Source organism: Pontibacter ramchanderi (genome assembly GCF_002846395.1).
Taxonomy (GTDB): domain Bacteria; phylum Bacteroidota; class Bacteroidia; order Cytophagales; family Hymenobacteraceae; genus Pontibacter; species Pontibacter ramchanderi.
Window position 1 is genome coordinate 346,029 of the sequence record NZ_PJMU01000003.1, and the last position, 57,466, is coordinate 403,494.

54 protein-coding genes and 1 tRNA gene (2 of these 55 only partly in view) are annotated in these 57,466 nt (G+C 52.5%); 26 read left to right on the plus strand and 29 right to left on the minus strand.

From position 1 onward, the window contains the following. Window positions 1-611: the 3' portion of a thiamine-phosphate kinase gene (thiL, locus tag BD749_RS14100; protein WP_101445402.1), read on the plus strand. 415 nt of this gene lie to the left of the window's left edge; the window shows 611 of its 1,026 coding nt (coding positions 416-1,026); the start codon falls outside the window, past its left edge; it ends in the stop codon at window positions 609-611. A 164-nt stretch (window positions 612-775) separates the two neighbouring features. On the opposite strand, the gene BD749_RS14105 is transcribed toward thiL, so the two are convergent. The 3 genes from BD749_RS14105 to BD749_RS14115 form a co-directional block, all read right to left on the minus strand. Next, window positions 776-1,147 carry a hypothetical protein gene (locus BD749_RS14105; protein ID WP_101445404.1) on the minus strand — a complete coding sequence of 124 codons (372 nt, stop codon included), beginning with the start codon at window positions 1,145-1,147 and terminating at the stop codon, window positions 776-778. A gap of 6 nt (window positions 1,148-1,153) precedes the next feature. Next, window positions 1,154-2,566, minus strand: coding sequence for a 23S rRNA (uracil(1939)-C(5))-methyltransferase RlmD (rlmD, locus tag BD749_RS14110; RefSeq protein ID WP_101445406.1), 1,413 nt, complete (start codon window positions 2,564-2,566; stop codon window positions 1,154-1,156). Window positions 2,567-2,845: 279 nt separating this feature from the next. After that, a complete protein-coding gene (locus BD749_RS14115; RefSeq protein WP_101445407.1) occupies window positions 2,846-4,495 on the minus strand; it encodes a catalase in 1,650 nt (549 codons plus the stop codon). A gap of 438 nt (window positions 4,496-4,933) precedes the next feature. Between BD749_RS14115 and BD749_RS14120 the strand changes: the two genes are divergently transcribed. From BD749_RS14120 to BD749_RS14135, 4 genes are all read left to right on the plus strand, one after another. After that, window positions 4,934-5,782: a hypothetical protein gene (locus tag BD749_RS14120; protein WP_245869232.1), complete on the plus strand. Its 849-nt coding sequence runs from the start codon at window positions 4,934-4,936 to the stop codon at window positions 5,780-5,782. 127 nt (window positions 5,783-5,909) lie between these two features. Beyond that, window positions 5,910-6,374, plus strand: coding sequence for an META domain-containing protein (locus BD749_RS14125; RefSeq protein ID WP_101445408.1), 465 nt, complete (start codon window positions 5,910-5,912; stop codon window positions 6,372-6,374). A gap of 98 nt (window positions 6,375-6,472) precedes the next feature. Beyond that, window positions 6,473-7,006 carry a YceI family protein gene (locus BD749_RS14130; RefSeq protein ID WP_101445409.1) on the plus strand — a complete coding sequence of 178 codons (534 nt, stop codon included), beginning with the start codon at window positions 6,473-6,475 and terminating at the stop codon, window positions 7,004-7,006. Window positions 7,007-7,216: 210 nt separating this feature from the next. Further along, a complete protein-coding gene (locus tag BD749_RS14135) occupies window positions 7,217-7,498 on the plus strand; it encodes a hypothetical protein (protein ID WP_101445410.1) in 282 nt (93 codons plus the stop codon). A 68-nt stretch (window positions 7,499-7,566) separates the two neighbouring features. Here the strand turns inward: BD749_RS14135 and BD749_RS14140 are convergent, their stop codons facing one another. After that, window positions 7,567-7,848: a GNAT family N-acetyltransferase gene (locus BD749_RS14140; RefSeq protein ID WP_101445411.1), complete on the minus strand. Its 282-nt coding sequence runs from the start codon at window positions 7,846-7,848 to the stop codon at window positions 7,567-7,569. A gap of 21 nt (window positions 7,849-7,869) precedes the next feature. Further along, the gene (gene glgX, locus BD749_RS14145; RefSeq protein ID WP_101445412.1) at window positions 7,870-10,014 is read right to left on the minus strand and encodes a glycogen debranching protein GlgX; all 2,145 of its coding nucleotides are present in this window, start codon (window positions 10,012-10,014) and stop codon (window positions 7,870-7,872) included. 169 nt (window positions 10,015-10,183) lie between these two features. Here glgX and BD749_RS14150 point away from each other — a divergent pair, with 169 nt between their 5' ends. The 7 genes from BD749_RS14150 to BD749_RS14180 all read left to right on the plus strand — a co-directional run bounded on the left by BD749_RS14150 (window position 10,184) and on the right by BD749_RS14180 (window position 14,851). Next, window positions 10,184-11,140, plus strand: coding sequence for a CvpA family protein (locus tag BD749_RS14150; RefSeq protein WP_101445413.1), 957 nt, complete (start codon window positions 10,184-10,186; stop codon window positions 11,138-11,140). 30 nt (window positions 11,141-11,170) lie between these two features. Then, the gene (locus BD749_RS14155) at window positions 11,171-11,425 is read left to right on the plus strand and encodes a hypothetical protein (RefSeq protein ID WP_101445414.1); all 255 of its coding nucleotides are present in this window, start codon (window positions 11,171-11,173) and stop codon (window positions 11,423-11,425) included. A gap of 377 nt (window positions 11,426-11,802) precedes the next feature. Then, window positions 11,803-12,657, plus strand: a complete 855-nt coding sequence (locus BD749_RS14160) for an ABC transporter ATP-binding protein (protein WP_101445416.1) — start codon at window positions 11,803-11,805, stop codon at window positions 12,655-12,657. Continuing rightward, window positions 12,641-13,417 (plus strand): hypothetical protein, encoded by a 777-nt coding sequence (locus BD749_RS14165; RefSeq protein WP_101445419.1) that lies wholly within the window; start codon window positions 12,641-12,643, stop codon window positions 13,415-13,417. Before BD749_RS14160 ends, BD749_RS14165 begins: the two co-directional genes overlap by 17 nt. Before the next feature lie 15 nt (window positions 13,418-13,432). After that, a complete protein-coding gene (locus BD749_RS14170) occupies window positions 13,433-13,825 on the plus strand; it encodes a GntR family transcriptional regulator (RefSeq protein WP_101445421.1) in 393 nt (130 codons plus the stop codon). Next, window positions 13,822-14,565: a hypothetical protein gene (locus tag BD749_RS14175; protein ID WP_101445423.1), complete on the plus strand. Its 744-nt coding sequence runs from the start codon at window positions 13,822-13,824 to the stop codon at window positions 14,563-14,565. The genes BD749_RS14170 and BD749_RS14175 overlap by 4 nt, the downstream gene beginning before the upstream one ends. Before the next feature lie 37 nt (window positions 14,566-14,602). Beyond that, on the plus strand, window positions 14,603-14,851 hold the full coding sequence (locus BD749_RS14180; RefSeq protein WP_143741267.1) for a hypothetical protein: 249 nt from the start codon (window positions 14,603-14,605) through the stop codon (window positions 14,849-14,851). Window positions 14,852-14,918: 67 nt separating this feature from the next. On the opposite strand, the gene BD749_RS14185 is transcribed toward BD749_RS14180, so the two are convergent. The 3 genes from BD749_RS14185 to BD749_RS14195 are packed head-to-tail and all read right to left on the minus strand — an operon-like array spanning window position 14,919 to window position 16,577. Further along, window positions 14,919-15,587: a hypothetical protein gene (locus tag BD749_RS14185; protein WP_101445428.1), complete on the minus strand. Its 669-nt coding sequence runs from the start codon at window positions 15,585-15,587 to the stop codon at window positions 14,919-14,921. A 43-nt stretch (window positions 15,588-15,630) separates the two neighbouring features. Beyond that, the gene (locus tag BD749_RS14190; RefSeq protein WP_101445430.1) at window positions 15,631-16,062 is read right to left on the minus strand and encodes a carboxypeptidase-like regulatory domain-containing protein; all 432 of its coding nucleotides are present in this window, start codon (window positions 16,060-16,062) and stop codon (window positions 15,631-15,633) included. A 59-nt stretch (window positions 16,063-16,121) separates the two neighbouring features. Beyond that, window positions 16,122-16,577: a GNAT family N-acetyltransferase gene (locus BD749_RS14195; RefSeq protein ID WP_101445432.1), complete on the minus strand. Its 456-nt coding sequence runs from the start codon at window positions 16,575-16,577 to the stop codon at window positions 16,122-16,124. Window positions 16,578-16,675: 98 nt separating this feature from the next. On the opposite strand from BD749_RS14195, the gene BD749_RS14200 reads away from it, so the two are divergent. Beyond that, window positions 16,676-16,876: a hypothetical protein gene (locus tag BD749_RS14200; RefSeq protein ID WP_101445434.1), complete on the plus strand. Its 201-nt coding sequence runs from the start codon at window positions 16,676-16,678 to the stop codon at window positions 16,874-16,876. Between the two features lie 8 nt (window positions 16,877-16,884). Here the strand turns inward: BD749_RS14200 and BD749_RS14205 are convergent, their stop codons facing one another. The 5 genes from BD749_RS14205 to nuoL form a co-directional block, all read right to left on the minus strand. Next, window positions 16,885-17,799 carry a YihY/virulence factor BrkB family protein gene (locus BD749_RS14205; RefSeq protein WP_101445436.1) on the minus strand — a complete coding sequence of 305 codons (915 nt, stop codon included), beginning with the start codon at window positions 17,797-17,799 and terminating at the stop codon, window positions 16,885-16,887. A 183-nt stretch (window positions 17,800-17,982) separates the two neighbouring features. After that, complete coding sequence (locus BD749_RS14210; protein WP_101445439.1) at window positions 17,983-19,875, minus strand: amidophosphoribosyltransferase; 1,893 nt, start codon at window positions 19,873-19,875, stop codon at window positions 17,983-17,985. 15 nt (window positions 19,876-19,890) lie between these two features. Then, a complete protein-coding gene (locus tag BD749_RS14215) occupies window positions 19,891-21,399 on the minus strand; it encodes an NADH-quinone oxidoreductase subunit N (RefSeq protein WP_101445443.1) in 1,509 nt (502 codons plus the stop codon). A gap of 58 nt (window positions 21,400-21,457) precedes the next feature. Then, entirely contained in the window at window positions 21,458-23,203 is a 1,746-nt protein-coding gene (locus tag BD749_RS14220) for a complex I subunit 4 family protein (RefSeq protein WP_101445447.1), read from the minus strand. Between the two features lie 407 nt (window positions 23,204-23,610). Beyond that, window positions 23,611-25,794 carry an NADH-quinone oxidoreductase subunit L gene (nuoL, locus tag BD749_RS14225; protein ID WP_101445451.1) on the minus strand — a complete coding sequence of 728 codons (2,184 nt, stop codon included), beginning with the start codon at window positions 25,792-25,794 and terminating at the stop codon, window positions 23,611-23,613. 212 nt (window positions 25,795-26,006) lie between these two features. Between nuoL and BD749_RS14230 the strand changes: the two genes are divergently transcribed. Beyond that, window positions 26,007-26,300, plus strand: coding sequence for a hypothetical protein (locus tag BD749_RS14230; RefSeq protein WP_101445454.1), 294 nt, complete (start codon window positions 26,007-26,009; stop codon window positions 26,298-26,300). Window positions 26,301-26,671: 371 nt separating this feature from the next. On the opposite strand, the gene BD749_RS14235 is transcribed toward BD749_RS14230, so the two are convergent. Then, window positions 26,672-26,953 carry a hypothetical protein gene (locus tag BD749_RS14235; protein WP_101445458.1) on the minus strand — a complete coding sequence of 94 codons (282 nt, stop codon included), beginning with the start codon at window positions 26,951-26,953 and terminating at the stop codon, window positions 26,672-26,674. Between the two features lie 475 nt (window positions 26,954-27,428). Further along, window positions 27,429-29,627: a M3 family metallopeptidase gene (locus tag BD749_RS14240; RefSeq protein WP_101445462.1), complete on the minus strand. Its 2,199-nt coding sequence runs from the start codon at window positions 29,625-29,627 to the stop codon at window positions 27,429-27,431. Window positions 29,628-29,812: 185 nt separating this feature from the next. Here BD749_RS14240 and BD749_RS14245 point away from each other — a divergent pair, with 185 nt between their 5' ends. The 7 genes from BD749_RS14245 (at window position 29,813) to BD749_RS14275 (ending at window position 34,257) form a co-directional block, all read left to right on the plus strand. After that, window positions 29,813-30,271: a hypothetical protein gene (locus BD749_RS14245; RefSeq protein ID WP_101445466.1), complete on the plus strand. Its 459-nt coding sequence runs from the start codon at window positions 29,813-29,815 to the stop codon at window positions 30,269-30,271. Then, complete coding sequence (locus BD749_RS14250; protein ID WP_101445471.1) at window positions 30,268-31,020, plus strand: class I SAM-dependent methyltransferase; 753 nt, start codon at window positions 30,268-30,270, stop codon at window positions 31,018-31,020. Before BD749_RS14245 ends, BD749_RS14250 begins: the two co-directional genes overlap by 4 nt. A 148-nt stretch (window positions 31,021-31,168) precedes the next feature. After that, window positions 31,169-31,408 carry a hypothetical protein gene (locus BD749_RS14255; protein ID WP_101445474.1) on the plus strand — a complete coding sequence of 80 codons (240 nt, stop codon included), beginning with the start codon at window positions 31,169-31,171 and terminating at the stop codon, window positions 31,406-31,408. Window positions 31,409-31,442: 34 nt separating this feature from the next. Then, window positions 31,443-31,694 carry a hypothetical protein gene (locus BD749_RS14260; protein WP_101445478.1) on the plus strand — a complete coding sequence of 84 codons (252 nt, stop codon included), beginning with the start codon at window positions 31,443-31,445 and terminating at the stop codon, window positions 31,692-31,694. Between the two features lie 24 nt (window positions 31,695-31,718). Then, entirely contained in the window at window positions 31,719-32,021 is a 303-nt protein-coding gene (locus BD749_RS14265; RefSeq protein WP_101445481.1) for a hypothetical protein, read from the plus strand. Between the two features lie 187 nt (window positions 32,022-32,208). Next, window positions 32,209-32,985, plus strand: a complete 777-nt coding sequence (locus BD749_RS14270; RefSeq protein ID WP_449577708.1) for a metallophosphoesterase family protein — start codon at window positions 32,209-32,211, stop codon at window positions 32,983-32,985. A 255-nt stretch (window positions 32,986-33,240) separates the two neighbouring features. Beyond that, window positions 33,241-34,257 carry a fasciclin domain-containing protein gene (locus tag BD749_RS14275; RefSeq protein ID WP_101445485.1) on the plus strand — a complete coding sequence of 339 codons (1,017 nt, stop codon included), beginning with the start codon at window positions 33,241-33,243 and terminating at the stop codon, window positions 34,255-34,257. 99 nt (window positions 34,258-34,356) lie between these two features. On the opposite strand, the gene BD749_RS14280 is transcribed toward BD749_RS14275, so the two are convergent. The 5 genes from BD749_RS14280 to BD749_RS14300 form a co-directional block, all read right to left on the minus strand. After that, the gene (locus BD749_RS14280) at window positions 34,357-35,571 is read right to left on the minus strand and encodes a sensor histidine kinase (protein ID WP_101445489.1); all 1,215 of its coding nucleotides are present in this window, start codon (window positions 35,569-35,571) and stop codon (window positions 34,357-34,359) included. A 187-nt stretch (window positions 35,572-35,758) separates the two neighbouring features. Beyond that, window positions 35,759-36,256 (minus strand): CHRD domain-containing protein, encoded by a 498-nt coding sequence (locus BD749_RS14285; protein ID WP_180336412.1) that lies wholly within the window; start codon window positions 36,254-36,256, stop codon window positions 35,759-35,761. Window positions 36,257-36,371: 115 nt separating this feature from the next. Further along, the gene (locus BD749_RS14290; RefSeq protein ID WP_180336413.1) at window positions 36,372-37,622 is read right to left on the minus strand and encodes a hypothetical protein; all 1,251 of its coding nucleotides are present in this window, start codon (window positions 37,620-37,622) and stop codon (window positions 36,372-36,374) included. Continuing rightward, entirely contained in the window at window positions 37,600-38,166 is a 567-nt protein-coding gene (locus BD749_RS14295; protein WP_101445497.1) for an RNA polymerase sigma factor, read from the minus strand. The genes BD749_RS14290 and BD749_RS14295 overlap by 23 nt, the downstream gene beginning before the upstream one ends. A gap of 267 nt (window positions 38,167-38,433) precedes the next feature. After that, the gene (locus BD749_RS14300) at window positions 38,434-38,685 is read right to left on the minus strand and encodes a CBU_0592 family membrane protein (protein ID WP_101445500.1); all 252 of its coding nucleotides are present in this window, start codon (window positions 38,683-38,685) and stop codon (window positions 38,434-38,436) included. Window positions 38,686-38,785: 100 nt separating this feature from the next. Between BD749_RS14300 and BD749_RS14305 the strand changes: the two genes are divergently transcribed. Further along, a complete protein-coding gene (locus BD749_RS14305; RefSeq protein WP_101445503.1) occupies window positions 38,786-39,679 on the plus strand; it encodes a LysR family transcriptional regulator in 894 nt (297 codons plus the stop codon). 3 nt (window positions 39,680-39,682) lie between these two features. On the opposite strand, the gene BD749_RS14310 is transcribed toward BD749_RS14305, so the two are convergent. The 5 genes from BD749_RS14310 to BD749_RS14330 form a co-directional block, all read right to left on the minus strand. After that, window positions 39,683-40,624 carry a DUF808 domain-containing protein gene (locus BD749_RS14310; RefSeq protein ID WP_101445506.1) on the minus strand — a complete coding sequence of 314 codons (942 nt, stop codon included), beginning with the start codon at window positions 40,622-40,624 and terminating at the stop codon, window positions 39,683-39,685. 206 nt (window positions 40,625-40,830) lie between these two features. Further along, window positions 40,831-42,072, minus strand: coding sequence for an OmpA family protein (locus BD749_RS14315; RefSeq protein ID WP_101445509.1), 1,242 nt, complete (start codon window positions 42,070-42,072; stop codon window positions 40,831-40,833). Between the two features lie 12 nt (window positions 42,073-42,084). Continuing rightward, a complete protein-coding gene (locus tag BD749_RS14320) occupies window positions 42,085-43,080 on the minus strand; it encodes a PorP/SprF family type IX secretion system membrane protein (protein WP_101445512.1) in 996 nt (331 codons plus the stop codon). 4 nt (window positions 43,081-43,084) lie between these two features. Further along, window positions 43,085-50,263, minus strand: a complete 7,179-nt coding sequence (locus BD749_RS14325; RefSeq protein ID WP_180336414.1) for an Ig-like domain-containing protein — start codon at window positions 50,261-50,263, stop codon at window positions 43,085-43,087. A 723-nt stretch (window positions 50,264-50,986) separates the two neighbouring features. After that, window positions 50,987-51,178, minus strand: coding sequence for an ATP-binding protein (locus tag BD749_RS14330; protein WP_101445518.1), 192 nt, complete (start codon window positions 51,176-51,178; stop codon window positions 50,987-50,989). Window positions 51,179-51,290: 112 nt separating this feature from the next. Between BD749_RS14330 and BD749_RS14335 the strand changes: the two genes are divergently transcribed. Next, window positions 51,291-53,141, plus strand: a complete 1,851-nt coding sequence (locus BD749_RS14335; RefSeq protein WP_101445521.1) for a PLP-dependent aminotransferase family protein — start codon at window positions 51,291-51,293, stop codon at window positions 53,139-53,141. A gap of 61 nt (window positions 53,142-53,202) precedes the next feature. On the opposite strand, the gene BD749_RS14340 is transcribed toward BD749_RS14335, so the two are convergent. From BD749_RS14340 to BD749_RS14355, 4 genes are all read right to left on the minus strand, one after another. Next, a tRNA-Leu gene (locus tag BD749_RS14340) sits at window positions 53,203-53,286 on the minus strand. 19 nt (window positions 53,287-53,305) lie between these two features. Beyond that, complete coding sequence (gene hscB / locus BD749_RS14345) at window positions 53,306-53,839, minus strand: Fe-S protein assembly co-chaperone HscB (RefSeq protein ID WP_101445524.1); 534 nt, start codon at window positions 53,837-53,839, stop codon at window positions 53,306-53,308. A gap of 127 nt (window positions 53,840-53,966) precedes the next feature. After that, window positions 53,967-54,257, minus strand: coding sequence for a putative quinol monooxygenase (locus BD749_RS14350; protein ID WP_101445526.1), 291 nt, complete (start codon window positions 54,255-54,257; stop codon window positions 53,967-53,969). Window positions 54,258-54,535: 278 nt separating this feature from the next. After that, the gene (locus BD749_RS14355) at window positions 54,536-55,312 is read right to left on the minus strand and encodes an SAM hydrolase/SAM-dependent halogenase family protein (protein WP_101445528.1); all 777 of its coding nucleotides are present in this window, start codon (window positions 55,310-55,312) and stop codon (window positions 54,536-54,538) included. A gap of 97 nt (window positions 55,313-55,409) precedes the next feature. Here BD749_RS14355 and BD749_RS14360 point away from each other — a divergent pair, with 97 nt between their 5' ends. The 3 genes in view from BD749_RS14360 to BD749_RS14370 are tightly spaced (at most 21 nt apart) and all read left to right on the plus strand, a layout consistent with a single transcriptional unit that may run on beyond the window. Further along, on the plus strand, window positions 55,410-56,438 hold the full coding sequence (locus BD749_RS14360; protein ID WP_101445531.1) for a PhoH family protein: 1,029 nt from the start codon (window positions 55,410-55,412) through the stop codon (window positions 56,436-56,438). Window positions 56,439-56,459: 21 nt separating this feature from the next. Then, window positions 56,460-56,888 carry a GNAT family N-acetyltransferase gene (locus BD749_RS14365; protein ID WP_101445533.1) on the plus strand — a complete coding sequence of 143 codons (429 nt, stop codon included), beginning with the start codon at window positions 56,460-56,462 and terminating at the stop codon, window positions 56,886-56,888. Next, window positions 56,888-57,466 carry the beginning of a ComEC/Rec2 family competence protein gene (locus BD749_RS14370; protein ID WP_180336415.1) on the plus strand. It continues 1,527 nt past the right edge of the window, so 579 of the gene's 2,106 nt are visible here — the first part of the coding sequence; the start codon lies at window positions 56,888-56,890; its stop codon lies off the right edge, out of view. The genes BD749_RS14365 and BD749_RS14370 overlap by 1 nt, the downstream gene beginning before the upstream one ends.

A 57,466-nucleotide genomic window follows, 5' to 3' on the forward strand; every position in this document is an offset into this window, starting at 1 on the left:
TGATCAGTATCACGGCAATTGGTGAAGTGGCCAAAGGTGATGCCGTGTTGCGCAGTGGCGCCAAAGAAAACGATCTGATATGCGTGACCGGCGATTTGGGTGCTGCTTACCTCGGCCTACAGATTCTGGAGCGCGAGAAGCAGGCCTTTATGGCAGACCCCGAAATGCAACCGCAGCTTGAGGACAAGCAGTACATTGTGGGCCGTCAGTTGCGCCCGGAGGCGCGCATGGATGTGATTCATGACATGAAGGAGCGCGGCATCAAGCCTACCTCCATGATCGATGTGTCGGACGGACTGGCTTCGGAATTGTTCCATATCTGTGCGCAATCGGGTGTGGGCGCCACGATCTATAAAGACAACCTGCCCGTGGATGAGCAGACGCTGGAGGCGGCCATGGAGTTCAATCTCGATCCGATCACCTGCATTCTCAACGGTGGCGAAGACTACGAACTGCTGTTCACGGTACCGCTTTCTGACTACGACAAAGTAAAGAACCACCCCGACATCAGCATCATCGGCAAGATCACCGACAAGAGCGAAGGCATCAACCTGGCCAACAAGCACGGGCAATCCTTCCCGCTACAGGCACAGGGCTGGCAGCATTTCTAAGCGCTGCGCTTTTTTGACTCCTTGACAAAGGACTGTTTGACAAAAGACCAACATCTTTCCATTTGTAGGTATAAACAAAAAGAGAAGCGCTGCCGCTTCTCTTTTTGTTTGCAGGAATCCATGAAATTCCTTTGTCTTTTGTCAAGTAGTCCTCTGTCAAAAAACTAATCCTCCGGATAAGGTATAAACACGAAGTTGGTAAAGTTCTCACCGTCCACTACAAAGAGGCAGCAGAACTCGTCCGGGTCTTTGTAGGCAGCCTGAAAGTCCTCTATTTTCTCTGGATCTACCAGGCGGTGTTTAATGAAATCTTCCAGGTATGAGGCGTACACGTGCCACTCTAAGGCCAGTTCTTCTTTTGCCAGCAGCAAGCCACCAATAGGCACTTCTGCCCGGCTGAAAACGAAGATCGGGTATTTGGAAATATCGCGTTTGCGCACCTGATACGATGCCTCGCGCAGGGTCTCGGCCACCACCACAAAATCTTTGGAGATGGTACCAAGGTATTTGCCGTTCAATTCTGGATCGTTTTGCATACGCTTTTATTTAGCTGTTAACAGAACAATATTTTCTACGTGGTGCGTCTGCGGGAACATGTCTACCGGCTGCACGCGAGCTACGTCATATTTCTCAGATAGTAGCTCCAAATCGCGGGCCTGCGTGGCCGGGTTGCAGCTTACGTACACAATGCGGTCCGGGTGCACCTGCAGCAGTTTGGCCACCACCTTTTCGTCCATACCTGCACGAGGCGGGTCGGTGATCACCACATCTGGTCTGCCGTGGCGCTCGATCAGCTCATCCGACAGAATGTCTTTCATATCGCCGGCGTAGAACGTGGTGTTGCTGATGCCGTTGATCTGGGAGTTAATTTTCGCGTCTTCGATGGCGCTCGGTACATACTCTATACCTATCACCTCGCGACATTGACGGGCCACGAAGTTGGCAATCGTTCCGGCCCCGGTATAGAGGTCGTAAACCAGTTCATTTCCGGTCAGGCCAGCGAAATCGCGGGTCAGCCTGTAGAGTTCGTAGGCCTGATCGCCGTTGGTCTGGTAAAAAGACTTTGGACCTACTCTAAAGCGTATACCTTCCATCTCCTCGTGTATGTAAGGCAGCCCCTTGTAGCACACCACTGCCAGGTCGTGGAAAGTCTCGTTGCCTTTGCCATTTATAACATACTGCAGCGAAGTGATCTCGGGGAATGTTGCTGCCAAGTGATCCAATATACCGGTCAGGGCCTCCTGGTCGTCGTAGTATACCTGCAGGATCACCATCAGCTCGCCTGTGTTGGCTGTCCGGATGATGAGGTTGCGTAGATAACCGTTCAGGCGCAGCTTATCGAAAAAAGGCAGGTTATGGGCGCGGGCATAGTCGCGCACGGCCAACCGAATGCTGTTAGACGGCTCCGGCTGCAGGTAACAGTTCTGGAGGTCGAGTATCTTGTCGAAGCGGCCCGGCATGTGGAAGCCAAGCGCCCGGCGCTCGTGCTCCTCCCCCGACTGAATCTGTTCGTTTGTCAGCCAGCCGTAGTTCGAGAACGTAAACTCCAGTTTGTTACGGTAAAACTTGTCTTTGGCTGATCCCAGAATTGGGTCGAATGCCGGAAGCGCCACCTTGCCGATGCGCTCCAGGTTATCCTGCACCTGTTTTTGCTTGTAATACAGTTGCGTTTCGTAGCCTATGTGCTGCCACTTACAGCCACCGCAGGTACCGAAGTGCTCACAGAAAGGCTGTACGCGCACATCGGAGTAGGCGTGGAAGCGAATGGCCTCCGCCTCCATAAAGCTTTTCTTTTTGCGGGTCACACGCAGGTCCACAACGTCGCCAGGTGCCACGCCGCCCACAAATACCACCATGTTATCGTGGCGGGCCAGGCATTTCCCTTCGGCCACCATCTCCTCGATTCGAATATTCTCGAGTATCTCTAAGTTGATCTTCTTCTTTTGCTTTCTCACAGTGCTGCAAAATTAGCTAAAATTCGGGAGATGTGAGAAAAGGAACTTGCAGCCGCTGCTATCTCTAAAAGGACTTTCCACTCCCGCTCTTAGAATGTGGGGTAGATGCAGGTATAGCTATGGGTATACATCAAGTTGCTATACCTAACCAAGTAACCACTACACCAGCACAAACTTTAGTCATCGTCGCACGAACATGGGCCAGCTCCCTGCGCAGAAGACATAAGAAAGGCCGCTCCCATGCAGAAGCGGCCTTTCTATACCTAAACAAAGAGCAGTTTAATACGGCTTGGCTTTATGCGACTTTTGCATGGCATCCTCCACGCCTTCTTCTCCGGTTACATTACCCATAGGGCCGTCGGTTCCTTTGTCCATTTTCTGCAACTTCTGCGTGGCCTGCTGTATACGCTCTCGCACCAGGCGGCCATAGTCTTCATCAGCTTGGGTGAAGTACTCCAACATCTTCTCTTGGATGCGCGGGTCGCATTTGGCCAGGTCGTTGCCCAGGTTGTTGATCAACTCCTCGCGCTCCCACTCCTCGAAATTGCGGAACGTCTCCCCTGCCTGCTTAAACGGATTGGCCCGCTCAATTGGCTGGCGCACCAGGTTGGCTTCGTAGCGTGGGGTATATTCACTGGCCGGCTTAGGCGCTTCGCTGAGGCCGCCTAAGATAGAAGGCTCGTAATTCACGTGGATGTTCTGGCCTTCGGCAAAGTCCGTGTCATACGCCATCTGGCCGCCGCGCTGGTTGGTGGCCACATGCACCTTCGGCGCGTTGATTGGCAGTTGCAGGTAATTGGCCCCTACACGGTAGCGCTGCGTATCGGAGTAAGAGAAGGTGCGGCCCTGCAGCATCTTATCATCCGAAAAATCCAGACCGTCTACCAGCACACCGGTACCGAAAGCCGAAAGCTCCACTTCGTTAAAGTAATCTACCGGGTTGCGGTTCAGCGTCATCTTGCCTACCGGATGCCACGGAAACTGGTCCTGCGGCCATAATTTGGTATCATCCAGCGGATCAAAGTCCAGTTCCGGGTGGTCATCGTCGCTCATGATCTGTACATTCAGTTCCCATTCCGGATAGTCGCCGCGCTCGATAGCTTCATACAGGTCCTGCGTAGCGTGGTTGAAGTTCTTGCCCTGCACCTCCTGCGCCTCTTTCTGTGTCAGGTTGCGGATGCCCTGCAGTGGCTCCCAGTGGTATTTTACGAGCACGGCCTCTCCATCTTCGTTCACCCATTTGTAGGTGTTTACACCAGAGCCCTGCATCTGGCGGTAGTTGGCCGGTATACCCCAGGGCGAGTACAGGAAAGTAACCATGTGTGTTGCCTCCGGCGTGCCCGAGAAGAAGTCGAAAATACGCTCGGCACTTTGGATATTGGTCACCGGGTCGGGCTTTTGGGAGTGGATCAGGTCCGGAAACTTCATCGCATCGCGGATAAAGAAGATCTTCAGGTTGTTTCCCACCAAATCCCAGTTACCGTCCTCAGTGTAGAATTTCACGGCGAAGCCACGTGGGTCGCGCAGGGTTTCGGGGGAGTGGGTGCCGTGCCCCACCGTGGAGAAGCGCACAAAAGTTGGCGTTTCTTTTCCTTTCTTAAATACTTTGGCGCGGGTAAACTTCTCGATCGGGTCGTTGCCTACCTTGCCGTATGACACGAACACACCATGCGCGCCCGCACCTCGGGCATGCACCACACGCTCAGGCACACGCTCCCGGTCAAAATGCGATATTTTTTCAATGAAGTGGTAGTTCTCCATGGTGGCCGGACCACGGTTACCAATCGTTCTGATGTTCTGGTTATCGGTGACAGGGTGGCCCTGGCGGGTGGTGAGGGTGCTGCCTTTGCTGGCATTGCGGGATTTGTCGGCTTTGGTGTACTTTGACTTGTCCTGACCATTGCCTTTCATGCTCTCGTTTTTTTTCATGACCTGTTGATTATTGATGGATTTTCAGATAGTATTTAACGAAACCAATACCCAAGAGTTGATCGTTTTCTCTTAAATCCTTGATTAGTACCTCAATATCAACTACGTGCTCTCAATTTTGTTATAGTCCGATAGCTAGTCTACAATATATCGTTTAGCCATTAAAACAATATCCGATCATTGTTCTTCCCGGAAACATAATGCACACTGGCATTGCTGCTGCACAAGATTCTGGCTTCTCCCATCCGCAAGCGAACAGTGTCGCTATACCTGCCGGAACGCGAACACACCCTTTGTTGTGATTTTTCAGCTAGAAGGTAGAACGGGTTTATTTTACCAGATGGCCGGCAGAGCATGCCTGTTCGGGAGTGAGCTAAACACTGCGGCCCAAAGCCCGTTTATAAGGCATAAGGTTCATCAACCCAAAAACATAAAACTATGAGATACAGAGAAAGAAACTACGACAGCGACCATCGTAACCGGGGCAGCCGCTCCGGTGACAGTCATAACTTATCTAATTACCAGAGCCGCTACCAAAGCAGAGGCAATTACTACGGCATGCCGGACCAGGATTACGAGTACCGTGGCGTGAGCGCGCAAGGACGCAACTATGGTGGTTCTTCTTCCGGGCCGGGAGGCGGATACGGCGCCAGCAGTTGGCGCTCTGGCCAGGGTGATCGCCACACCCAAGGGCAGATGCACCAGAACGAGTGGGGCAGCGGTACCTCATACAGCAACCGCGACTACTATGGTACAGGACGCTCACAAAGCGACCATTACCGCTATGGCGACCCGAACCCTTACATGAATTACCAGCGCCAAAGCAGCTACGACCGCGACACCGACTGGCGCAGAGAAAGTGACGTGGACCATGCCAACCGCCGCTATGCCCGCCAGGAGAACAGCTACCGACACACCGGCCACGGGCGCCGCTTTGACCAGTACGGTCAGGACGAGCGCTACAACTATGCCCACGGGCAACAGGACGGCCGCCGTAGCATAGAAGACTCTGAAAACCTGGACGACCGCTACTACGACCGCGGCGAGCACAGCCGCAGTAGCAGCGACAACGATTATGGTCGCCAGTATGGCAGCAACTACGACCACCGCAACCAGGACCGCTGGGGCCGCGACGACAATTATGAGTCAAGACGCTACCGCGAGCGTGGCCACGATGACTCGCCAAGCCGCAGCCCGCGTGGCTATGGTTACCCTTCCGGCCCCGACTACTCGGCCAACTCCCCTATCACGAATTACGGCCCGGGAGTTCGCGGCTATCAGAAATAGAATTTGAAGGGAAGCCCGCCTGACTGGGTGGACTTCCCTATTTTCTAAAGACTTAATCACCTTATTAACCGGGCTATACCCTGCCTGTGCAAAACATAGGTATAGCCAAGCCCATTAAGCATCAACCATGAAGAACATTTTACACACCACTTTATTCCTGCTAGTGTTAATCTGCCTGGGCGCCTGCAACCTCAGCAAGAAAAACAGGCAATACGGCGTGGAGGGAGACACAGAGCTGCAAAGCTCCTACTGGGTTCTGCTTTCCCTGCAGGACCAGCAGTTCAAGGATAACCCCGAGACTCAAACAGCCTACATCCGCTTTGAGGTGGATGGCAATGAGCTGACAGGCTTTACAGGCTGCAACCGGCTCATGGGCAGGTATAGCTTGAACAATGGTTCGCTGCAGCTGACAAACCTGGCCACTACCCGCGCCATGTGCCCGATCATAGAGCAGGAAAACCTACTGATGGCCGTGCTCGAGAAAGCCGATTCCTATGAGATTGCAGGCGATGTGCTTACGCTCTTTCATCAGAAAACCGCGGTGGCCACCTTCAGAACAAGCTCGGAACCTAACCTGCCTACCATGCGGTGAGCAAATAACTCCCAGACTATAACCCTATTACCAGCAAAGCAGTATGCTAAAGGCACCAACAGTGATGTATAAATTGATAAGCTAAAACCCGTATCCCTATGGCAACAACTAAATGGATCGTAGATCCTGCGCACAGCGAAGTACAGTTTAAGGTAAAGCATCTCATGATCACCACGGTGACCGGCTATTTCAATAAATTCAATGTGGAAGTAGAGACCGAAGGCGAGGACTTTCATTCTACCAAAAACATCGTGTTCACGGCCGACGTCGACTCGATCAGCACCAACAACGAACAGCGTGACACACACCTGAAGTCCGCCGATTTTTTTGATGCCGACAATCACGGGCAGGTACGCTTCGAAGGAAAAAACTACGAGGAGCTAAAGCCGGGCTTCGAAAAGCTGCAAGGAGACCTCACTATTCGCGGTACCACGCGCCCTATTACGCTGGATGTGGAATACCACGGCACTGTGGTGGACCCGTATGGGCAGACCAAGGCAGGCTTTAGTGTGGACGGTAAGATCAAGAGGAAGGAATACGGCCTGACCTGGGATGCCGTAACCGAAGCGGGTAGCGTAGTGGTAAGCGACGAGATTCGCATTCACTGCGAGATACAGCTCATAAAACAATAGCCTATTAGCTGCGCTGGTACCTGGCGCCCCGGCTGGCGCAGCTAAACCAATACCTTGTCCCTTAGCAGCATACTCCCGTTCGCGTCGCCCTCCAACCTCTGGCGAGCGCCTCTACTGGCATCACTCACCGGTAAACCATGTCCGTGCTTCACCCGGCCGTTCAGCCGTACTATACCTCAGCATGTCCTCCTGCAGGAGCCTCCTACTATTATGCAAAAGAAAAGCGCCAGAAAAGCTATAAAAGACACGTTGAACATCGACCTCAACGATAAAGCAGCTCAGGAGCTATACCTGAACATCTGCAACTTTCTGCTTCATAATGATGACAAATGCTACATCAGTGTGATCAGGTATAAGTACCTGCTGCTCTGTGGCGAAATAAGCACGGCGGTGAGCGATTACCTGGTGATGGAGCAGCTCATCGAGAAAATGCAGGCCAAGCACCCGCTCGTGCTCTCGGCCATCGCCTACATAGCACGCTACAAATCCTGATTCACAAAAAAACAGGTATAGCTCACCCAATAGGCAAGGCTATACCTGTTTCTAATCTTTTGCACCTGCTATGCGTGCAGCAGCTTCTGATAGTTTTCGTTGCGGTCAATAAATTTCTTCACCACCGGGCAGGTAGCGATTACTTTTTTGCCGTTCTCCTCTGCATAGCACAGGCCCTCTTCAATCAGCTTGTTGGCCACGCCCTTGCCCCGCGCCGACTCCGGCACGAAGGTATGCGTAAAGTCCATTACCTCGTCTGAGGGAGTGGCATAGGCCAGCTCGGCCTCTTCGTCGCCAATGCTGGCGGTAAACTGCTGGTATTCTTTATCGTGTGTGATGTTCAGTTCCATGTTCTTTTTATGTAGTTAAAACTATGCGGTTACCAATTGCCCTGCCGGATGGTGCAGCAGTACAATGGAGCGGCTCCCGATCCGGATGTTGCCTCCAGCCGGGATGACAGGGCCGTCGTCTTTGATCTCGTGGTGGTGAGTGTCCAGTATTTTCGTCCACTGTGCGCCATACTTCGCCTCGGGCATGGTATAGTCCAGGTCTTCGTGGTGGGCGTTGAAGATCAGGTAAAAGCTGTCGTCGATGATCTGCTCCCCTTTGGGGCCAACAGAGTGCAGGCCACGGCCGTTCAGAAACACCCCCAGCGACTTTGCAAAGTCCTGGTTCCAGTTCTCCTCCGTCATCTCCGACCCATCGGGCTGAAACCACGCGATGTCCTCTACCCCAACGCCTTTGATGGGCTGCCCCTGAAACCAGCGGCGCCGGCAGAACACCGGGTGGTTGCGGCGAAGCTCAATAATCTTTTGCGTAAAGGCAAGCAATTCTTTATCGGCGGTGAGCCAGTTGATCCACGATATCTCGTTGTCCTGGCAGTAGGCGTTGTTGTTGCCTTGCTGTGTACGGCTTATCTCATCACCGGCCACCAGCATTGGCACGCCCTGCGACAAAAACAGCGTGGTCAGGAAATTGCGTTTCTGGCGCTGGCGCAGCTCAATGATCTTTTTGTCTTTGGTCGGGCCTTCGGCACCGCAGTTCCAGGAGCGGTTGTGGCTCTCGCCGTCGTTGTTGTTTTCGCCATTGGCCTCGTTGTGCTTTTCGTTGTACGACACCAGGTCGTTGAGCGTGAAACCGTCGTGGGCCGTGATAAAGTTGATGCTGGCCGTGGGGCGTCTGTAGTCGTCGCGGTAGAGGTCGGAGCTGCCCGTGAAGCGCTCGGCAAACTCGCCCAGCGTGCTTTCCTCGCCGCGCCAGTAGTCGCGGATGCAGTCGCGGTACTTGCCGTTCCACTCGGCCCAGCCCGGCGGGAACTTACCCACCAGGTAGCCGCCCTCCCCAATGTCCCAGGGCTCCGCGATCAGCTTCACCTGCGAAATAACCGGATCCTGGTGGATAATGTCGAAGAAAGAACCCAGGCGGTCCACTTCGTGCAGCTCGCGGGCCAAAGTGGCAGCCAGGTCGAAGCGGAATCCATCCACGTGCATCTCCAGAATCCAGTAGCGCAAGCTATCCATGATCAGGCGCAGCACGGGTGGCATCATGGCGTTGAGCGTGTTGCCCGTGCCGGTGTAGTCCATGTAAAAGCGCTTGTCTTCTTCTACCAGGCGGTAGTATGAGGAGTTGTCTACGCCCCGGAATGAGAGCGTTGGGCCCATGTGGTTGCCCTCGCCGGTATGGTTGTACACCACGTCCAGTATCACCTCTATACCTGCCTTGTGCAGCGCCTTCACCATGTTCTTGAACTCCACCACCTGCTCGCCCAGCGTGCCACTGCTCGAGTAGCGCACATCTGGCGCAAAAAAACCGATGGAGTTGTAGCCCCAGTAATTGGTAAGCCCGTTGTCAGCCAGGTGCCGGTCGGTGATAAAGTGGTGTACCGGCATCAGCTCAATGGCCGTAATGCCCAGTTCTTGTAGGTGCTTGATGGTAACCGGGTGCCCGATGGCTGCATAGCTCCCACGGATCTCCTCAGGTATATCGGGGTGCAGCTTGGTGAGTCCTTTGACATGCGCCTCATAAATGATGGATCTGTGGTATGGAATCTTAGGTGCTTTGTCGCCCTCCCAGTCATAGTTCGGGTCCACCACCACGCTGCAAGGTATAAAGGGAGCGCTGTCGAGCGTGCTCATTTTCAGGTCTTCTTCGTCGCTGCCAATTTCATAGCCAAAAAGCGAGTCGTGCCAGTTGATCGTGCCCGAAATAGCCTTGGCGTACGGGTCGATCAGGAGCTTGCTGGGGTTGAACCGATGCCCGTTGGCGGGTTCGTACGGTCCGTACACGCGGTAGCCATACAGCTGGCCAGGCCTGATCTCGGGCAGGTATGCGTGCCACACCTGGTGGGTACGCTCTGTCATTTTTATCTTCACCGATTCGCTTTCGTCTTCGGTCGTGTTGAAAAGGCATAGTTCTACGCCAGTCGCATTGTCGGCGTACAGGGCAAAGTTCACGCCTGCTCCATCCCAGGTGGCACCCAACGGGTATGGGCTGCCAGGGTATACAGTGATATTCATAAGGATTTTGTAACTTAGATAGTTGTTAATATCCTTTTCGGGACTTTCACGTCTACGCAGAAAGCCCTGAAAGAGTCGGGCTATACCTTTATTTATTGTCAGGTATGGGAGATGGCTGTATTGTAGCTTTCATGTGCTCACGACGCACACTAAATTTAAATGACCCGGAATGAACGCCCTTGATTTTCTGCTATTCGCGCTTGTGCTGCTCAGTGCCTACATGGGTTGGCGCCGTGGTTTTGCCTTCAGCCTGCTGGACCTAGTGCGCTGGGTGGGCTCTCTGGCACTCAGTTTCCGGCTATACCCCGCGCTCGCCGACTGGCTCAGCCGCGCCACCGACTGGAACGTGTACTGGATTCCGCCCATCTCCTTTTTCATCATCGCGGTACTTTCCAGCATGCTCATTCAGTTTATCGGATCGCTCATACTGGACCTGTTTTCAGATGAGATGCACGAACATCCTGTTAACAAAGTGCTGGGCACTATTCCGGGTCTGTTGAGCGGCGTTATCACCATTGCCATTATTACCATACTGCTGTTGCTGCTCCCCTTGCCGGAGCGCATTCAGCACTATGTACAGCAGAGCAGCATGGCAGGCAGGTTTGGCAACTATACCCATTTGGCGGAGAACGAGCTCAATTCGGTATTTGACCGCGTGACAGAACGCACCCTGAACGAACTCGCTGTTGCAACTGAAACCAACCAACTCGTTGAGCTGCCATTCACGACCGAAGACTACCAGCCAATGCCGGCACTGGAGGCCCGTATGCTGAAACTTTTGAACCAGGAGCGCATCGCCAGGGATTTGCCGCCGCTGCAAGCCGATCCGTCCCTCACCACGGTTGCCCGACGCCACGCCGCCGACATGTTTACCCGTGGCTATTTTTCGCATGTGAGCCCGGAGGGTGCCAGCGCTGCCGACCGTATACGGGAGGCCAATATTCCGTTTCGGGCGGTGGGCGAGAACCTGGCCTTCGCTCCCAGCCTCCGCATTGCCCACGAAGGGCTGATGGAGTCGCCGGGACACCGGGCGAACATCCTGCATGAGCGTTTCGGGCGGGTAGGTATAGGTGTGCTGCAAAGCAAAGCACATGGCCTGATGATCACCCAGAAGTTTCGGAATTGACGTATACCGGAGTAGTTTCCAGGTATAGCCATGCAGCCAGACAGCAGTCATTTTATCAGCATACAGCTCGGTCATGACGACCAAACCGCCATCTTTATCCTGGATGTCAGTAAACTGTGCTTTGCCTATTTTAAACCGGAAACCGAGCAGCAAACCGCTAAGTTGGTGCTCGATTTCGGAGCCTCCCAAAAGATATTCGAGAAGCAGGACGCAGAGCAGGTATACCTGGCACTTTCGCAGCATCACGCTTTTAAATTTGACCCAACCGGCAGGTATAGCACTTAAACCAACTCCTGCATTCCGCTCAGATAGCTACCTCTGACTGGACATTATACTTCTCTTTATCAAATCAGCCGAAACCCGAGGTCCGTTTCGTTCTCTTCTCTTGGTCATCCTGATAAAGAATCCTGGTCAAGGGAATTCTAACCTCCGCTTGTAGCATATACCCTCCATGAAGTAGAGGCTTTTACTTCAGACAAGTTTCTTAACAGACTGACAAGAGTTTTTGCTTAGAATGGAGCAGACCTGAATTGAGCCCTTTAATGTGTTGACTGATAGTGTATATAGCCTTTTTATATATTTTATAAAAATAATTTGGTATTGATAAAACAATATCTACATTTGTAGTGTACTATTTAACTAATACACTAAAACAAACAGATATGATACAGATTGAAAACCTCAGTTTTGGGTATAGCCGCAAGTCGCTGCTGTTCCGGAACCTGAACCTCAGGCTGCAGGAGGGCCATATTTATGGACTGCTGGGTAAGAACGGGGCAGGCAAGTCCACGCTGCTCAAAAACATGGTGGGGCTCGTCTCTCCGATGGAGGGCAGTTGCCGGGTAAACGGCCTTGAGGCTAGCAAGCGCTTCCCTGCCATGCTCGAGGATCTGTATTTTATTCCGGAAGAGATTTACACGCCCTCGCTTACGGCCCGCCAGTTTGTGGCAAACACCGCCCCGTTCTACCCGCTTTTCGACGAAGAGGCTTTTTACCGTTACCTTTCTGAGTTCGATGTGCCGCAACAGGAGGTGTTCAGCAAAATGTCGTTTGGGCAACAAAAGAAAGCCATTATCGCTTTCGGACTGGCCACCAACACCAGCGTGCTGATCATGGACGAGCCGACCAACGGCCTGGACATCCCTTCCAAAGTACAGTTTCGTCGCATCATTGCCTCTGCCCTCACCGAGCACCGCTGCATCATCATCTCCACTCACCAGGTGCGCGACCTCGACAGCCTGATCGACACGCTGGTGGTGGTGCATGACCGGGAGATCGTGCTGAACGAGTCGCTGGATACGATCAGCGAGCGGCTCTCGTTTACGACCATACCGGAAACCGAAGCCCAGAATGCGCTTTACACCGAGGATGCGCTACGTGGCAAAAATGCCATCCTACCCAACCTGATGGGCAACTACAGTAAGGTGGACATGGAGCTGCTCTTCAACGCCATTACCAGCGGCAACACTTCTGTAACCGAAATTCTAAAAAGACCTCATTATGAACAATCATTTTAACCTGAGCCGCTTTGCGTTGTTGTTTCGTAAGCACACTGCAGAGCAATACAAGACCTACCTGCTGTCGCTGGGCGTATTGCTGGGCGCCATGTTCCTGATCATGGGCATGGCCAGCTACCTGGCTTCCAGACCAATAGCTACTTCTGAGCAGTCCATCTTTTTCATGTTTTTTATGATGGGAGCTGGCATGGTGTTCTCAAGTACTGTGTTTGCGCAACTAGGTGATAAAAAGAAGGCCATCGCCTTTCTAACCCTGCCCGCTTCTCAACTGGAAAAATACCTGGTGGGCTGGCTCTATTCGTTCCCTATTTTTCTGCTGCTGTTTATACCTTCTTTTTACCTGGTACTCTCCATTCTGCTCAGCATCGACCCGCGGGTAAGCGATGATTCGGACATGATCAACATACTGACCTCGGAGCCGCACCTGCATGTGTTGCTGACTTTTTACGCGCTTTTCAATGCCCTGATGCTGGTAGGTTCGGCTTACTTCAACAAGCATCATTTTATCAAAACGGCGTTTGCTGGTTTCTTAGGCCTCCTCCTGTTCTACAACCTGAACAAGCTTTGGGTACAGGCCATGCTGGGACGTGACCTGGTTTCGGCGGGTCCTTTCTCGGCGGCCTATTTTATGGAAAATGAAAAGCGTTTCGAGGTAGGCGCTTACGAAGGAAATGAGTCGCTGATTCTGTTACTGTTGGTTGCGCTGGCCCTGATCAGCTGGGTGGTGGCTTATTTTAAAATAAAGGAGAAGCAGGTATAGCAGGGAGGAAACAAGATGGAATTTAAAGAGAACGAACCCATTTACCTGCAGATAGCGGCGCATGTGTGCGACCAGATCCTGTTGGGCAAATGGGCAGCAGAAGACAAGATCCCGTCGGTGCGCGACCTGGCGGTGAGTTTCCAGGTGAACCCTAATACGGTGATGCGTACCTACGAGCAGCTGCAAAACCAGGAGGTGATCTACAACAAGCGCGGCATCGGCTTTTTTGTGACGCCAGATGCCGTCCAGAAAGTAAAAGCGCAACGCAAAGAGCGCTTTCTGCAGCAGGACCTTCCGGCCTTTTTCCGCAACATCTTTTTGCTGGAAATTGACCTGGACGATATTCAGCAGCGCTACGAAGCTTTTAAAACACAAAATTACGAATCAGAAATTGAGCAGAAACCATGAAAACCAGCAATAAACTCTTACTCTTCGCCCTCGTTGTGCTGCTGAGCGCACTGGCTACCTACAACATTGCGCTAAAGGCCGAATACAACACCAAGTCTTACCGGGACCCTTACCGCAACTACATCGTCCTGGACTACAGCGGCTTCGAGGAGATTAACGTGAACGCAGGCGACATGCTCAATGTGCTGATCGAGCCAGGCGACGAGCATGCGGTATACCTGTATAAGGGCAACGAAGAGGTAGTGCAGATCAACCAGGAAGCCAATACACTGAAGGTTGATGTGGCCAATACTGACGAGCAAAAAGGCGTACGTGGCTGGGGCTCTCCACACCTGATCATCAAAACGCCAAGCCTGCACATCCTACGCGCCAACGCCACGCACACCCTAAACGGTGAACCCGTGACCCATGTGCAGCGCCTGAATACGGCCAGTTACCTGAACACCAAGTTGATCGGATTTAAACTGGACAGCCTCACACTGGAGCTTGACAATGGCGTGATGGTGCAATTGGATGGAAACGAGCTACAGCGCCTGCATGCCGTTACAGGCACCAGTCCGGAAAGTGAGCCTAAGCTACTCATTCATAACAGCAATAAAATACAGCAGGCCAACTTCGACATCCGCAACCGCAGCTACTTGTCGCTGCTCAACGTGGCTATACCTGCACTGCAGTATACCTTGTCAGAGCAGGCGCAGGTGGAACTTACCGGAGAAGCATTGGCCGTATTGAGAAAGTAATTCGGTGACAGCGATGAAAAAAGCGGGATTAATACTTTTGGCTGGACTCTTACTTTTCAGCCTGACACATAGCAGTAGACAGGTTTCGGGGCAAATCCTATGCCTTAAAGCGCACTCTGACCTGGAAGGGAAGTGCCATGTGGCCGGCTATACCTACGACACCAATCAGTCGGATGTGCCAGCAGAACTTGCCACACTTCAGGAACCCGCAACAGAACAAGTTACCTTAACTGGCAGGATGCTGCAATTGCTAGACACGTTTGCCAGGCTGGTGATGGTGATCTAAGCAGTAGACTTCACTTTAAATCAAAGGCCCGGGCATTAAGTCCGGGCTTTTGATTTTGGATGTTTTGTCACAAGGTATAGCCTATTCCCAGCATGGAGTTGACCGTATGCATCGGCTGTTTTAACGTGCTACGGTTACCCTTTGCATCCGTGATCTCGAAGCTTGGGCGGGTCCTGAGCACGCCTATTTCCACGGTGAGAAGGAAGCGGCCGTTCTGAATTGCAAACCCGCTCGACAAGCCGTAAGCCGGTACCAGTACCGGATCAGCGCTGTGTCGTATAGGGCCAAAGGTCGTTTCAACCCGTACTTCGGGCGATTTGTTTAGAGCCGCACCCAGAGAGCCCTTTACAAAGCCAAACACAGTGCCAGGCGGTGTTTGCAGGTATATATCGGCCAAGGCATAAGTCGTCTTCCACCCACTCGCCTTGCGGTGCTGTACTAATTCATCATCAGGTGCTGCAAACATATCTAAGTCGAAGCGATTGAAACGGAAGCCCGCCGTGGCACCCACCGCCAGGTAAGGTTTTATGTCCACACGGTAGTTCCCCTGCACATTCGCCCCTCTTCTGGCCAGCGGCGGGTAGTCGTCCTCAAAATGGTCTTTCTTGAAATCGCCGATCGGTGCCGCCATGCCCACCTGCAGGCCAAAACGCCGCGCGCGTTGTGCCTGTGCCGTTGCAGCCAGACAAGCCATCAGAACAAGGGAAATCAGAAGACGAGAGGTGAGGTAGCGCATAATACATCCGAGATTGGTCAGGTATAGCAAAAGCGGCAGGCCATCAGTTGATCACAAAATCATGCGTGAAAGTGGTGTCGCGTTTCAGTTCACTTGAGTACAAGGTATAACGCTGGCAATTCGTCTCGTTACAACCTCTGCCTTGCGGCACTATCTCTATTTCCCCTTCCATCATCTCTTCATCGCGCAGCAGGAAGCGCAAGGTATAGCTACCGTCATTGTCGGAATGGGCGACGGCTTTTTTCCGGACCGTGCCGCCGATGCCCTCTTTAAAACTCTTCCGGTTATCCCAAGTGGCCAATATCTGCATACCCGGAATGGGTTGTCCGCTGGCAGCCCGCAATACCCTACCTGTTACCTCGGTGCAGGATCCGGGACAGTATTTGCTGATGTAGTCGTCTTCTTTCTCAATGCAGCCGGTCAGCAGCAGCGACAGGATTCCGGATACCACCCAGGTCTTGAGATTTGTTTTCATCAGGAGCAGCGCTTATTCCTTAACAAGATAATAAAAAACGGCTATACTCCAATTCGAGGCTATACCTGCTTCACCATTTTGATATGGTCGATCCCGTCCTCGTCGTATACCTCGCTGGACTGCTCAAAGCCAAAGCGCTCATAAAATTTCTTCGCATACAGCTGCGCCCCGATCCGGATCGGCCCTTGTCCAAACAACCGATAGCACTCCTGAATAGAGTAATCGACCAGTTCCTGGCCTACCCCCGTGCCCCGCACCAACTGGCTTGTCACGATGCGACCGATCGACATCATGTCGGGGTACGATACCCCGACCGGCACCAGGCGCGATGTGGCGACCAAAACATTATCCTGGTTGTAAAAAAGTACATGATGGCACACCTGGTCCTTATCGTCCATGTCGAGGAACACACATTGCTGCTCTACCACAAACACCTCGCTCCGAAGCCGCAGCATATCGTAAAGTTCGTTGGGTGTCAGGTCGTGGAAGGCTTTGCAGATTTTAGTAAGGGCCATACGGGAAGCTAAGGTTATTTGTATTGTTCTTGCCAAAGATACGGCTCCCCGCCATTTATACCTATATTTGCGCTTTACCTCAAAACACAGCATCCCCCATGGCAAGCGATATGCTCGAAATCCTTTTCAATATCATCCCACTGGCGCTGTTCCTATATCTGTCCCTTACGCTGATGGGCGTTATCAAATACAACCAGCATACTGCCTTTCTTTCCAACGCCTCTCCCATCACCAAATTCGCCGTGTATGGCGGCACCGTTGCTTTTGCTATTATGGCTATTATAGACTTGACTAAATAAGGCTTTACTTAGCTTCTATCCCCATTCACCTTCTCATACTTCTCCGCAATTTCGGAGGGCTCTACTTTTCGACCGTGGTTGTCGGCGTAGGCCTTGGTGACTTCTGCACCCAGCATGAGGATAACCGAAGAGTAGAAAACCCACAGTAAAACGACGACAAAAGACCCCGCGGCCGCATAGAAACCGACCACTTTCACACTGCCCAGAATGTAGTCTATCACTTCTTTGCCGATCAGGAACAGAATGGAGGTGATGATACCTCCGGCTAAGGCATCCTGCCATTGTACCTTTGCGTCGGGTAGTATTTTGTGTATCGCTGTGAAAAACGCCAGCACCACCAGGATCGAAAAACCGGTTTTGATCAGTTTGATAGTGGAAGTCAGGTGCTCCTCCAGCAGCTCGTAAAGGGGATCGCTGAATACAATCAGGGCCGCATCAAAAACCAGGCTCAGCAGCAGCAGAAATCCCAGCCCGGCAACGATGCCAAGGGTCACAAGGCGGTAACGAAGCAGTTTCAGGTAGTTCACGTCGTGCTTCACCCTAATATGCCAAACCGAATTGAGGGCTTTTTGCATGATGAAGAAAATGATGGTGGCGCTTTTCACAACCACGGCTACCCCTATCAATATACTCCAAAAGCCAATGGGTATCTGCGTCACGTTGTCGAGCAAGTCATTTACCTGTTTGCCCACATCTTCACTCATCAAGTCCTCCATCTGTTTGACGATCTCTGCCTGCACTGTCTCTTTGGCAAAGAACACAGAACCTGCCAGGGTAAGCACGATCAGAATGGCGGGCAAAGAAAAAATAGTAAAAAAGGCGATGGCGCCACTATACACAATGGGCTCCCCCCGCTGAAAGTTTTTGTAAGAGTCTTTCAGTATATTCTTTGTACTACGCCAAAATCCTTGCTTGTGCTCCATGTATAGCTTTTGTGCCCGATGCGCATTAAGTTAACGACCGGACCTTATTTTGGTTAAAAGCAAAGAAAAGCAGAATTGTTCAGGGCACCCTCTGCAAAAAGTGCTATACCTGCTGAGAGGCAGCCCCATAAAAAAAGCCTGTCCTTCTACAGAACAGGCTTTTGAATGTAAATTCCGTTGTGATTAGTAAGCACGTACCGCCTTGTTTTCCACGAAGTTCATGAAGGCACGGTTCACGACGCGGGTACCACCCGGCGTTGGGTAGTTGCCGGTAAAGTACCAGTCGCCTTTGTGATTCGGGCAGGCCAGGTGCAGGTCTTCGATGCGCTGGTAGATTACTTGTACTTCGGCGTTTACTTCTGGCGCTTTCACAATCTCTGATACTTTAGCAGAGATCTCATCGTGCGTGAACAGGTCGAACAGCTCCTTCACGTAATTGGTTTCCATGATAGCCGGAGTACCCTGTACAGCCTGTATCTTGTCGTATACCTCGTCCACTTTGTAGTACATGTCTCTGTCCTTCAACAAAGCCAGCATGGCGCGGAATGCCACAAACTCTTTCACGCGCGACATGTCGATGCCATAGCAGTCCGGGTAGCGGATCTGCGGTGCGCAGGAAACGATGATGATCTTTTTCGGCTCCAGCTTATCGAGCATCCGGATGATACTTTTCTCCAAGGTCGTGCCGCGCACGATGGAGTCGTCGAGCACCACCAAGGTATCGATGCCTTTTTTCACCACCTCGTAAGTCGTGTCGTACACGTGCGTTACCAGGTCGTCGCGGCTGTCGTTGTCGGTGATGAAGGTACGAAGCTTCACGTCTTTGATCACGAGCTTCTCGGCACGCGGCTTAAACTGCAGGATCTCGTCCAGCTGCTCTTCTGAAAGCTCCTGGTTCAGGATGGCCTGCTTGCGGTACGCACGCAGGTAGTCCTCGATCCCCTTCATCATGCCCAGCCAGGACGACTCAGCCGTGTTCGGGATGTACGAGAATACTGTGTTTTTCAGGTCGTAATCAATCGCCTCAAGTATCTGTGGACAGAGGCGGCGGCCCATGTTCTTGCGCTCTTCATAAATCTCGGGGTCATTACCACGGGAGAAGTAGATGCGCTCGAAGCTGCAGGATTTCTTCTCGAGCTGCGGCAGAATCTCTTTCAGATCCGCGTTACCGGCTTTGTCCACAATCAGGGCATGGCCTGGGGTAATTTCGCGGATCTCGCTGTACTCGATGTCGAAAGCGGTTTTGATGGCTGGTTTCTCAGAGGCAATCACCACCACTTCGTCATCCATATAATAATAAGCCGGACGGATACCGTTGGGGTCGCGCACCACGAAGGAGGCCCCGTAGCCGGTCAGGCCTGCCATAGCATAGCCCCCGTCGAAGTCCTTACAGGCACGCTTGAGCACGCGCTGCAGACTCAGGTTATCTTCGATCAGGGAAGTGATCTCTTTATTGGAATACTCATCTTTGTAAGACTCGAACAGCATCTGGTTTTCCTCGTCCAGGAAGTGGCCGATCTTTTCGAGCACCGTGATGGTATCAGATTTCTGCTTCGGATGCTGGCCCAGTTCGATGAGTTTGTGGAACTGCTCGTCCACGTTGGTCATGTTGAAGTTACCGGCTACGGCCAGGCTGCGGCTGCGCCAGTTGTTTTCGCGCACCATCGGATGGCAGTTATCTACGGAGTTGATGCCGTGCGTACCGTAACGCAGGTGGCCCAGGTATACATCGCCCAGGAAAGGCAGGTTCTCCCACACCCAATCCGTATGCTGCGATTTCTCAGGCTGGTCTTCTTTCAGCTTTTTGAACTCCTTGCCAATCTTCCCGAAAATGCTGTCAATGGCGCGGGTCTTCACAGAGCGGAAGCGGCTGATGTACTCCATACCCGGCCCCGCGTCTATTTTGATGCTGGCTACCCCCGCCCCGTCCTGTCCGCGGTTATGCTGCTTTTGCATCAGCAGGTATAGCTTATTGACACCGTACATCGGAGTGCCGTACTTTTCAACGTAATATTCGATTGGTTTTCGGAGCCTGATCAGGGCTATACCGCACTCGTGCTTAATAGAATCGCTCATAGGGTTGTAAAGTATCTAGGCCAGCAGTTTTTCTATCCAGTGCAGCAGCAGGTCAGGCTTAAAGAAGAAGACCAGCAGCGGCAAGGCGAAAAAAACAAGCAGCAGCTTATTTGACAGTGAAATAACTAAATTTTCGTCAGTTTGATTCCTTTTCAGGAAAAGGTAATATGGTATTTTGATATAGTAGAACAAAGCCACCCCTGTCAGCAGGATACCAACCACCAGCAGCACCAGCAGTAAAGTCTGTCCGGTGGCGGTATAAGCCTCCCAGACATTGCTAAAGACAAGCAGCTTGCCCATGAAGCCAGCCAGTGGCGGAAGCCCGGTAAGCGAGAGCAGAAAGAGCAGCGCCATGATGCCGGCAAACGGAATGCGGGGTCCCATCCCCTGAAAATCCTCGAGCGTACGTACCTGCCAGTTATCCTCAGCCATCTGCAGGAACAGGAACATACCGAAGTTCATAAAGAGCAGCACCGTCATGTAAAACAGCACGCTCACGGTATAGTCGCTGCCAAAAGCCAACAGCGCCATCAGCAAAAAACCGGCATGCGACACAGAGGAGAAAGCCATCAGGCGACGTGGCGTGCGCTGCCAGAGCGCCGTGAAGTTACCGACCGCCAGTGTTACCAGGGCGGCTATACCTAAGAAAAGCTGCACATCAGAAAAAGCATTGGCAATAGTCGGGTCGGCGAAGGCCGCCACAAAGCGCAAGATGACGATGATGCCCGCCATTTTAGGACCCGTGGAGAAAAGTGCCACAATCGGCATGGGCGCCCCCTGGTATACATCCGGCGTCCAGAAGTGAAAAGGCGCAGCCGATATTTTGAACAGAAAACCAGCAAACACCAGTATGGCTGCCACCGTCACCATCAACGGACTGGCATCTAAAAGACTGCGCCAGAACGACACTAAGGTATAATCCAGTGAACCAGTGAGGCCGTAGAAAAAGGACATGCCATAGAGCATGACACCTGCCGAAAGCGTGCCGTAGAGCACGTACTTCAGGCCAGCCTCCACGGCGCGTTTTTCTTCTTTGAGGGTGAGCGTGAGGATGTAGGAAGCTATGGAAACGACCTCGATCGCCAGGAAAACCATGAGCAGGTTTACGGATTTGGCCATCAGGTTGAGTCCCAGCACGAGCATCAGGATCAGGGCGTAGTACTCGCCACGGCCTTCACCCTGCTTGCGCTTTTCAATTTTCGGGTTCTGCAGCGAGAGCAGAATCGTAAAAATCCCCGTCAGGCTGAAGAGTATACCTGCGTAGCGTGCAATGCCGTCGGAGCGCAACAGGTTCAGGAACTGCACCTCAGCCAGATGCCTGTCCAGCACCAGCAGCACCAGTACGGAGAAAAGCCCGGTGAGGGCCACCCAAGGTAACAGCCGCTTAATTGTTTTGGATTTGAAGAGGTCAAGCGTAACCAGCAGCAGGAAGAAGATAGCCAGCAGCAATTCGGGCAGCAACGAGCCTGCTCCAGCTAAGATGCTGTCGATGGCTTGGGTGAGGTATGCTGCCTGTTCTTCCACGTGTCGGTATAAGGTATAAGTCAAGGCGCCTGAAGGGACATCCCGTCAGGCGCATCTGTTATTTGTGTAAAATCGCTTGTAAAATGTTCAGTTGCTCCTGCCCGTTGCGCAGCACCAGTTCCGTAAAACCGGTCACGGACATGCCTGTCTTGTCGAGCAGCAGGTGCGGGAAAATGCCGAACACCAGGGCCAGAATCGCCAACGGCACCAGCATCAGGTATTCGCGCTTGGTCAGGTCGGAGATGATGGCCTTTTCGCGCAGTTCCGGGAAAATCCAGTATTTGCCGAAGAACATGCGCTGCAGCGCCCACAGGTAATAGGCTGCCGACAGCAGCAAGCCGATTACCGCCACCACTGCCATCCAGCGCGGCAGCATACCCGTTGACTCAGGTGCACTGAAGCTGCCCAGCAGTACCAGCAGCTCGGCAATAAAACCCGAGAAGCCCGGCAGGCCAAGCGAAGCAAAAAAAGCGACCACGACAAAAGCGGTATAGGCAGGCATGCGCCTGGCAAGTCCCCGGAAATTGAGGATCATGCGGTCGTGTGCGCGGTCGTAGATCACCCCCACCACCAGGAAGAGCATGGCCGAGATAAGACCATGGCTGAACATCATGTAAATGGCACCGTTTACACCTTCGTTCGTGAGCGAAGCCAGCCCCAGCAACACAAAGCCCATGTGTGATACCGAGGAGTAAGCGATCAGCTTTTTGAGGTCGTTCATGGCCAGGGCACAGAGCGCTCCATAGATGATGGAAAGCACCCCCAGTCCGCCAACAAAGGTGGAGAAGTAAGCACCCGCATCCGGAAAAACAGGGTATACGATCCGGATCAGTCCGTAACCACCCACTTTCAGCAGGATAGCCGCCAGCAGCACCGAGATCGGCGTAGGCGCCTCCACGTGCGCATCTGGCAGCCAGGTATGCACCGGCACCGACGGCACCTTGATCAGGAAGCCCGCCAGTACCAGCAGGAAGGCCACAAAACGAAGCGGGAGATCGAAGAGCGTCACGCCCGAGAACACATGCAGCAGACTGCCCGGTATAAAGTTGGCCGGTTCCATCATGGCCGGTATGCTGAAAGTGCGCACCATGTCGGCCTCCGCAATCGTGCCCTGCTGCAGCATCTGCTGTACCTGTCGGATCAAGTCCAGGCTAGCCGGCACGTCCTGCCCTAGCAGCCCCATCTGCTGCGCCGTCGCCTCCGGATCGATCACCGAGGTATAGAGCCCGATCATCACGACCAGGATAAACAGCGAGCCGATCAGGGTATAGATGAAGAACTTCAGTGCGGCATATTCCCGCTTCGGACCACCCCAGATGCCAATGAGAAAGTACATGGGCAGGAGCATGAATTCGAAGAAGAGGTAAAAGAGGAAAAAGTCGAGGGCCAAGAAACAGCCCATCACGCTGGTCATGAGCAGCAGGTAAAGCAGGAAGTAGCCCTTTACGTTTTTGGTGATGGTCCAGGACGAGATCACCCCGATCACCCCCACAATGCCCGTGAGCAGCACCATGCCGATGCTTACACCGTCCACCCCCACAAAATACTCGATCTGGAAACGCCCCAGATTGCCCAGCGAAAATCCGATCCAGTCGAGCTTCTCTACAAGCTGGTAGCCTGTCTGCCCGTTCGCCATGGAGGCGCCGTCGAAACTCAGGTATAGCCACACGGCTACCGCCAGCTGCAGTATAGTGCCACCCAGCGTTACCGCTTTTATACCTTGCTGCATGCGTGTCGGCAAGAGCAACACCACAAGCGCTGCCAGCAGAGGGAGAAAAATAAGGCTGGAAAGAGTATAATTCATCAAGCTAAACGCTTCCTATTTAAGTTAAAAGCAAACTCTGCTTAGTTAAGAGTTAAAACCTATTTGGTTCGAAGTCGCTTGCGCGCCCGTTATGCGTACTTTCAATTTTCTGGCTATACCTTGGCAACCCGTGTATCCTACCGAATGAACCGCTTTGCTGTTATTTTGAATATGCCTGAGACCTAAGTCGGGGGAGCGAGTACAGCTCAGAGATATATGGAATATTGCTCAAGCTATGAGAAACTCCAAATCTCTCCTTTTGTCGAGATGACAAGAAAAGCCTCCCTATTCTCTCATTAGCACATTGTCGAATTACCACATTAGCGCAAAAGGAAATCAGCGCATTCCCCCATCCCCAAATCTACACATCTCCAAATTTTCAAATCTTTTGGAACGCGAAATTAACATCAATTCAGCATGATGTATAGTATTATCAGAATAAATCCGAAAAGGGAGTAGGCATAGTAAGACTGTACCTTGCCGTTCTGGAGTCCGCGCCCGAAACGGCCCAGCACTTTTGCCATAGCCCCGATCAGCCAAACGCTGCCATCCACTACCCAGTTGTCAAACCATTTCACGATCTTAGAGAACACCACCAGCCACTTGCTGGCGTATTCCAGGGTATAGTCGATCACGCGTTTGTCGAAGCGGTAGAGCATGCGGGCCATCCACAACACTGGCCGAACCAGCAACCGATCATACACCGCATCCAGGTAAAAATGATGATAAGAAAGCTGCACCAGCGTCCCCTTCGGCTGCTCCTGCAGCAGGGCTTCGCTACTCTTGCCTTTGTACCTGCCAATGGCCAGCGCTATACCTGCTATGCCCAGCAAAGCCGAGAGCAGCCCGATCACCAGGTGTGCCGTTCCGTTGGCGGCATCCTGCACTGTCACGGCCTCCACTAAACTACTGGCCAGCAAAGCTCCTTCCTGAGAAAGCTGGTTCAGACCAATGCCCTGCATTACCCAACTTCCGGCAAAGGACAGCGGGTTGAGCGAAAAGAAAATTCCCAGCGACAGCACAGCCAGCAACAGCACAGGTATAAGCATCACCCGCTCTATCTCCTGACTTGCAGAAAGTCGTAGCGCCTGCACATCGAAGGGAAGCCGGAACGTGCCGAAGAACATGAACCACAGGTGCCGCCCCATGTAGTAGGCCGTGAGCAGTACCACCACAAACCCGATCACAGGAACCACGAAGTACAGGCTGTTCCCATTGGTCTGACTCATTGTCTGCGCCCAGGCCCAGCTCCCAGAAAGGATGGCATCTTTAGAAAGGAAGCCAGAGAACAGCGGTAACCCCACCAGCGCAGCAGCGGCCAGCAGATAGGTATAGAAGGTAAGCGGCATCGCTTTGCGCAAGCCGCCCATGTTCCGGATATCCTGCGGATCGACTTCAGTAGGTTGGTGCGTATGGTGGAGCCCACGGTGCATGGCATGGATGATAATGCCCGCATTGAGGAAAAGGGCCGCTTTAAAAAAGGCGTGCGTGGTCAGGTGGAAAAGCGACGCATCATGTGCTCCGGTTCCCATCCCCATCACCATATAACCCAACTGGGAGATTGTGGAGAATGCAAGCACCGCCTTGATATCGTACTGCGTAAGTGCCGCCAGCGCACCAAGCAGTGCTGTAATAGCACCTATAATAGCGATAACGGTGAGGGCATCGACCGTAAAGAAAGGGTAGCAGCGTGCTACCAGGTATACGCCGGCTGCCACCATGGTAGCAGCATGTATGAGCGAAGAAACTGGCGTAGGCCCCTGCATGGCATCGGGTAGCCATACCTGCAACGGAAACTGCGCCGACTTGCCCACGCAACCCATAAACAGGCCCAGTCCCGCCAGCGTCAAAAACAACGGACTCAGCTCTACCAGCCAGGGCTGCCCCTGCAAGGTATAGCCGGTTACAAAAGTGCCGTTCAGCCACTCCCCTGCCCCCATCAGGGTGCGCAGGGCTTCCAGGTCGAAAGTCCGGAAATAGGTATAGAAAGCAAACAACCCGAGCAGCAGCCCTATGTCGCCAACCCGGTTGACCAGAAAAGCTTTTTTGTTAGCCGCAATGGCAGCAGGACGCTCATACCAGAAGCCGATGAGCAGGTAAGACGACAGCCCCACTAGCTCCCAGAACATGAAGAGCAGCAGCAGGTTATCGACCAGCACAATACCCAGCATGCTGAATGTGAAGAGCCCCAGGTAGGCGAAGTAGCGGCTATACCCTCTATCGCCGTGCATATAGCCCACAGAGAAGAGCTGCACCAGCAGGGAGATGAACGTGACGATGACCAACATTAGCACCGTCAGGTTGTCGAGCAGTATCCCTGCCGTGAAGACTGCTATAAAGACCGATGGTAGGCTGAACCAGACCGTACGGCTGTGAGAGACCTCCGTGTTCCAGGTTTGGGTGAAGAGGTATACCGAGAGTGCAAAGGCTATACCTGTGGCACCAATCCCCAGCCAGTCGCCATGCCGGGGCAGCTTTTTGCCCGCCAGGTACAGCACCGCAAAGGCAAGCAGTGGCAGCAGGAGTACGACCAGTGCCAGATGGGTTTGGGGCGTACCGGCCAGCGGTTCAAGAAGTGCGGATAGCTCCAAGGTATAAGCTGCGTATTAGGTTTGGTCTTTAATAGAAGGTATGCTCTGGGCACCTTCTGTTTTAAGCCGGCAATTTACATATATTGTCGCAATAATATAGCTAGCCGCCTGCGTGACAGGCTACAGGCAGCCCATATTTTTCAAATTTTGCAAACAATCATTCCTCTATTTCGTTCTGTATGGTATTGTACCATCTAAACAAAATAAGAACTATGGACACACAAGATCTTAAAAGAGACGCACAAGATTTGAAAAACAAAGCTGACAGAATAAATCCACAGCATAAAGAAGGACCAGTTGCTGCAGCCATCGAAGACTATACTTCCCGCATCCCATCCGACGTATTTCTATGGGCTGCCTTGGGCTCCATGGCCGTATCTGCAACCCTGAAGATTATGAAGAAAGATGAAGAGGCTTTGTTCGTAGGACAGTGGGCTCCTTCTTTCCTATTGCTGGGTAACTACAATAAGATGATCAAGCTGGTAGGTTACCAGAGCGATAAATAAGAAGCGTCTGATATAATCTCTTGATGAGAAACAAAAAGAGGGAGCCAAGGCTCCCTCTTTTTGTTATCATCTGTCTATCCCCTGTTGTGCCTTCCGCAATAAATCAGCGGCACCGAAGCCAGATTTAATGACATTACGAGAAGAAAGTTCAAAAAAAATATTTTTTTTCACAAACAGCACCGGTTATAGGTATAATTATCTCTATATTTGCACCGGCTAAAAGTTGAAGGTTGCCCCTCGGGTAATCCTTTGAAGAAGCAAGGCTCCTCACAAAGGGGCCTTCGCTTTTTATAGGCCATACCTTTCCCGGGAAACGTCCAGCACCGGCCGCTTCATTTAGGAGTCAAAACACAGGTTTTGGAGCTTACCTGCTAAACTGGCGCTTTTGAAGTTTCGGTAGTAATAACCTCGCCCGCGTGCAACACTTCACAGTACTTTTTGCGAAGGTTCTGCACGCCATTCCAATCAATCACATCCTCCTCACTGCTGAGAAGCGATAGATTTTCTTTCACAGAGGCATCTGATATAAACATTCTGTCCTGATAGAGTCCGTTGGCATAAAAACGGCAATAGGTGCGGGTTTCGTCCGCTTCTGTCAATACAATCAGGTCGCAAGTTTGCAACTTGCTGGTAAAAAGAGAAAATTCATCCATAACAGGCAATCGGTATTCTGAAAGCACAGACCCCAAGTTGGGCAATATATCCCGCTTTGTCAAGATCAATGGTGCTTGTTAATCTCACAAATTACGGTCATGTTATCAAAAGGTTACGATAACCATTGCGATGATTAATTTTTTCTATTCTCCATGCGGGCAAATGCGGCAATTCTTATACCCGAAGTTGAAACTAACAACTCTTTCCGATCCAATCCAACAACCCAACAAAATACTGATTAACAATTTGTTAGCAAACCTAAAGGTATAGTTAATGGTTGAGACAAGAACTTTTAAACCACCCGGCAAGAAGCCCTGCCTTATCATCCTTTTCCAAAAAATATCGGCACAAAATAAAAAGCTGAACTAGCTACTCTTTAGGGCGCCTTAACCTGTTGGGTTCTGAACAACATAAAAAAGCGCTCTGCAAGTATATCCTGCAGAGCGCTTTGGTGTGCATAAAATAGGCTAGGGATTATTTCTTGCCTTGCTGGCCCGGTACCGGGAAGCCACGGTCACGCATCAGTGCGTCGATCTTGGCGTCGCGGCCACGGAACTGACGGTAGGCGTCTGCCGGATCCATGGAATTGCGCGGCGCGAACAGGTATTTTACCAGTCTGGCTGCCACTTCTGCATCATAGAACCCGCCTGGTGCTTCCGCAAATGCCTCTGCGGCATCCGAGGTCAGCACATCGGCCCATAGGTAGCCGTAGTAACCGGTGGCATAGCCTTCGCCGGAGAACACGTGCCCGAAGTGCGGTGAGCGGTGACGCATCACGATCTCCTTCGGCATACCTAGTTTCGACAGAGTTTCTTTCTCAAACTTGTCCGGGTCCAGGTTGTTCGGATCGGCCAGGTGGAAGTGCATGTCCATCAGGGCAGAAGCCAGGAACTCAGTCGTAGCGAAGCCCTGGTTAAAGGTAGAAGCTTTCTCAATCTTGGCGATCAACTCTTTCGGCATCGGCTCACCTGTCTTATAGTGCTTCAGGAACTGGTTGATCACTTTGTCGGTAGATAACCAGCGCTCCAGCAACTGCGACTGGAACTCAGTATAGTCACGCACGCCGCTGTTCAGGGTCGGGTATTTCACGTTCGATGCCAGGAAGTGCAGCGCGTGGCCGAACTCGTGGAAGAACGTTTCGGCATCGTCCCACGACACCAGCACGGGCTCACCCGGAGCAGGCTTTACGAAGTTGGAGTTGTTCGAAGACAGCACGGTTTTCTTGCCGTCGAAAGTGGTGTGGGCGCGGTAAGTCGTTGCCCAGGCACCGGAGCGCTTGCCCTGACGTGCGAACGGATCGAGGTACCAAAGACCAATGTGGTCGCCTGTTGTCCTGTCTGTCACTTCCCATACTTTCACGTCTTCGTGGAACACAGGTACAGAGCCTTCCGGCACTGGCGTAAATTTGAAATTAAACAGCTCCCCTGCCGTAAAGAAAATCGCCTGTGTCAGGTTGTTCAGTTCCAGGTACTGCTTCACCTCGTCAGAGTTCAGGTCGTACTTCTGCTGACGCACTTTCTCGGCGTAGTAGCGGTAATCCCAGGGCTCGATCGTGATCTTCGTTTTGCTCGTTTTGTTGGCCAGTTGCTGCATGTCAGCCACTTCTTCTTTGGCGCGTGCGATAGCCGATGGCCAAACGGCCATCATCAGGTCCATTGCAGCCTCAGGTGTTTTAGCCATGCGGTCCTGCAGTCTCCACTCGGCATAGTTGTCGTAGCCCATCAGCTGCACGCGCTCGCGGCGCAATTTCAGGATGTCCACAATGTTCTGCTTGTTGTCGTTTCCGTCGTTATTGTCGGCACGGGAGTAGTAGTTTTTCCATACCTTCTCACGCAGACCGCGCTCGTCCGAGTAAGTCAGGAACTGGTCCATGCTCGAGCGGGTGTTGGTTACGGCGTACTGGCCTTCCTTGCCACGGTCAGCGGCGGCTTTGGCAGCGGCCTTCACAAACGACTCCGGCAATCCGCTTAACTGGTCTTTGGTGAAATATACAACATACTTTTCCTCGTCGGCCAGAATGTTGTTTGAAAATTTGGTGTACAGTGTCGAAAGCTCTTTGTTGATGTCGGCATAGCGCTTCTTCTTTTCAGGGCTCAGGTTAGCGCCTTCCATCTCGAAGCCTTTGTAAACGAGCTCCACCACGCGCTGCTGATCAGCTGGCAGCGGGTTTTTCTGGGCGTTGTCGTATACGGTTTTGATGCGCTGGAAGAGCTTCTCGTTCTGAGAGATCTTGGAGTTGAATTCGGAGATTTTCGGGGCCATTTCCTGCTGCACGGTACGGAACTCCGGTGTAGACACGTTGCTGCTCCAGATGCCGTAGTAGGTGAAGACACGGTTCAGCTCCTTGCCGGCACGCTCCATCTCTTCGATGGTGTTCTCAAAAGTGGCAGGCTGCGTGTTGTTGGCGATCTTCTCGATCTCGGCCAGGTTCAGGGCCATGGCTTTCTCCATGGCCGGCTTCAGGTCGGCCAGGTTCATTTTGTCGAAGGCCGGCACGCCGCCGTACGGGCCTGTCCACTCCTGCAGGAGCGGGTTGGTCTCAACGGCCTGCTGTTGCTGCGTGGTTGTCTGTGTGTCCTGCGTCTGGGGCGTCTGCGTTGAGGTGCAGCTCGCCAGCGCCAGCAGGACCGCCATGCCGGATGCCTTACCGGCTAATATGATTTGGTCTTTCATAGAAATTTAAAGAGAGTGATAAATTCAGCCCAAGATACAAAAAATAGACCAAATGCCTCGCGTCGCAATTTTGGGCGCCCTGCTATACCTGAAACACCACCTGCATGCGTTTGTAAAGTATCCTTCCGGAGCGGTGGCAGAAACTGAGGCCAGCTCGTATAACAAGGACCGAATACCCTTTTACCATGCAAGAATCCCCTGTTAAAGACAAACAAGCTTTAAGAAAGCTTTACGACACTATTTTGCCTGAACTGGCGCAGCACATCCACCAGCACCTGGCCGATGTAATCCCGCTTTTCCACGACTTTAAACTAGAGAAGCTGGTGGACACCTGGACGCGCGAGCCGGGCGCCGGCACCTCCACCGAGATCAGCCTCGACAAAGGCAATGTGAACCAAATGGGGTTGCGCCTGCGTCTGGAGGGTTTCCAGCGGGTGGGGGCCGACAACTTCGACCTGACCAAAGACCTGCTCTTCCAACTGGACCGCACTTTCTATACCATCGGACCCAACCCCGACAATGTATGGCTGGAGAAAGACTACCTCCAAAAGTGGGACGAAGCCGACTACGAACTGGTAGCCGAAAAGTGGACAGAGCAACTGATAGACGACCTGACCGAGCGATTAGAGAAATACACGTTATGACCAAACGCCTCCGACTTACTGGCTCCTCCTTTTTGCTCGCCCTGCTGGCCAGCTTGTGCCTGAGCGGCTGCCACGCCTGCCAGGCACAGCAGCCCATTGCCAAAACGAAGGACGGCTATACCTACAAAAGACCCTCGTCTGGCGGTACGGGCAAGGTATACATGGGCCGGGAGATCGCCGCTATTATGACAGCCACCGGAGGCAACTGGCTCGACCGCGACACACGAGAGGAGGAAGAGAACTCTTCCCGCACGATAGAGAACATGGACCTGCAACCTACCAGCGTTGTGGCCGACATTGGGGCAGGCACAGGTTTCTATACCTTTCAGATAGCGCCAAAGGTACCAGAGGGCAAGGTATACGCGGTGGAGGTACAGGACCGGTTCATCAAAACGCTGAAGGAGCGCCGCAGCAAGGAAGAGGCTAATCATGTGATGGTTGTGAAAGGCGACAGCCTGGAGGTGAACCTGCCAGCTCATTCAATAGACATCGCCCTGATGGTGGATGTGTACCACGAACTGGCTTACCCGAAAGAGATACTCCAGTCTATTCACGAGGCTTTAAAGCCCGATGGCAAGCTCCTGCTGCTCGAATACAAAGCCGAGGATCCGGATGTACGGATCAGGGAGCTGCATAAAATGACCGCCGCGCAGATCCGAAAAGAGCTGGAGGCAAACGGTTTTCGCCTGCAGCGCCAAGAGGACTTCCTGCCAATCCAGCATTTCATGCTTTTCGAAAAAACACGATAAGCCGGCATAGGCTCCCCTACTCTGTGCAAGTTAACAGAACGGCCAGATCCTGCAGCAAACCTGGTACTCTTTATAAAACTTTAAGATTCTGCACCTTAAATCATAACATGTTACGTAGTATAAGGTATAGCTGTAAAAATTGTAGTTTATGCATGCAACCACGTTTAAATTTGAGGAGGGCAGCCCCTATGTGGGTAGCCACCGCCCCATCGGGCAGGAGATCCATGAGCGACTGATGTGGCAGGCCAGGCGTTTGCACCGCGAAGACATGCTAAAAGCAGGCTGGGAACTGATCATTTACACCCCTATACCTGCTTACCTGGATAAACCCGCCACCATCGAGGTCTACTGGGATTACGATAACCCGAACGATCCCTGCTGCGATTGACACAGCTTTTTCACCCGAATACCCTGATCACAGCATGAGTCTTACTTTTTTTAACAAGCACACACTGGCCGGCAGATGGGAGATGGTATGGGCGCACGGTACGCTGCTGGCAGAAAGGGGACGTCGGGGTTACCGCATCCAGCTCTACGACATGGGCGACTTCTTTGCTGAAGTGTGGAGCAACCCCGAAACGCAGATCATCGGGCTGATCAGGGGCCTGGCCAGCAAAAGGGCGCTCGAACCCTACACCAATAAAATCAACCTGATCGACATGATGTGCTGGTAAAGATTAATGCGCTATTTTTGAGGCGTGAATTCTGTCAAGCTTAGCTCATACTGCCGCCTTTATGCTTTCTCCGACTACCGCAGCATGAAATCGGCCCTCCCCTATATGCGCCAGGTCGTGTTGGCAAAAGCCCTGTCCGAAGTAGAGGAGTCCGATGCCAGGCGTGTGGTGATGCGCCTGCCCGGCGCCGGATACCAGAACTACCTACGGCCACTTGCCGGCCTGCAAACCAAAGCCAACGCTATTGCCTCCCTGATCACGGCCCTGCAGCTGCTCTACAAACAAAACGGCTATGCGGCCAGGTACATCGTGGTGGAGCGTAGCTAGCCGCTGCCTTCATACCTGAAGGTGGCATAGCTCAATTCATAACAATTCGGTAACAGAAAGGTAGAAGGTATAAGCTATTTTAATCGTAATATTGCAATCATAAACCAGCTAAGCACCAGCCCGGAACACAATTGCCTGACAGCAACCCGGGCATGCAGCAACCTAACTAGATTATACCTGAACTGCCATGATCCGGATAGCCCTATTTAGTGACATACATGCCAATCTGCCCGCTTTGGAAGCCTTTTTTGAAGATGTGGATGCCCGCCAGCCGGACTTCATTTACTGCCTTGGCGATCTGGTAGGGTATAATGTATGGCCCAACGAAGTAATTGATGAAATCCGAAAGCGCAACATCCCGACCATAGCAGGCAATTATGACTTTGGCATTGGCCGGGAGAGCAATGACTGTGGATGCGCCTACAAGTCGGAAGATGAGAAAGCCAATGGCGCTGTTTCCATCGCTTTTACCAATCGAATCATCAAGCAGGACCGCCGCCGCTACCTGCGCACTTTGCCGGCACACATCCGGGTGGAGTTTCAGCTCAACAACGACAAACTGAACCTGTTGCTGGTGCACGGCAGTCCGCGCAAAATAAATGAGTACCTGTTCGAAGATCGCGACGAAAAAAGCTTGGCGCGCATTATGCAAGAGGCGGATGCCGACATCATGTGTTTCGGACACACGCACAAACCTTACCACCGCACTCTCAACACGGGCACCGGCGAGCAGCCGCACTTCCGCCATGCGATCAACATCGGCTCAGTTGGAAAACCGAAAGACGCCGACAACCGGGGCGGGTATGTCCTGCTGACCATTGATGAGCACAGTTCGGTGCTCGACAAGGACAGCATAGAGGTGGCCTTCATCCGCTTCGCTTATGACTTTGAGAGAGCAGCCAGAGCAGTAGAAGCTTCCGAACTGCCAAATGCCTATGCCGACAACCTGCGCAAGGGCTGTTAAACTTCAGGACCCGGCAAGTAAACAAGCACTGTATACCTACACCATGAACCGACGAGCTGTCCCGAAAAGGACGGCTCGTTTTGTTTTCGGCTTCTTCAGTTGCAAAGAGGACTCACCTACTATCCTATGTTACTGCCAATCAACAGAATATATCATAAAAAATCTTAAAGGTATAGCCAAAATCTTCAAACAATCAAAAGTATTGCCGGTTGAGCTTAGTAGAATAATCTAACGCTCACTTAAAAAAACAAAAACATGAAGAAAACAGTAACTACCTCCGTTTTCGGCAGTAAGCTGGGTGCGCTGGCTTTTCTGCTGGCTATGCTTTTCTCCTTTTCTGCCTGCGACAAGCAAGACGACGTGCAACCGGAAGCTGACCTGCTCTCCGCTTCGGAAGACATGCTGACCGTACTGCAAAGAACCGACCTGATGAAAGGCAATGCACCCGCCCACGCCAAGGCCCATAAGAACCAGGATCGCAAACCCACTTTCAACACGCTGCTGGTTGCCCTGGCCAAAACAGGACTCACCTCTACAGTGGCCAAAAACGACCTGACACTTTTTGCACCGTCCGACGAGGCCTTCGCCAAGCTGGGCCTCTACCCCAATAACATCGGGAGCGTACCCAACTTACGGGAGATCCTGCTTTACCACGCTGTAGCGGGCAAAGTATATTCTACTGACCTGACGGCTGGCTACGTACCCACCCTGAATGGCGCGGCCCTGAATATCTCGTTAAATGGTGGTGTGCAGGTGAATGATGCCAATGTAATCCTGGCGGATGCCCGTGCACTGAACGGCGTGATCCATGTAGTTGACAAAGTGCTGATGCCACCAACACTTAACCTGGTGGAACTGGCCCTTAGCTTTGACCCGGAGTTTTCGATCCTGGTAGCGGCCGTGCAAAGAGCCGGCTTGGGTGAGACGCTGGCCAGTGGTGGCCCCTATACTGTGTTTGCGCCAACAAACGATGCCTTTATCGCCGCGCTGGGTGAGTTAGGGTTTGCCAGCCTGGAGGATGTGCCCGTGGAGGCGCTAAGACAAATTCTGCTATACCATGTGGTGGAAGGCCGTGTGTACTCCTCTGATCTGCGCTCAGGTGAAGTGAGCACCGCAAACGGCGACGCTTTCGTTGTAAATACCAGCAACCTCACCCTCACCGATACGCAGGGCAGAGTCGCCAACCTGGTACCATCCTTACTGAATGTGCAGGCTACAAACGGCGTCGTGCACGTCATCGACAAAGTGATTTTGCCTAACCTGGGCAGCTGATTGCGATTGCCACAAAACCTAAACAGCGGGACCTGAATTAAAATCAGGTCCCGCTGTTTTTTTAAGATCCTGCCGCTATAATTTACGGCACACGTTAGCTTAAAAAATGATTGTGAAGGTAGTGCCTTGGTGCAACACGCTGTCCACTTTTATTTCTCCGTGCACATTGTCTACCATTCTTTTCACAATATACAACCCGATGCCGCTGCCCTCCACGTGGTCGTGCGCGCGCGTGAACATTGTGAACACACTGTCCTTTTTGTTGAGTGGTATACCCAGGCCATTGTCCTGAACCGACAGGTAAGTCTTCCCACTGTGTCTCTCCAGTTTGATGGTAATCTCTGGTTTTCTGGCAGGCGATCGGTACTTGATGGCGTTGCTGACCAGGTTGCTGAGGATGCTTTTGAAATTCTTCGGCGTGAAGCCCGTCACATGACTGTCTGGCGCGATCACCTCTATCCGTGCATCGTTCTCTACCACCAGGCTTTGCAGGTCTTGCCTCACTGACTCCATCACCTGGTTAATATCAAGTACGGAGGCATCTTCGTCGGATCCCGTTTTATCTATCTCCACAATTGCGGTCAGGTCCCGGATCGTGGTGGAAAAGCGCCTGAGCGAGGTCTTCATCATGGCGGTGATCTGCTTGAGCTCTTCCCGGTCCAGGTGCTCGTTCGACACAGAAACAGAAAGTAACTCTATAAGCCCCGCAATATTGGCAACGGGAGATTTCAGGTCGTGCGAGGCGGTGTACACAAAGTTGTCGAGGTCGAAATTGGCGCTGGTGAGGCTCTTGTTCTCCTGCTGCAGTTCCGCCGTAAACTGATGGCTCCGCTCCAGCAAATCCAAGCTCTCCAGATGAAAGGCCAGCAGTTCGGCAAACATTTTAAACGTGTTGATCACCCTCGGGTTGTTTACAAGGGCCGGCCTGGAGTCGATGGCGCAAAGAGTTCCGAAAAAGTCGCCGTTGCGGAGTAGGATCGGTATTGAGATATAACTCTGGAGCCCGTAAATACGAGGGGTATGGTGCTCTCTGTAAAGTGGGTCTTCGGCCACGTTGTCGATCACGATCGGGTTGCGGTGTGCCCTTATTTCATTACAAAGCGTGGTTTTGATTGGAAGTTCACCACCTGCCTCCAGGCCAAAGTTCACTTCGTCGCGCACACTGCAGGCTATCCATCTGTCTTCTGTTACACGTGCCACTGCCGCAAAGCCCATCCCGGTGGTCTGGCAGATAACTTCGAGCATAGTCGGCACAACCGGAATCTGCCTGATGGCTTCCAGGTCTTTCAAAAGCTCGTCTTGGATTTCAATCATTTGAGAGGGTTGGATCTTAGAGTCGCATTACTGTGCGCTCCGTCACCTTGTTTTCATTTCATGTTTAAATTAATAGATAATGTGTTAAAATAAAAATCGATGCTGCCAAACGTACCTTTTCTCCCTACAAACTGACATAGTTGCCCGGCTGCCAGTGAGCAGAACAGCCAGGCAACATGTCATAGCCCTAGCGGGTGATCTGGCCTCTCAGCTCGCCATCGGGGTACTGGCTGCTGTGAATGTTGATGTACCACTCGCCTGCCAGCAGCTCTGCTTCCTGCGCATCGGTGAGAGGGGAAGTGGATCTTGACATGGGACTCACGAAAGGATTAGTACTGGAGTAAGGGTCGTTGCTGGCGCCGGGGTTTATGGGCAAGACAATTGGTCCGTCAACCCCTACCGCGCCCTTATGAAAGTGCATGCCCGTGGGCGTTATACCCTGAAAGGTAACCGTGTAGCGCATCACTTTGGTGTCTCGGTTATAAGTACCCTTGAAGGTTCCGGTAGCCTGGGTGCTGACGGCCGGCACCTCGTCAGCACCAGTCAGGGTCACTTCATTAAAGGTTATGATCTCCGCGTCAGGTATAACGGTGGTGTCTTCGTCGTCGTCGCAGCTAGTCAGCATAAACGAAAGGCTCAGCAGTGCGCCAAGCAGTATTCCAAAATTGATTCGAAACGTTTTCATCTTCATTAAAAATTAAGGAGAAGTGAATGAATAATAAGAGCACTGTTATTCTTCCTGGCACAGCCGGGGCCGTGCCATAACGTGAGGTGTTATGAAACTGCAAATCTGGACCTTGTTATTTTAGGGTGAAGCCGGCTGAAAAAAACACGCCTGCACTGGTGAGTTTCACCCGCCCTTCGCCGATACTGGCCAGCGGTAGTTTGACAAAGGGCGCCGCTCCGATCGTGATGGCAGGAGACAACTGGTATGCATAGCCTACAGCCAGGTTCTGTATCCCGAACCAGTGCCTGTTCTTGTTCGAGAATTCGCGGGTGCTGCTGTAGGGTTCTCTTCCAGGGTAGTAGTAGGTATAAGTATATTCTTCGTTGAGCATCAGGTAGCTGGAAAGCCCCGCCTGCACGGTCAGTTGGCTCCTGCCCCAGTCCAGCACCCGGTACTGCAGGTCGACAGGTATATCGAGCACATTACACTGCGCAGCAATCACATCCGGTCGCCTTTTGCCATCCCAGTAGTCGGGCGAAGGGGCATAGTCTGCGGGGGTGGCGTTGTATAGTTTGTCTGCCCACACAGCACCCGACACCAAGCTCAGCCTGCTGGTAAGGGGCACGCTCAACAGCACGCCGGCATTGGTACTGACCGCATCCCGGTCTTTGAAGCGAACGGTGGTGATATCCGGTGCTGCCACCAGCGTGACCCCGATACTGCGCAGAAACACCCGCTTCCGCTCCTCTGGTATTTCTTCAGGCACTGCAGGTACAGCAGCAGGTATAGGAGGGGCCGCTACCTGCCGGGCTATACCTGGCACTTGCGGTGGCGCGGCTATCGGCAATGCTGTCTTCACTGTTTGCAAGGGTTCCGCTGCTTCCGCCACTTGGCTGGCAGGTATAGCACTGCGCAAAGGTATAGCCGGAGCCGAAGGTATAGCTTTGCGTTCAGGTATAGCAGTGCGCTCACGCACAGGTTCATTGGCGGCACTGATTCCCACCCCGGAGCCTGGCTGCACGGCAGGGTATGGCGCAGCGGGCGAAGGTGGCTCCGGCAAGGTAGTATGCGCTTCTTCCTTGGTCTGATCAGGTGCGGTAGCCACGCTACGAGCTGCCTCCTCCCCTTGCGCGGCAGGTATAGCAACGCTTTCCTGAGGCGGCGCCTCTTTTTCCAGCTGCCGCCAGACAATGCCTACCGACACCAGCATGGCTAGCAGCAGGATGGGGAACAAGCGTTTCATGCCGGTCCCTTTTCCCTGGGCTCCATCCAGCTTCCGCTCCATCGCCTTCCACGCCTCCTCATCGAAGGGCGGCTCGTACTGCCCGGCCGATTTCCTGAACAGGCGGTCCAGTTCCTTGTCAGACATATTGTTTGCGCTCATCGATTCTGCTCCGTTGTAATGCTTCCCGCAAATTTGCCCGTGCCTTGGCCAGGTTCGACTTGGAGGTACCCACTGCTATACCTAGTGTCTCGGCTATCTCCTCGTGGGTATAGCCATCAATCGCATACAAGTTGAACACAGCCCGGTAGCCCGGCGACAGCTGCTGCACCAGTGAGATGAGGTACTCGTAGTTGAGTTGCTGCTCCACACCAAACGGTTCGGCTGCCGGTGCTGCTTTTTCAATGTCCTGCAAGTGATAGTTCTTGAGGTTATGCCGGTAGTTGTCCAAAGCCGTGTTGATCATGATCCGCCGCAGCCAATTTTTGAAGGGCTTGGGCGGGTGGTATTGGTCCAGCCTGGTGAACACCTTCATAAATCCGTCGTTCAGCACATCTTTCGCTTCCTCAGCGTCGTGTGAGTAGCGGACACAAACACTCATAGCGTAGCTGTAAAAGAGCCGGTACAGCTCTTTTTGCGCTCCGCGGTCCTGCTTCAGACACTGACGTAGCAGCACATCCAATACTTCGCCTTCTGTTTTGCTCACTGTTCCAGAATTTGCGCTCCCATCACGGACCAAACGCCAAAAGGGTTGCCTCCAAAAATAAAAAAATCTGTCTACCGCACTTCTTTTTACGATTTTAAACTACTGATAACCAAAGCATAACAAGAGACATTAAAAAGTGCCGACAAAGCAGGAAGCCGGGATGGGTATTTGACTCCATGGCAAAAAAAAACCTGCAACCCAGAGGCTGCAGGCACCCTAATCAGCGTGTGTTCTGACTAAGCTGTTCGTAAAATCACCGGTTTATACCTACATGAAGTTCGCCTTGACCAGGGCGATGACCGCAACAAGGAGGAAGATGGTGTTGAGCACGTAGCTGGCATGTGCTTTTTTAGACGAGGCATAGAAGATCATGAACAAGCACCCCAGGATGTTCATGCCCAGGTACTCCACCGACTGCCCGTGTGTATAGCCCATGCTGTTCAGGCCAAAGGCCAGAAGCGAAAAGAAAGCGCCTGCCCACCCGATTGCCTCTCCCATGTATTTGCGTATTAAGATCATAGCTTTGCTGACTAATATAATATTTGCAAATAAAGCAGGTGAAAATGGGCTAAAAAATGCTTTTATTCGCTTAACTAATGCAATAAACGAATCACAGCGAATGGAGCTACAGCAAATAAAATACTTTCTGGCATTGGCGCAGGAGCTGCACTTCTGGAATACGGCCGAGCGCATGTTCATCACGCAGTCTGCCCTCAGCCGACAGATCAAAGCCCTGGAAATAGAACTTGGCGTGCAGCTTTTCGAGCGAACAAAGCGGAGCGTGAAGCTGACCGAGGCGGGTGCCTTTCTGCGCGACCAGTGGGCGCCGCTGCTCGACGAGATAAACCGGGTGCACTTGCAGGCCCGCAAAATACACGAGGGTGCGTACGGCACGATCCGGATCGGCTACCCCGGCTCCATCGCCTACGGTTTCATGCCGGACCTCATCAGCCGTATTTCCAAAGCTTTGCCAGAGTTGAAGGTAGACCTGGTGGAGCCGACCGACATCAGCTTTGAGCAGTTGTTGCTCAATTACCAGATGGACATGGCCTTTAGGCGGGACCCCGCTGAGAATCCGGCACTGCAGTCGGTATGCCTCTACTCGGAGCCTTATGCGCTGGTCGTGCCCCAAAGCCACCGCCTCACCGAGCAGAACTTTACCGGTATGCAGGATCTGCAGCACGACAAGTTTATCCTCTCCAACCTGACGCAAACTACTTATTATACCGCAGGCCTTCGCCAGATCTTCGATGATTACCGCATCACGCCCGACGTGCGCATCGAAACCGATTTCGGGGGCATGGTGCTGGGGCTGGTATCCAAAGGGCTGGGTGTGACTATTTTACCCTATTCCTATTCATTCAGCGCCTTGCCCAACGTGCGCTTCATTGCCCTGCCCTACAAGACGAACCTGTATGTGACCTGGCGCAAAAACGACAACAGCCCGGTACTCAAAAACATCCTCAAACTGGTGTCTGAAGCCGCCGCGGGTTACGATGCAAAAGGAAGTTAGAGCTTAGTGCGCAACCTTCTCAGCCGGACGCTTGAACAATTTTTTCCCAAGCGTGACCACCTGTGCAATGACAGCCCCTAGGAGCAGACCTCCCAACGCCAACACCAGCACCTTTACGAGCCACCCGAGCGCCGGAATGTCGGGGAACAGGTGATCGAGTGTTTCCATGGGGTGGTGCATAAACGGCAGACCGTGCGCGATGATCTCAGCTCCTACCCACAGCATGGCGGCAGTGCCCACATAGCCCAGTATTTTCAGGAAGGCTGGCATGGATTTCACGATGCCACGGCCGATCTTTTGGGTGGTCGGGTGGAATTTGTCCTGGGCCATGTGCACACCAATATCGTCTGCTTTCACGATCAGGGCCACAAAGCCGTACACGGCAACAGTAATAAAAATTGCCACCGCGAACAGCACCACGATCTGGTTCATCAGCGGGCTGTCGGCTACAGTAGCATAGGCAATGGCCATGATCTCGGCCGAAAGGATGAAGTCTGTGCGGATCGCGCCGCTCACTCTTTGTTTTTCCAGTTCTGCCGGGGTGATCACCTCCATCTCTTCGGTGAGCTCATCGGTTGGCTCGTGTGTTTTGCTGAACATGGAGTGCACCTTTTCATAACCTTCGAAACACAGGAAAGCGCCGCCCAGCATGAGCAGGTAAGGTATAACCGCTGGCGCAAAGTAACCCAGCACCAAGGCGGCCGGCCCCAGAAAGATAGCTTTGTTGATGAGCGACCGCTTGGCGATCTGGTAAATGATGGAGAGCTCGCGTTTCGGGTCGAGGCCCACCACATACTTGGGCGTTACAGCCGTGTCGTCGATCACGATACCCGATACCTTGCCCGTGGTTTTCGCTACCTGGGTGGGCACGTCATCCAAAGTTGCCGCACTTACCTTAACCAGTGCCGCCACATCGTCTAAAAGCGCAAGAAGTCCTGTCGCCATGTTCTAGTTTTATTATAAAGTGAGTTTAATTGGCATTGCCTGCTTTGTACGGATGAAATTGCGAAGCTGGCTGATACAAGGTCGTAATTTAAGCGAAAGAAACGGGATTGTGATGGAGTGGATTTGGCAAGTGATAAAAAAGCAGGAGACCGCTCGTTGACATGTGGGCCTCCTGCTTTCTTGTTTTGCTCTGTGATTATCCGGCGTTAAGGCACCAGGTATAGCTCCGTTTTGCGATGCGCTTTGCCCTTGCCCGGGAGTACTTCTCCCTCTATTTCTACCTGGAAATCCTTGGCTCCAAAGTAGCGCTGGATGTACTCCTTCACACTCTGGGCACGCTGCTCGCTCACCCGCTGCTTTGCCGCAGGCTCCCCGTATCCGTCCGAATAGCCTTTGATGACAAAGCCTGTACCGTCTGGCTGCAGGCGCAGGAAGCGCGATAAGCCGGCAAGTTCGCTTAGGCTCAGGTGCACGCGGTTAAACTCGTTATAGAGTACCAGCGATGGGGTCGCCGCCCGCATAGGCTTAGCTTTCACCGACTCTTCAGCAACAACTTCTGACTCAGCCGGAGCAACCTCCTCCAGTGCGATCTGCTGTGGCACCACTTCTACCTGTGGTTCAGAAACAAGCTCCTCAACAGGCGCTGCGACTGCAGCAGCAGGCAGGTCTCCCAACAGGTAAGCAACATAGCGCGGCTGCTCCTTGGCAGTGCCGGTCACCCATAAGGTATGGTCAGCGCTTTTCCTGAAGTAGGCATTGTAGCTTTCCTTTTCGTTCACCATACCAGTCAAGCGCACTGCCTCACCTGGATTACCGTTGTGTAGAGCGGCTCCGTAGATGTAGGCTGTTTCCCCCTCTTGGCGGGAGAAATACAGTGAGTCGTTGCGCACGAATGGGGCGAACTCTGCTTGATTGGAGTTGACCTGTTTGCCGAGGTTGCGTGGACGTGACCACGACTTGCCATTCCACTCACTCAGGTATAGATCGTCGTAGCCCTGTGAGCCTGCCAGTTCGGCGGCGATGAAAAGCCGGCGCTGGTCCTCGGTCAGGTATAGGCCCAGGTTGTAAGAGTGGTTGCGCAGACGTGGCACAGGAATTTCCTCGCCTTTTACGAACTCGCCGTTTGTCCAGCTATACTTTGTGATTCGCTCCTCTCTCCTGCCCGACTTATGGTAGACGAACACTTCGCCCGCCGCCAGGTTGCCGCCAACCACAGCATTGATGTGGCCGGCATTCAGGGCGATGGCCCGCTCCTTAGTCTCCGTCTCGCCGAGGCGGGCGGTGTAGAGGTATTGCCCGCCGTCCTCTTTTTTGGTCACGAGCAGCATGTCCTCTCCTACCAGCGCTACGCCGGCCATTTCAGCGTTCGTTTCCTGCAGTTTTGTCTGGGCCTGCCCTGCGGTCAGGGTCCCTAAAATCAATCCGATGGTGTATACAATCTTCTTCATGTTCGCTTCGCTTTACCAGATGGTTACTTGTCTGCCGTACTTCGGATATTTCACCGGGATCAGGTTGTAAGTGAGGGAGATCTCGTTCGTGCTCCGGCTCACGTGGCGGGCGTTCTGAATCGGAATCTCGTAGGCATAGCCGATGCGGAACTGGTCCAAGCGCAACCCGGCCGTGGCGCTCCAGGCCAGGTCCTGGCGGTAGCTGCCTCCCAGCCAAACCATGTTCTGGTAAATGGCCTTGAGCTGCAACTCGGTACTCTCTTTCAGCTTGTTGTCATACTGGAACATGGCATTGGCCACCAAGCCAAACTGATCAGAAAGAGCCGTGCGGTAGCCCGCCTGCACAAGGTGCTTGCGGGTATAGAGGTCCTGCAAAAACTCGTCTCCACCCGACACAATACCGCCTTTGGTCACGTCCTGCATGGCATAGCCGATGTAGAAATTATCGGCGGTGAGCGTCCAGCCCAGGTTCAGGTCGAGCTTGCCCTGGCGCAGGCGCTGCCCCAGAACCCCCTGAAACTCCGGATCGCTCTCGTTATCCACTGTGAGTTTGTTGCCATCGAGGCGCTGGGCGTTGTACACGGCGGCACCACCCCAGCGCAGGCTCAGTTTCTCGGAGAGACGCACACGCGAGGCATAACTCAACTGCACCTGGCTTTCGGAAAAAGGCCCGAACTCGTCCTGCAATACCGCTACTCCAAAGGCGTGTTTGGCACCCATCTGTCGGCTGTAGTAATCATCCTGCCGGGTGCGGAGTAGATCGCTTTTCTTCCAGGCAGACACATCGGCCAGGTCCAGCTCAGCGGAGGCGAAGTAGGTGCGCGGTGCTCCCTCAAAGCCCGTCCACTGGTTGCGGTGGAAGCCCTTGAGCATGGAGCCCTCGTAGCCCGTCAGCGAGGGGTTGTAGTATTGCTGAAACAGCTGAAAGTTGGCGATGTGCTTTCTGTTCTGGGCATTCGCACCCAGAACAGAAGCAACTAATAGTATGGATAAGATTAACTTTTTCATTTGATTACTTGCTAAGGATTGTCACCACACCTCTTTTCACCCAGTTGATGTCCTTCACCTCCACCGTGAAGAGGAAGGCACCTTTCAGGATCTGTCCGTTCGGGCCGCGGCCGTCCCAGCCTTTCTCCGGATCAGACGTCTCGAACACACGCACACCCGAGCGGTCGAACACCTGGATGTAGACCTGGTTGTAGAAGCGCAGCTCCGGGATGGTCCAGTTGTCGTTGATGCCGTCGCCGTTCGGAGAGAAGGCGTTGACGATCTTGAGCTGGTCCACGGTGCGGTCATAGGCCTGCTTGGTCAGCGTGAAGGTGCGCTCGATCGTGTTCAGGTATGGGTCGGTGCTGCGTACGCGGATGGTGAAGGAAGTCATACCTGACAGGCCGTTGTTCGACTTCAGGTATACCTGGTCACCACGGATCTCGAAGAGCGCATTGTGCGTGTCTCCCTCGCCGCTTACCAGGGCATAGACAAACTCAGTATCGTCCGGGTCAGTGGTAGTCAGCGTACCGATCACATCGGCTGCCGTCGCATCTGGTTTGAAGGTGGTGGCGCTGAAGGCAAGCGCGGTTGGCACTTTGTTCGGCTGCACTTCCACGGTTACTTTGGCAGTCAGGTTATCCAGGTTGGTCGACATCTCGGCCAGCTCCAGTATGCCGGTCAGCACATAAGGTCCGGCTTTGGTGCCATCGTAGGCACCGGCTTCCCAGCGTACTTTCACTTGCGCTGTCTCGTCGGTAGAGTAGGTAACCGCGACAGTAGCCGGCAGCGGAACCTGCTCGAACTTCGTACGGATCGGCACCTGGATCATGGCTGGCGTTGCCACAGAAGCGATGTTGCGGGTGATCTTCACCACCTGCGCCGTTACTTCTGCTCCTTTGTTTCCGGCCTTGTCCGTCAGGTATAGCTGCACGGTCAACGTGCCATCCTGGAGTTTCTCCAGGTTGAGGTTTCCGATGCGGAGGCTCTCTTCCGTCACCTCGCCCGTACCGGAAACTTCTGTGTTTTCCTGGGCGCTGGTGATGCGGTAGGTATAGGTAGTACCCGGTTCAGCACCTGTGAGCAGCAGCGCCATATCCTCCAGGTTCGATACATCCACACGGTCAGCGCTCCAGGCGATGGCGTAGCTGGCAGGTGCCGTGACATCATAAGTCAGGGTCAGTTTATTAGAGGCTGTATTGCCGTTCGTGGCTGCGTCCGCTACTTTGTTTTCGGCAAGGACGATGCTTACTTCTCCGTCAGCAGCTGGTGTCACCAGGGCGCTGTACCTTGTTTCACTTATCTTCGTCAGGTCAGCCGCTGTACCGTTGGTGACGGTGATATCAGCCAACTCAAAGCCACTTACCGCTTCACTGAACGCAATCGTGACAGGTATAGCAGCATTGGTCAGGGCCGGAGCCGTGGTAGCCAGCGTGACTGCCGGACGGGTTTTGTCATACTGCAGGCGCAGTGTGTTAGAGGCCAGGTTACCGTTGCCGGCTCTGTCTTCTGCCACATCTGCAGCAACACTTACGGATACTTCTCCTTCAGCAGATGGCGTGATGGTAGCGGTGTATACCTTGCCGCCTGCGGCAGGTGCAAGGTTAGATACAGTTCCTCCAGTCACTGCTACGTCAGCCAGGGCAAGACCAGAAACCTGCTCGCTAAACGTAAATTCGACTTCGAAGGCAGCGTTAATTGGGCTAATAGCCTCTGTGCTCAGCACCAGGGTTGGCTTGGTAGCATCGTACATTCTGGTCAAAGCATCAGCCTTCAGGTTACCGTTTCCGGCAGCATCGCGGGCTACGTCAGCCGCCACCGCTATACCTACTTCGCCATCCGCCAAAGGTGTTACCAGGGCAGTGTATACCTGCGCTGACACCTGCGTAAAGGCAGAAGTAGCGCCATTTGTCACAGCGATATCCTGCAACTCAAATCCTGTCACAGCTTTACTGAAGGTAAAGGTTACCTCGAATGGGCCATTCACCACATCCGCAGCAGTAGTCGACAGCACCAGCGCTGGCTGGGTCACATCGTAGCTTACCTGCAGTTGGTTAGAAGCCAGGTTGCCGTTACCAAACGCATCCCGCGTCACATTCTCAGCCACGGAAACTGTCACCACACCATTTGCACTTGGTGTCACCAGGGCTGTGTATACCGTAGCGCTTTCCTTGATCAGGTTCGAAACGCTTCCGTTCGCTACCGTGATGTTGTTCAGATCAAAGCTTTCCACAGACTCCGAGAAAGTAAAACGTGCGGTAAAGGCGGTATTGACAGGACTGGTTATGGCTGTTGCCACTGCCACTGCTGGCCTTGTCGTGTCGTAGAGTCGGATAAGCTGTTCGGAGGCCAGGTTCAGGTTACCCGCTGCATCCTGCGCCACGCCGGCAGCAATAGATAATCGCACTTCCCCGTTCGCTTGCGGCGTGATCTGCAAGGTATATTCCTTGTCACCTTTTGCCGCGAAGGCTGTCACCGTACCATTTACAACCGTTACATCAGCAGCAGTGAATCCGGTTACCGTTTCGCTGAAGGTGACGGTTACCTCGAAAGCAGCGTTCAGCTTCTCAGGCGCACCGGAGGCCAGTTCGACGGTTGGTTGTGTCTTGTCAATGGTCAGTTTCAGGGCTGTGGCTGCCGTATTGCCGTTGCCGGCCGCATCTTGGGCCATATTTTCTGCTACACGCACCATCACTTCGCCCTCCGCACTTGGTGTGATGCGGGCAGTGTATACCTGCGCAGAAACCTGCATGAAGGCAGCCGCCGCACCGTTGCTCACTGCAATGTCTCCTACTTCAAAGCCACTCACTTCTTTGCTGAAAGTGAAGTTCACCTCAAAAGCAGCGTTGGTTGGGTTGGTTGCAATAGTGGAGAGGGCAAGTGTAGGTCTGGTAGCATTGAAGGTTCTGGAGAGTACTGCAGAAGCCGTGTTGCCATTGACTGCCGCGTCCTGGGCTACATTAGCCGGCACCGAAACCGTTACCAGTCCATCTGCCAGCGGGCTTACCTCCACGGTGTACTGCTGGTTATCCGTTGTGGTCAGGCCGGAGAGCGTAGCGTTTACCACTGTTATATCCTGCGCTGTAAATCCTGTTACAGGCTCGGAGAACCTAACGCTTACCTGGAAAGACCTGTTGATCGGGTTCGGGGCAGTGCTTGCCAACACCACAGTTGGACGGTCGGCGTCGTATACCACGGCGAGCGTGTTGGAAGGCAAGTTACCGTTCGCAGCAGCATCAGCCGCTGCATTGGCAGGCACCTGCACTGTCACTTCACCGGCTGCCGCAGGCGTTACCAGCGCACTGTAGCGACGACCGTCCACCTGGCTGAACTGAGAAAGCGTACCGTTGCTAACCGCTATACCTGTTGCAGCAAGACCTGACACGTTTTCGCTGAACTCCAGCGTAACAGTGAAGGCACTGTTAACAGGACTGGAAGCGCTTGTGCTGACAACCACAGCAGGTCGCGTAGTATCGTACAGCGTCGTGATGGTATTGGAGGCGGCATTCAGGTTGCCTGCTACATCAACTGCCACACCGGCTGCCACGCTTACTCTTATTTCTCCCTCAGAGGTAGGTGTTATGGTCGCCGTGTATACCTTATTGTCCGCGGTCACCAGGTTGGAAGCCGTGGCGTTCACCACTGTCAGGTCTGCTATCGTGAAACCGGTAGCGGCTTTGCTGAATGTGAGGGTTACATCGAATGGCTTGTTGGTAGCAGCCTGCACATCGCTGGTGAGTGTGAGCGTGAGCGGCACATTGTCCAGGATTATCTGCGCCTCCGCCGTACCGATGTTGCCGGCACCGTCGCGCAGTTGGGTGTATACCTGGCGGTTGCCGTTTACAGCAGGTAGTGTCCAGGCTTGACTTGCCGCGAAAGGCATCCAGGCGCTCCAGGTGGTGTTGTCGTTGGAGAAGCGCATGTCGGCCACGCCGGTCAGGGCGTCGGTTGCCGAATTACTCAGCGTAACTTCCGTAGCGGCCGTGTGGGTAGCCCCGCCGTTGATGGCGAGCGTTCCGGTCGGCGCTGTTTTGTCGAAGGTAACGCTGCTGCTGTTGGTGGTAGCGCTGACAGCGGTGCCCACGTTGCCGGCCAGGTCATTGAAGTTGATGGTGAAGGGAACCATTCCCTCCGCATCAGCTGCAGTCAGGGTATAGGTGGCGGTGTAAGTGGTGCCACTAACGGCCATTATTGGTGCCGTCTTTCCTGCGATGACCACTGTTGGCTGTGCGATTAGCTCGGAGGCCTCCAGGCGAAGCGTGACTACATCTCCTACTTTTGCTTTTGTAGCGTCGCTGTTAGACGAGGCGATAGTGACTGTTTGCAAGGTTGGCGCAACAGCATCTACCAGAACACCGGCTGTTGAGGCCACCCCGTTCAGCGACAAGACAGCTGCATTGCCGATCGCGTCGGTTATTGTTCCGCCATTCAGGGTAATACCAACTGCCAGCGCAATACCATCCGTATCAATCTCGCCTGGCTGCACGGTATAGCGGAAGGTCAGCGCTGATGTGCCCGAGCCGCTCACGTAAACTGCCTGCCGGGAAGCAGCGCCTATGGTAAGGCCGAGCGTTGGGGTACCGTTTTCGGTAGCTACAGTCACGGCTTCACTGAAGTTAACCGTGAAATCCAACTGCTGACCTGCGCTGTAAGCACCGTTTGCAGGTACAGAAACGGAGGTGATAACCGGTCTGGTGGTGTCTATTGTATATGTCTGGCCAGCGGTATACCCTCCGCTGAGCCCATTCCCGACTTCATCTGTGATACCGGTTCCACTTGCCATTACATCCAGACGCAGGGTGCCGCTTCCAATGATGTTAGAGACTGTTATCTCGTATCTAGTTCCCGCACCACTTACGCCTGAAACGGTGCCTGTTACCCCCCCTGTAGTTGCCAAAGAGAAATCGTCTGCATCAACACTTGTAACTCCCTCGCTGAAGGAAACCAGAAAGGTAACCGAGGTCACGTTGGTGGTTGCTGTTGCTGGATTGTGGCGGGTGATGCCCGTTACGGCCGGAGCCGTTGCGTCTACCGTCCAGGTATAGGAGGCCGGCGTAGGATCCAGATTTCCGGCTGCATCCATGGCCCGAATCTGCACGGTGTGCGTGCCTCCGCTCAAGCCTGTCAACGTAATCGGCGAAGTAGCAATGGTAAACGGACTGCCATCCACGCTTGCCTGGAAGGTACTGACAGTTTCGTTACTTGTGAAGGTAAAGGTAGCGCTAGTGGCGTTTGTAGCAGCAGCAGGGCTAGCGGTTATGGTAGTGTTAGGAGCCGTTGTATCAATCACTACAGTTAAGGCGGCTGAAGCAGGGCTTTGACTTCCTGTCCCATCCACCGCTATTGCCGTCATACTGTGGGCTCCATCTGCCAGGCTACTGGTTGTTATTGTCCACTTACCAGAGTCATCAGCCCGAGCAATTCCAACCGCACTACCACCGGAATACAGGGTGACGGTATAACCAGGCGTCGCCGTTCCGGAAAAAGTTGGCGTGTTATCGTTCGTGATGTTATCGCTGTTGCTTATACCAGTATCGCTGGAGCTGAGCAGGTCCGGCACCGATGGGGCGGCCAGCTCAACGATCGTTACATTGATAGTAGCTGTATTTGAGGTGGTTGTTCCATTGCTGACCCTGTAAGAGAAATTATCAGCACCAACCGCATTTGTATTTGGTGTATACGTGAAGGTTCCGTTGGCATTGAGTACGAGCGTGCCTATGGATGGCCCGGTAACCAGGCTATAGCTCAAAGGCTTACCCTCGGGGTCGCTACCAGTCAGTTTGCCAGCGTAGGCTACATTCTTTTTGGTGATGATATCACCTGCCGTTGATCTGACTCTGGCAGTTGCCAGATCCATATTCCTGAGTGTGCCATGGTTTGCGTTTGCTGTTGCATCATACGCTGTAGTGCCCGATGTCTCATCAAAGCGCCAGTAACCTGCTAGCCCCGCTTCGTTGCCGTTCAAGGTAGTGGCTCCAAGTGTTTTGATCTCTTCTGCAGTCAGCGCCTTTTTCCAAAGCGACACGTTGTCTATCTGCCCGTTGGCAAAGCTCTCATCTGCATTAATGACAGTACCAATGCGTATGGATGCATTGGATGCTGAAGATGTGTAGTTTACTCTATCTGAACCAATTAAAACGCCGTTGGCATAGATTTCCATTCTGCGCTCGCCACCAACATTGCGCCTTACAGTGGTTACCTGTACCCACTCTCCCAGTTTATAAGCTGTTCCGGTACTGAGCCAGGTCCAGCCAGTTCCATGCTTGTCGATTCCGTAGGTAAATGTACCGTTTTCTGCACTCAGCCAGAACTGCATATCGCCACCACCTGAAGGTCTGCTGAAAAGACCGGCTCTGCTCATACTGTTTGCCTTGAACCAAAGCGAAACAGTAAACTCTGTTTCAGAATCGAACTGGTTGGAAGGTTGGGACGAAATCTCCACATAATCATTTACACCGTCGAACTGAAGCGCATTCACATACCCAGCCACAGGCGGAGGCGACACAATGGGTGCAGCCCGTGTTACGTTTACAGTATAAGCTTTAGAGGTGGTCCCGTTCTGAGCAGTGACAACAGTCGTAATTGTGTTTGCCCCTACATTCAGATTAACTGCTCTGGAGGTCACGCCACTGGCCAGCACGGTTCCGTTGATACTCACAGTCGCATTGGCATCTGCTTTGGTGGGGGTAACCGTAACCGATGCTACTGCATTGGCTACACTTGCTGTGTAGTTGACTGTATTAGCGCTGAATACCGGTGACAACGTAGTGCCTGAAAGGGTCAGGTTGGAGAGATTGGCATTGCTGGATAAGGCTGTTCCAACAGGACCTATTACCAGGTTGTCAAGGTATAAGGTATGAAGCCCCGAAAAGTTAAGTGTCACCGATCTAACCTCCACATTCTTCGAAAGTACGAGACCTGCTTGGTTTGCCTCATTAAAAGCATCCTGCGGAAGGTTGCTTTCATGATAGGTCACTTTTAGATGAGGTGGTACATAGTAAGGTGGACTGCTATAGCAGCCATAGCTCATCCAAAGCCCGTAAAACTTGAATTTCTGGCTGTCTTTACGTTTAATTGTTATATAGCTATCAGCCGCCGTACTGTAGTGAAGGCTCGCACTGTTACTGGCGCCCCCATTGCCTCTGTTTTCCCAACTGCCGTTACCGGTTTGTGTTAACTCATACTCCACTCCTCCAATGTTCACCGTGGCGGTAGTATTCCAGGGCCATGATGGCGTTTGGCCACTTAGGGCCGCAGCGGTGAAAAAATCATGTGTGAACTGGGTTTGGGCATGAGCAACTTGTGCTAAAGAGAGCCCTCCTAAAAAGAACAAAAGCCATGACAGCCTTTTCAAATAAGATTTGAAAACGTCATAGCCTGTCCCGCTCCTTTTCGAGCTGGAAAAAGCAGTGGTGGGTTTCATAAATGAACTGGGTTGGTAGAACTTTTTGGATAAAATTCCTGTGTTATACCAGCAAATTTATGAACTTGATATATAGCTTGTTATCTATATTTTCTGAACATTAGAAAATTATAATATAACAAATCCATCACTTCTTCGCCACCATAAAGCATTAATCCATAAGTATTAATACTTATACATTACCCTCTTAAACTAAAAAACATACCACAATGATGTTTTAACACAAAAACGTCACCTTCAGCCTCTTTGTACGCTCCTGCCATTCTCCTAAAAATTGAGAATCAACCGCTTCGCTTTTCTTCTTCGAAAAATATAGAAACAAAAATCACCCCATACCATAGCCTATTGGCTATCATGTAGTACCACAATGGCCTGACCAGAAAGACGCTTCTTTGGGTCTGGATTGGTTCAACCGGTGACCGCGGGGAGTAATTAAAGTTAAGCCGCAAAGTATACCTCGAACTCGGACCCTACACCCTCCTCGCTCCGCACCTTAATGCTGCCTCAGGCATTGTCTATGATGCGCTTCACCATGAAGAGACCTATACCTGTCCCGTCTATATAGTTATGAAAACGCTGAAACATGATAAACAACTTGCGCAACTGTGTTTTGCTCATGCCCAAGTCATTGTCTTTTACTCGCAGCACCACCGCTTTGCTCGCATCTTCCTGGAACCCCATCAGTGGCATTCCCATTCGACAAGTTTTGGTCTAGCAGCCAACGTGCTACACGATAACAAAGGCAGTGCAGCAATTTTTAGGTAAATTTGAGCCAGATATTTCACGGACTTATCACGATACAAATATTATGGAAGATAGAACAGTGCTGAATTATATTGAAGCTATATTAGAGAACATGCCGTCTGACTGGTTGAGACTAACCACGCATCGACTGGATATTTACAACGAACAATTAGCCAAAACCGAATTTCTGGAAAAGTTTGAGGCCTTGTTTGAGGTCCGTACTGCTGAGACCGCAGCTCTCAGTGCCTTACCCACTGCTTTCGATTATATTAGATTAGGTCACCCCTTGTCTACAGTGCTGGAATGGGCTATTGCCAGATTACACAATCTGAAACCGGAAAATGTGATCAGCTTTTCTTCCAGAACAATGCCTGTTCTGGCTGTCCTGAGAAAGAACTTACTTACCAATAAGCACACCCGCATTGTTTATACCGGCGAGCTACCCGCTTTTTTTGATGCTGAGGTATTGAAGCAGGTATATGGCTATACCTTCGACCTGGAGCGGGTTGAGAAGCTGGAAGAGATTACAGCATTTGACGGCAGCACTGTTTTCTACTCACAGGAAGATGAAGTGGGCCATGCCAACCTCAACCCTAATTTTGACTTCTATGTAAGCGTGCACGCACAGCTTGGCAGTATCATCCTGGTAAATGGTGCGCAGAATAGCGGGTACATCTCCGAGATACAGCATGTGAGGAGACGAGAGAGCATCGCCATGACGCCGGCCGATTGCCTCACTGCCCTACAGCAGCTGATAAAGAAGCCCGCTTCTCATCAGGAGAAGACCAATGCCACGGCGAACAAAGCACAGGTGGTAGAGTTGATCAAGGGGATCACTGGTACAAATACAGACGCGCTGATTGGCTCTTCCGGGCTATCAATACAGTATGCGATCATGATGGGGCTCGTGCATGATGCCCTGGAAAAACATCCGGGAAAGGCCATCCGATTTGTGGTGCCTCCAAATTGCTATGGCGGCACAAACGACCAGGCAAGGCGCATCGCTGCTTGTCTGGACAATGTGGAGGTAATGGATTTGCTCGTTGACAGGGACAACAACATGGTGCAGAGCATTGACACCGTGCTAGAGCAGATTGCCAGCCAGGATGCTGTGCCTTACATCATCGCGGAAATCCCAACTAACCCAAGAGTTGAAGTTCCGGATCTGGATAAGCTGAAGGAGGTTCTGAGCAAAGAACGTAAGACGGCAACCGGGGAAGTCGCTGTTGACCCGGTATTTATCCTGGATCAAACCTTCTGCCCGAACTATCAATTTTTAAGTAAAGACGGCATTCTCTCCACGATCAGGAGTATCTCCTACGTGAGCGGATCGAAATTCCCGAGTGGCGGAAAAGCTACTGCCGGTTACTGTGTAGCCAATACAAAAGCCGAAGACTTGCTGAAAAAAATAGACAAGCACTTAAGACTCTGCGATAACCAGGCAACCGAGCTTCAACTGGAAATACTGGCAGAGCAGCTACCTTCCATGAATCAGCGGATTGCTGATGCGTACCGAAACACGCGTGAGTTTGTTAACTTCATCAAGGAGACGCTACCGGAGGCGAAGATCAATTTTGTGTCAGAAGAACTGGCACAGCAAGGATTTACGCCGTCTGTGTTTTCACTGGATCTTCCTACCAAGGGGAATACGGCGGAAGAAAGGGAAACTTACAAGCGGGCGCTGAATGATAAACTGATCACGATGATGATCGGGAAAATCCCGCATGAAAGTAAATACTGTGTGAGCTACGGGCAGTTAAAGGGAAGCTACTGGACCATACCTGCCACCTCCACGCAAGGAACGACCAAAGAAGCCGACAAAGATTACATTGCCCGGGTATCCCTCTCCCCAGACATGGATATGGAGTTACATAAAAAGGTCTTTAAGGATTTTGTAACGCAAATTTCATACTGATGGAGGTGGATAGAAGCAGAAAAGCCCTTGCAAGTTTTGGCTTGCAAGGGCTTTCTATTTGTACCTTGGGCCGGAGTCGAACCGGCACGAGTGTAACCTCATTGGTGTTTGAGACCAACGCGTCTACCATTTCCGCCACCAAGGCATTTATTCCTGATCTACTATCAGGAACGGGTTGCAAACTTAGATAAAGTTTCCTGAATACGCAACAAATATTTTTTCTTCAAATAGTAGGTTTTTACCTCCTGCAGGGCCTCTTCTCTGGTAACTCCATGAAGCTCAGGGTATCGCTGCAAAACCGGCAGGATATCATTTTCCAGTTGAGCCATTGTGCCGGTGCTCTTCTCTCCTATCTCGTGCAGTTTGGCGGCGTCAAAATCGAACTCCAGCTCCATCAGTTCCTCGTTGATCTCCATCATCTCCATCAGGAAATCACCCGGAATCTCGTTTTTGCCGCCCTCTTCCAACAGGCCATGCTGCTGCAGGATGTACTGCATGCGCAGGTCGGCATCGCTCAGGGTGCGGTAGGCATTGGTGTTGAGCGTGGAGAGTTCCAGGATCTTCTGCTGCGTGCCCAGATCCTCGTTGGCATAAAAGTCAGGGTGGTACTCGCGGCTCAACTCGTAGTAGCGGGCTTTTATCGCTTTCTCGTCGGGCAGGAAACTCTCAGGTATATGGTAAAACTCGAAGTAATTCATTTTATACAGTGATCAGTTAACAGTTATCAGTAAACACCATCAGGTATACGTTGCAAAAGTACAGGAATTGTTGATTGCTGATTGTTAATTATTGATCGGTTGCTGATAGTTGTTTATTGATAACTGTCTAAATGTTTACGGACACATTAGACCAGGCCTGCGGCTTGTCAGCAAACAGCGCCTTGGTGGCCTTCCATACCTGCCCGAACAGTTCGGAGTCGCGGTAGTTGTTGAGGTGCTCTTCGGAGTCCCAGAGGCTGTAGGTGCTGTACACGTTGGGGTGGTTGAGGTCCTGCAGCAACTCCACATGGTTACAGCCTTCAAAGGCCCTGATCTTGTCTTTGGAATTGCGGAAAATCTCCAGAAAATCGGCGGTCTTCTCTGGCTGAAAGGTCATGCGGACGATGCGAATTAACATATTGAGTGAATGAGTGAGTTAGTGATTGAGTGAGTTTTTTGATTTTTGAATGAGTGGTTGAGTGAATGAGTGAATCATTGTTTTCTCAATTATTCATTTCAAATATGAACACAAAGGTATGGCTTACGAGATAAAGTCCAGACCCAATTCTATGCAGAAGTGGTGGAGTGCACCCGCAATTCCCCCATTAATCAGCTATCAAATCAAAAAATTACTCAATTAGAAATCACTCATTCACTCAACCATTCAATCACTCAATCAAAAATCACTCAATCAACTCATCCACCCGGATAAAACCGCACGTCTACCTGCGAGTCGAAGCCGAGGCCGAGCAGTTCGGCGGCGTTGCCTTTGTTGATGCCGATGCAGAGCTGGCCGAGGTGGTTGTAGAGGCAGCAGCAGTCGCCGTCCTCCACCTGGGTATAATTCTGGTGAATGCGGCCCACCGTTTCGCGGCCGAAGTGCACGGTATAGGTGCGGCCGTGGGCAATGGTCTCCACACTGTCTTTGGTGATGTTGGTGATCAGGTTGCCATAGCGGTCCACATGGATCACGTGCCCTGTTATGGAGTGGTCGTTGAGGCGCAACTGGCGATTGAGCAGCTGCTTGTACGAGGTGGTTCGCTCGCCCAGCACATCAATGTCGCCACCTTTTGCCAGGAAGAGCGCGGCAGGCGCCAACAGTTCTTTGGCCGGGAAAGGCAGCACTGTTTCGTCGGTCTGCAGCTCCACCACAATCTCGGCCTGCCCCTCGGTTATGAGCGAAAGCAAACCGTTGTCGGCGAGCAGAAAGTAGTGCCCTTTGTATTTTGCAGCATGATATTTGCCCTGTTTACAGCCGTGCGTATCTACGGCGATCAGGTGCACGGTGCCCTCCGGAAATTCCCGGAACACCGAACCGATGACGTACTCGGCCTGCGGAATGTTGAACGGCTCGATGCCATGCGAAATGTCCACAATCTGGGCCTGAGGCTGCAGCGACAGCATAGCGGCCTTAACGGCAGCCACATAATGGTCGGTGTAACCAAAGTCGGAGGTGAATGTAATTACAGCCATAGAGCGAACTATAATTTGTGTAGATTTGTCATCATTGTGTAACAATTTTAGCTAATTTACAGAATATATTACCAACGTACTATATAAGCATAAACATTTGGTAGAGAAAACAATAACATTAGAGAACATCTCTCTTATCGATTTTCTGGGGACAGAGAATCAGAATATCAAGCAGCTTGCCGCCGCATTTCCGAGCAGCAAGATCATATCCAGAGGTAACGAAATCAAAATTCAGGGGCAGACGCCTGAGATAACCAAAATACACGAGATCCTTTCTTCGCTGATCGACCACTATCATAAGTTCGGAAAGATTACGCATAACAGCGTAAATAGATACCTTTCTCCTGATCCTTTTACGGAGGAGGATGTGATCGTGACATCGCCGGACGTGATCGTGTATGGTAGCAAGGGCGGCATCATCAAAGCCAAGACGCCGAACCAGAAAAAACTGGTGGACCTGGTGGAGAACCATGACCTGGTGTTTGCGCTGGGTCCTGCTGGTACCGGTAAGACCTATATTTCGGTGGCCATGGCGGTGCGCGCGCTCAAAAACAAGGAGGTCCGCAAGATCATCATTTCCCGCCCTGTGGTGGAAGCCGGTGAGAACCTGGGCTTTTTGCCGGGCGACATGAAGGAGAAGGTGGACCCGTATCTGCGCCCGATCTACGACGCCCTGGAGGACATGATCCCGATGGAAAAGCTGAAGTACTATCAGGAAAACAAGATCATCGAGATCGCTCCGCTGGCCTATATGCGTGGCCGTACCCTGAGCAACGCCTTTGTGTTGCTGGACGAAGCGCAGAACACCACGCCGGCGCAGATCAAGATGTTTTTGACCCGTATGGGCCCTACTTCCAAGGTGATGATCAACGGTGACCGCTCGCAGATTGACCTGCCGCGTCACCAGCGCTCTGGCCTCATGGACGCCCTCCATACCTTGCGCGACGTGAAAGGCATTGGTTTTATAGAGATGCAGCCTGAGGACGTGATGCGCCACCGTTTGGTGCGCGACATCGTTGACGCTTATTCCAAAGCCGACGACGAGCGCCTGGCTGCCCGACTGGAAGCTGAAGCCGCCGAAGAAGGCAAGCCTGTAGCGGTAAACGGTCGCAAAAAGAAGGTATAGCAGCTGATCGGATAACAGAAGATGATTGACGTAATACGTGTTGAGCGCGAGCAGGATCGATCTGCCGCGTTCAGCATACGTGAGCAGGTTTTTGTAGAGGAGCAGCAGGTACCCCGCGAGGCCGAGCGTGACGAGTTTGAATTGACGGCCCGCCACTACCTGGCTACTTGCGACGGTGTCCCTTGTGGCGCCGCCCGCTGGCGCCAGACCGAACAAGGTATAAAGCTGGAGCGCTTTGCCGTATTGGCCGACTACCGCAACCGCCAGGTAGGTGCCGCGCTGTTACAGGCTGTTCTGCAGGACGTGCAGGCCAACCATGCCAGCAGCAAGGTATACCTGAATGCGCAGTTACCGGCTGTTAACTTCTACAAGCGCCATGGCTTCGTGGCCGAAGGCGACATGTTCACCGAGTGCGACATACAGCACTACAAAATGGTGTATAAGGGCTGATGAAACGGTGGGCACCCTACCCGTTTGTCCGTATTGTCCTAAGCTTTATAGCAGGTATAGCCGTGTACCTGTATACAGGCAAAGAGTTCAGGTATAGCCCAGAGCTCTTTGCCTTTTTTGTTGCCTTGTACCTGGTGCTATACCTTGTTTCGCGCCGCATGAAGTCTGTAGAGGCCAACACCCTGGCAGGTATAGCCGGGCTTTTGTGTTTTGCGGCTGGCGGCATGTGGGTAACGCATCAGCATACCGAATCGCACCAGGCCAATCACCTCGGTCGGCTTCCTTCCTCTCCTGCTTATTACATGGGTACTGTAAACGACTACGTGGTGCAGAAACCCGGCTACCAGAGCACGGTGCTGCAGGTAGAGCAGGTACAGGTAAATGGGCAGTGGCAATCAGCGACGGGAAAGGTGCAGCTCTCCGTCCCCCACGACTCGAACCGCGAATACGAACTAGGCTATGGTGACAGGTTGCTGGTGAAAGGTGCACCTCTGCCCGTTGCGCCTCCCTCCAACCCAAACCAGTTCGACTACAGGGCTTTTCTGGAGAACAAGCAGATCCACCACCGCCATTTCCTG

Bases quoted from the DNA above. Each gene is read 5' to 3' on its own strand.
- BD749_RS14105 (WP_101445404.1), bottom strand. From the start codon at position 1,147: ATGCAAAACGATCCAGAATTGAACGGCAAATACCTTGGTACCATCTCC.
- BD749_RS14115 (WP_101445407.1), bottom strand. From the start codon at position 4,495: ATGAAAAAAAACGAGAGCATGAAAGGCAATGGTCAGGACAAGTCAAAG.
- BD749_RS14120 (WP_245869232.1), top strand. From the start codon at position 4,934: ATGAGATACAGAGAAAGAAACTACGACAGCGACCATCGTAACCGGGGC.
- BD749_RS14125 (WP_101445408.1), top strand. From the start codon at position 5,910: ATGAAGAACATTTTACACACCACTTTATTCCTGCTAGTGTTAATCTGC.
- BD749_RS14130 (WP_101445409.1), top strand. From the start codon at position 6,473: ATGGCAACAACTAAATGGATCGTAGATCCTGCGCACAGCGAAGTACAG.
- BD749_RS14135 (WP_101445410.1), top strand. From the start codon at position 7,217: ATGCAAAAGAAAAGCGCCAGAAAAGCTATAAAAGACACGTTGAACATC.
- BD749_RS14140 (WP_101445411.1), bottom strand. From the start codon at position 7,848: ATGGAACTGAACATCACACACGATAAAGAATACCAGCAGTTTACCGCC.
- glgX (WP_101445412.1), bottom strand. From the start codon at position 10,014: ATGAATATCACTGTATACCCTGGCAGCCCATACCCGTTGGGTGCCACC.
- BD749_RS14150 (WP_101445413.1), top strand. From the start codon at position 10,184: ATGAACGCCCTTGATTTTCTGCTATTCGCGCTTGTGCTGCTCAGTGCC.
- BD749_RS14155 (WP_101445414.1), top strand. From the start codon at position 11,171: ATGCAGCCAGACAGCAGTCATTTTATCAGCATACAGCTCGGTCATGAC.
- BD749_RS14160 (WP_101445416.1), top strand. From the start codon at position 11,803: ATGATACAGATTGAAAACCTCAGTTTTGGGTATAGCCGCAAGTCGCTG.
- BD749_RS14165 (WP_101445419.1), top strand. From the start codon at position 12,641: ATGAACAATCATTTTAACCTGAGCCGCTTTGCGTTGTTGTTTCGTAAG.
- BD749_RS14170 (WP_101445421.1), top strand. From the start codon at position 13,433: ATGGAATTTAAAGAGAACGAACCCATTTACCTGCAGATAGCGGCGCAT.
- BD749_RS14175 (WP_101445423.1), top strand. From the start codon at position 13,822: ATGAAAACCAGCAATAAACTCTTACTCTTCGCCCTCGTTGTGCTGCTG.
- BD749_RS14185 (WP_101445428.1), bottom strand. From the start codon at position 15,587: ATGCGCTACCTCACCTCTCGTCTTCTGATTTCCCTTGTTCTGATGGCT.
- BD749_RS14190 (WP_101445430.1), bottom strand. From the start codon at position 16,062: ATGAAAACAAATCTCAAGACCTGGGTGGTATCCGGAATCCTGTCGCTG.
- BD749_RS14195 (WP_101445432.1), bottom strand. From the start codon at position 16,577: ATGGCCCTTACTAAAATCTGCAAAGCCTTCCACGACCTGACACCCAAC.
- BD749_RS14200 (WP_101445434.1), top strand. From the start codon at position 16,676: ATGGCAAGCGATATGCTCGAAATCCTTTTCAATATCATCCCACTGGCG.
- BD749_RS14205 (WP_101445436.1), bottom strand. From the start codon at position 17,799: ATGGAGCACAAGCAAGGATTTTGGCGTAGTACAAAGAATATACTGAAA.
- BD749_RS14210 (WP_101445439.1), bottom strand. From the start codon at position 19,875: ATGAGCGATTCTATTAAGCACGAGTGCGGTATAGCCCTGATCAGGCTC.
- BD749_RS14220 (WP_101445447.1), bottom strand. From the start codon at position 23,203: ATGAATTATACTCTTTCCAGCCTTATTTTTCTCCCTCTGCTGGCAGCG.
- BD749_RS14230 (WP_101445454.1), top strand. From the start codon at position 26,007: ATGGACACACAAGATCTTAAAAGAGACGCACAAGATTTGAAAAACAAA.
- BD749_RS14235 (WP_101445458.1), bottom strand. From the start codon at position 26,953: ATGGATGAATTTTCTCTTTTTACCAGCAAGTTGCAAACTTGCGACCTG.
- BD749_RS14240 (WP_101445462.1), bottom strand. From the start codon at position 29,627: ATGAAAGACCAAATCATATTAGCCGGTAAGGCATCCGGCATGGCGGTC.
- BD749_RS14245 (WP_101445466.1), top strand. From the start codon at position 29,813: ATGCAAGAATCCCCTGTTAAAGACAAACAAGCTTTAAGAAAGCTTTAC.
- BD749_RS14250 (WP_101445471.1), top strand. From the start codon at position 30,268: ATGACCAAACGCCTCCGACTTACTGGCTCCTCCTTTTTGCTCGCCCTG.
- BD749_RS14255 (WP_101445474.1), top strand. From the start codon at position 31,169: ATGCATGCAACCACGTTTAAATTTGAGGAGGGCAGCCCCTATGTGGGT.
- BD749_RS14260 (WP_101445478.1), top strand. From the start codon at position 31,443: ATGAGTCTTACTTTTTTTAACAAGCACACACTGGCCGGCAGATGGGAG.
- BD749_RS14270 (WP_449577708.1), top strand. From the start codon at position 32,209: ATGATCCGGATAGCCCTATTTAGTGACATACATGCCAATCTGCCCGCT.
- BD749_RS14275 (WP_101445485.1), top strand. From the start codon at position 33,241: ATGAAGAAAACAGTAACTACCTCCGTTTTCGGCAGTAAGCTGGGTGCG.
- BD749_RS14280 (WP_101445489.1), bottom strand. From the start codon at position 35,571: ATGATTGAAATCCAAGACGAGCTTTTGAAAGACCTGGAAGCCATCAGG.
- BD749_RS14285 (WP_180336412.1), bottom strand. From the start codon at position 36,256: ATGAAAACGTTTCGAATCAATTTTGGAATACTGCTTGGCGCACTGCTG.
- BD749_RS14290 (WP_180336413.1), bottom strand. From the start codon at position 37,622: ATGAGCGCAAACAATATGTCTGACAAGGAACTGGACCGCCTGTTCAGG.
- BD749_RS14300 (WP_101445500.1), bottom strand. From the start codon at position 38,685: ATGATCTTAATACGCAAATACATGGGAGAGGCAATCGGGTGGGCAGGC.
- BD749_RS14305 (WP_101445503.1), top strand. From the start codon at position 38,786: ATGGAGCTACAGCAAATAAAATACTTTCTGGCATTGGCGCAGGAGCTG.
- BD749_RS14310 (WP_101445506.1), bottom strand. From the start codon at position 40,624: ATGGCGACAGGACTTCTTGCGCTTTTAGACGATGTGGCGGCACTGGTT.
- BD749_RS14315 (WP_101445509.1), bottom strand. From the start codon at position 42,072: ATGAAGAAGATTGTATACACCATCGGATTGATTTTAGGGACCCTGACC.
- BD749_RS14320 (WP_101445512.1), bottom strand. From the start codon at position 43,080: ATGAAAAAGTTAATCTTATCCATACTATTAGTTGCTTCTGTTCTGGGT.
- BD749_RS14330 (WP_101445518.1), bottom strand. From the start codon at position 51,178: ATGGGAATGCCACTGATGGGGTTCCAGGAAGATGCGAGCAAAGCGGTG.
- BD749_RS14335 (WP_101445521.1), top strand. From the start codon at position 51,291: ATGGAAGATAGAACAGTGCTGAATTATATTGAAGCTATATTAGAGAAC.
- hscB (WP_101445524.1), bottom strand. From the start codon at position 53,839: ATGAATTACTTCGAGTTTTACCATATACCTGAGAGTTTCCTGCCCGAC.
- BD749_RS14350 (WP_101445526.1), bottom strand. From the start codon at position 54,257: ATGTTAATTCGCATCGTCCGCATGACCTTTCAGCCAGAGAAGACCGCC.
- BD749_RS14355 (WP_101445528.1), bottom strand. From the start codon at position 55,312: ATGGCTGTAATTACATTCACCTCCGACTTTGGTTACACCGACCATTAT.
- BD749_RS14365 (WP_101445533.1), top strand. From the start codon at position 56,460: ATGATTGACGTAATACGTGTTGAGCGCGAGCAGGATCGATCTGCCGCG.